This window comes from Pseudomonas sp. B5(2017), assembly GCF_002112825.1.
Classification (GTDB): Bacteria; Pseudomonadota; Gammaproteobacteria; order Pseudomonadales; family Pseudomonadaceae; genus Aquipseudomonas; species Aquipseudomonas putida_Z.
Window position 1 is genome coordinate 1 of sequence record NZ_NEIR01000010.1, and the last position, 56,019, is coordinate 56,019.

A 56,019-nucleotide genomic window follows, 5' to 3' on the forward strand; every position below is an offset into this window, starting at 1 on the left:
GCCTTTGCAATTTTCCCTGTGGGAGATGGCCCAGCCCTTTGGGCTGCGCTGTCGCGTAGATAACTGAAATTGCAAGCAATCCACGTACCCTGTGGGAGCGGCTTTAGCCGCGAACAATCCAACGCGGTGCATGGCACCGGCTGCGCCGGTGTTCGCGGCTAAAGCCGCTCCCACAGGGACCGTGTGAGCATCTGGATTTTTGCAAGGCAGGTGCGTTCAGTACGGGAAACAAAACAATACCCTTCGGCGGATGCCACCAAGCTGACCCGATGGTTTCCCCAACTCTGGGCTATAACCTTCTGAAGGTGCCCAGTTGTGGAGTCCGCCATGGACATCGCCCCTCGTTCCGACGCTATTGAAGTACCCGCCGGTAACGAACTGGCCACCCCACGCAAGCCGTTCAACCTGCTGCGCTGGTACGCCTGGGTCAGCCTGGCCATCATCCTCTCGGTAGCGGTCGGGCTGGGGTTGATTTCCAGCCGTTTCATCATTGACGAGAGCATCGAGCGCGATGCCTTGCTCACCGCGCAATTCATTACCTCCATCGCCGATGCCGAAGTGCGCCATGTGTCGATCCCCAATGTGCGCACCATGGGTGAACTGCTCGACCCGCGCATCGACCGCGCCAACCTGCTCGATGTCGACCCGGACGCCCGGCGCAGGGCGCGTGGCGAGTTCCTCGACCACATCGCCCACCTGCCCGACATGCTGCTGGCCAACATCTATGCCCCGGACCGTACGGTGATCTGGTCCAGCAACCCGGCGCTGGTCGGCAAGCTGATCGAAGGCGACCAGGACCTGGAGCAGGCCTTCGAATACAAGATGCGAGTCTCGGCCAGCTACCACAACTTCGAACAGGCCCGCGCCGAGCAGAAGTTCGTCATCCCACCCGAGCAGTTGTTCATCGAGAACTACATTCCGCTGTTCGATGCCGATGGCGAGCAGGTCACGGCGATGGTCGAGATCTACAAGGAGCCCCATGACCTGATCGTGCGCATCGAGCATGGCCTGATCCTGATCTGGCTGGCGATCACCGTCGGTGCCGGGCTGGTCTACGTCGGCCTGTACGGCATCATGCACCGCGCCGCGCGCCTGCTGTCGGTGCAGCAGAAACGGCTGATCAGCAACGAAACCTACGTGGCACTGGGCGAGGTGTCCTCGGCGGTAGCCCACAGCCTGCGCAACCCGCTTGCCAGCATCCGTTCCAGTGCCGAGCTGGCCCAGGCGTTCGACGACGGCCCGGCGCAGCGCAATGTCAACGACATCATCAGCCAGGTCGACCGCATGTCGCAGTGGATCCGCCAGATGTTGCAGTCATTGCGCCCGCTCAACGATGAGGCAGTGGCGGTGGATTTGCCGCTGGCATTGCAGGAAAGCCTGCAGACCTACGCGGTGCTGCTGGCGCGTGGCGGCGTGAGCCTGGACCTGCAACCGTTACCGGCGGTGCAGGTGCTGGGGCACCCGGTGTTACTGCGGCAGATTTTCAGCAGCCTGATCGCCAACGCCCTGGAGTCGATGGAGCAGGGTGGGCGGTTGCGTGTCGAGGTGGTGCGCCATGACCGTCGTAACCTGACCCTGCGCCTGTCCGACAACGGCAAAGGCATGAACGAAGAGCAGCAGCGCATGGCCTTCCGGCCTTTCTTCACCACCAAGCAGGGTGGGTTGGGTGTGGGCCTGGTGTTGGTGAAACGCATCATGGAACGCTTCGGTGGCAGCGTCCGGCTCAGCAGCAGTGAAGGCCATGGCACCCGGGTTTCGTTGAGTTTCCGGCTGATCGAGTCCTCATGATTTACATTGATAAATCTTCGTATCTTGTTGTTTATAAAGGATCTATGTTTTTTGGGGTGAAAATCCCCAAATGTGGGGGATAATCCTCCATACGAATCTAGGAAAATTCATTAACCTATTGATTATAAAGAACTAATCAAATCAATCAGATGGCTGGCTGGGTTCTTGCAACGTGACAGGCGGAGTGCAACACGACAAATGGCAGCTGCGGCTGCACGGGTGGAGTGCTATCAATTGGCTACTGTTCGTCGCCTTGATGCATTTCTGAACGGACGCCCAGCGCGGGAAGCACGCGATGCAGATGCTGGATAATGAAGTGCCAGACAAGGCCAGTACTACCGCCAGCGGTGTGGCCGTGCCATTGCGCGAATTCAACCTGCTGCGCTGGTTCTCGGTCATCAGCCTGCTGATCATCGCCTCGGTGGCAGGCGGGCTGGGTTATGTGTCGACGCGTTTCGTGGTGCGCGACAGCGTCGAGCGCGATGCCATGCTCACCGCCCAGTTCATCCAGGCCATGGCCCAGGCCGAAGTGCGCCATTCGCAGTTGCCGCCGGGCACCACCATGGGCGAGTTGCTTGATCCGCGCCTGGACCAGCAGCACCTGCAGTTCACCCCGGGCCTGGCTGAATCTACCCGGGTCGAGTTCCTCGACCATGTCGAGCACCTGCCGGACACCTTGCTGGCCAATGTCTATGCACGCGACCGCACCATCGTCTGGTCGACCAACCGGGAGCTGATCGGCAAGCGCATCGAGGCCGATGGCGACCTCGACCGCGCCTTCCGCTCGCGCAAGGCGGTGTCGGCCAGCTACCACCAGGCCGACGATGACCGCGAAGAGCAGAAGTTCCAGCGTGAGCCGCGTTACCTGTTCATCGAGAACTACATCCCGCTGTTCGACAGCCAGGGCGAGCAGGTGCTGGCGATGGTGGAGATCTACAAGGAGCCGCAAGACCTGGTGCGGCGCATCCAGCGCGGCTACGTGCTGATCTGGGCCTCGACCCTGGTGGGCGGGGCGCTGGTCTACTTCGGCCTGTTCTGGATCGTGCGCCGCGCGGCGCAGCTATTGCATTTGCAGCAGGATCGGCTGGTGGCCAGTGAAACCTATGTGGCCCTGGGCGAGATGTCCTCGGCGGTGGCGCATAGCTTGCGCAACCCGCTGGCCAACATCCGCTCCAGCGCCGAACTGGCCCAGGAAATCGCCAACCCCGCAGCACAGAAGAACATCACCGACATCATCAGCCAGGTCGACCGCATGTCGCGCTGGGTGCGTGACTTGCTGGTGTCGCTGCGCCCGACCAGTGACGACGCCGAGGCCGTGGACCTGGTGACGGCCATCGAGGACACCCACCTGGCCTTCGCCCAGCAGATCGAACGCAACGGCGTGCGCTTCTGCTACGAAGGCCCCGGGGCACAGTGGGTGGCCAGCCAGCCGCTACAACTCACGCAAATTCTCAACACCCTGTTCTCCAATGCCCTGGAAGCCATGCCCGAAGGCGGCATGCTGCGTGCCCAGGTCAATGTGCAGGATGGGCAGCGTGCCGAGTTCGTCCTCAGCGATACCGGCAAGGGCATGAGCCAACAGCAGGAACGGATGGTGTTCAAGCCGTTCTACACCACCAAGCAGGGCGGCCTCGGCGTAGGCCTGGCCCTGGTCAAACGCATCATGGAACGTTTTGGCGGCTCGGTCAGCCTGAGCAGCCGCGAAGAGGAAGGAACCCGCGTCAGCCTCACATTCAATATCGCAGCGGGAGGGGACCATGGAGCACAGCATCCTGGTAGTCGAGGATGATGAAATTCTCGCCGACAATATTCGCACCTACCTCAGCCTCAAGGGCTTCGAGGTCACCGTGTGCCACAGCGCGGAACTGGCGCTGGAGCAGATCAAGCGGGGCCAGCCCGATGCGGTGCTGACCGACAACTCGCTGCCGGGCATGAGCGGGCACGACCTGCTGCGTACCTTGGTGGCGCAGGTGCCGGACCTGAAAGTGATCATGATGACCGGCTACGGCAATGTCGAAGATGCCGTGCAGGCAATGAAGGAGGGCGCCTTCCATTACCTGACCAAGCCGGTGGTACTGGCCGAGCTCAAGCTGACCCTGGACAAGGCACTGGCTGCCGAACGCATGGAGCGCACGTTGTCGTTCTACCAGGAGCGCGAGGCGCAGAAGTCCGGGTTGCAGGCGTTGATCGGCGAATCACCGACGATGCTCACCCTCAAGCACACCCTGCGCCAGGTGCTGGATGCCGAGCGGCGCATGGCCAGTGACGACTTGCCACCGGTGCTGATCGAAGGCGAGACCGGTACCGGCAAGGAGCTGGTGGCCCGCGCCCTGCATTTCGATGGTTCGCGCAGCAAGGGGCCGTTCATCGAATTCAACTGTGCCTCGATCCCGGCCAACCTGCTGGAGGCCGAGCTGTTCGGCCACGAGAAGGGCGCCTTTACCGATGCCAAGGAGCGCCGGGTGGGCCTGGTGGAGGCTGCCGATGGCGGCACCTTGTTCCTCGACGAGATTGGCGAGATGGACCTGGTGCTGCAGGCCAAGCTGCTCAAGTTGCTGGAAGACCGCAGTATCCGCCGCATCGGCGCGGTGAAGGAGCGCAAGGTCGACCTGCGGGTGATCAGCGCTACCAACTGCAACCTGGAGCAGATGGTGCAGCAGGGCAAGTTCCGCCGCGACCTGTTCTTCCGCCTGCGCATCATCGCCCTGAAGGTCCCGCGCCTGTATGCCCGCGGGCAGGACGTATTGCTGCTGGCGCGGCATTTCCTGGCCCATCATGGCCGGCGTTATGGCAAGCCGAACCTGCGCTTTTCCGCCGAGGCGGAAAACCTGATGCTCGGTTACAGCTGGCCAGGCAATGTGCGCGAACTGCGCAACATGCTGGAGCAGACCGTGCTGCTGGCACCGAACGAGGTGGTGCAGGCGCATCAGCTCAACCTGTGCATGACCCTGATCGACGAGCCGCTGGTGCAACAGGCGGCGCCTGCGGTGTTCGAAATGCCTCGGCACGAACCCGAGCCCGGCACCAGCCTGCCGGACATGGAGCGCGACCTGGTGTGCAAGACCCTGGACCGCACGGACTGGAACGTGACCAAGTCGGCGCGCATGCTCGGGCTGTCGCGGGACATGCTGCGTTACCGGATCGAGAAACTGGGGCTGACCAGGCCGGACAAGCGCCAGTGGTGAGCCCCCTTTGTGGGAGCGGCGTTTGTAGGAGCGGCCTTGTGTCGCGAAAGGGCCGCAACGCGGCCCCGGGATTGATGCGCAACAGTTGAAATTGCTGGGGCTGCTTTGCAGCCCTTTCGCGACACAAGGCCGCTCCTACAGGGATTGCGGCAACTTTTAGAATTTGAGCGCATTGATCAACGCTGATTATCGGCTGCTCCCTGTCGCCCGGTACCTTCCGAGCCACTGCCATCCATACCCGGCAAATCCCGGTTGTCATTCTGTTCAGCGGGCGGGCTGTCCGGGTCGTTGCCTTTTATGCGTGGGTCGGTGTCCCGCGGCATGGGCTTTTCGATCGGGTTGAGGGTGCTGTCCGCGCCCGGCTTGGGCGCCGGGTTGTGCGGGTCGTCGGGGTAGGTGGGGCCGGTGCCGGCAGCGATGGCCAATGGCGTGGCGAGCAGGGCAATCAGCAGGATGCTTGAGCGGGGCATGGCAGGCTCCTTTGCTTCTGGTAGGGCTGATACTTCCGTTCGGCCCTACCCGAAGCTTCAAGGTGCCATTACCCCGATCAACGGTTACACCACCAGCGACAGCAACATGATGAAGATGATGCCGACGATCGACAGGATGGTCTCCATCATGCTCCAGGTCTTGAAGGTTTCCGCCACGGTCATGTTGAAGTACTGCTTCACCAGCCAGAAACCGGCGTCGTTGACATGGGACAGGATCAACGAGCCGGCGCCGGTGGCCAGCACCAGCAGCTCACGGTTGACCCCAGGCACCAGGTCGATCACCGGTGCGACGATGCCCGCGCCGGTGATGGTGGCGACCGTCGCGGAACCGGTGGCAATGCGGATTACCGCCGCTACCAGCCAGGCCAGCATGATCGGCGAAATCTCCGCCTGCACGGCCATCTGCCCGATCACGTTGCCCACGCCGGTGTCTACCAGCATCTGCTTGAAGCCGCCGCCGGCACCCACGATCAGCACGATCGCCGCGGTTGGTGCCAGGCTCTGGTCGAGCATCTTCATGATCTGCTGGCGGTTGAAGCCACGGGCCGAGCCGAAGGTGTAGAAGGCCAGCAGCAGGGCAGCGAGCAGGGCGGTGATGGGGTGGCCGATCAGGTCCATCCACTGGCGCACGATGTGCTCGGCTGGCAGCACCACGTCGGCGAAGGTCTTCAGCAGCATCAGCACCACCGGCAGCAGCACGGTGACCAGGGTGATGGTGAAGCTCGGCAGGTTGCCCTGGTCGGACTCCTTGGCGATCTGGTCCATCAGCTCCTGGGACGGGGTGCCCGGGATGTAGCGGGAAATGAAGTTACCGAACAGCGGGCCGGCGATGATGGCGGTAGGCAGCGCCACGATCAGGCCATAGAAGATGGTCTTGCCGATGTCGGCATGGAAGATGCCGATCGCCAGCAGCGGGCCCGGATGCGGGGGCACCAGGCCGTGCACCACCGACAGGCCGGCCAGCAGTGGAATGCCGATCTTGATCAGCGACACGCCGGAACGCCGGGCGACGATGAACACCAGCGGAATCAGCAGCACGAAGCCGATCTCGAAGAACAGCGGGATGCCCACCAGGAAGGCGGCGAACATCATCGCCCAGTGCACGTTCTTCTTGCCGAAGGCACGGATGAGGGTTTGCGCGATCTGGTCGGCCCCCCCGGAGTCGGCCATCAGCTTGCCAAGCATGGTGCCCAGGGCAAGCACGATGCCGACGAAGCCCAGCACGCCGCCAAAACCGTCCTGGAACGATTTCATGACCTTGGCCACCGGCATGCCGGAGGTCAGGCCAAGGAAGCCGGCCGCGATGGTCAGGGCGACGAAGGGGTGGACTTTGAAGTGGGTGATCAGCAGGATCAGCCCGACGATGGTAACCAGCGCGTCGAGCAGCAGGAAGGTATCAGTAGCCAGTCCGAACATGGTTTGAAGGCCTCGGTCTTATCGTTGTTTTGGCGTAGCTTTTTTGTAACTTTGCTTGCGCTTATGGGGCAGGGTAGCGCTGTCTTGGGTGGGCCGGGAAAGCCGCCACGGTCAGGCGGTTTGTGCCAGGCCCGGCTCACCGCGGCCCTTTAGCCAGCTGTCCACCGCTTCGGCAAGCGCTTCGATGGGCTGGGTGGCGTCAAGCGCGATAGTCAGGGGTTCGCCGTGTGGCGCCTCGAGGGCAGCGAACTGGCTGTCGATGAGGCTCGCCGGCATGAAATGCCCGGGGCGGGCCAGCACGCGTTTTTCCGCCTCGGCGGGTGACAGCTCGAGGAACACGAACACCAGCCCGGGCATGGCATCGCGCAGGGAGTCGCGATAGCGGCGTTTGAGGGCCGAACAGGTCAGGATAGGACGTTCCCCGGCCTGGGTCGTGGCTTGCAGCTCCTGACCAAGACGCACCAGCCAGCCGGCACGGTCGCTGTCGTCCAGGGGGATGCCAGCGCTCATCTTGCGGATGTTTTCGGCAGGGTGGAAAGCGTCGCCTTCGATCAGGCGGCCGCCGCTTCGGGCGGCGATGGCAGCGCCGATGCAGCTTTTGCCGCAACCGGCCACGCCCATCACCACGATGGCGGACAGGGGAGAATTCATCAGTACCTCCTGCGGGTGAGATAGCGCTGTCTCGTCGTCGACGAACAGTCACCTCCCCGGTGTTATTGATCTTGTCCTTACGCAGTATGGACGCTTGGCGGCGAGCGCGCGGTGGCTGCTACCAAAGATTACATTGCCTGCGTCCTGAGACAGCGCTACCTTAGTGGCCGTTCCCTTTCCTTGCAAGTAGTAAAATTACAACATCCATGTCCCGCACCGGCTCCCGCACCACAGGTCGTCCCACCCTGGCAGAAGTTGCCAGGCTTTCCGGGGTTTCCCCGATTACCGCCTCGCGCGCCCTGCGTGGGGTCAGCACGGTTGCGCCGGAGCTGGTGGAAAAGGTCGTTGCTGCCGCAGCGAGCCTTGGCTACGTGGCCAACCCGGCGGCCCGTGCCTTGGCGTCGGCGCGCAGCCAGTCGGTGGTGGTGTTGATCCCGTCGCTGTCCAACCAGCTGTTCATCGATACGCTGGAAGCCATTCATGAGGTCATGCGCCCGCGCGGGCTCGAGGTGCTGATCGGCAACTATCACTACGATCTTGCCGAAGAAGAGAACCTCATCCGCAACTACCTGGCCTACCAGCCCTGCGGCATGCTGCTGACCGGTTTCGAGCGCAGCGAGGCATCGCGGCAGATGCTGGCGGCCAGTGGCGTGCCCTGTGTGCACATGATGGAACTGAATGGCGAGGCAGGGGCGTTGTCGGTCGGCTTCTCGCAGCAGCAGGCCGGGCGCGCCGCGGCCCGCCACCTGATCGAGCGCGGGCGCAAGCGCCTGGCGTTCATTGCCGCGCAGCTCGACCCGCGGGTGATGCAGCGTGCCGAAGGGTTCCGCCAGGCGTTGGCCGAGGCCGGCTTGCAGGCGGCCGAGCTGGAAGTGCTGGCGCCGGAGCCTTCTTCCATTGCCCTGGGCAGCGCGTTGTTCAGCCAGCTGCTGCAACAGGCGCCGGATGTCGACGGTATCTTCTTCTGCAACGACGACCTGGCCCAGGGCGCGGTGCTGCAGGCATTGCGCCAAGGGGTGGAGGTGCCGCGGCAGGTGGCGATGGTCGGTTTCAACGACCTGCCGGCTTCGGCGCACATGGTGCCGCGGCTGACCTCGATTCGCACGCCTCGGGCCGCCGTGGGGCGCGGTGCTGCACAGGCGCTGCTGGCGTTGCTCGATGGCAAGCGGGTGCCGAATGCGCAGCAGGACCTGGGCTTCGAGTTGATGGTGCGGGAGAGTTCCTGAGCCCGGACGCTTGCCCATCCTGGTCAAGAAGCGCGCTCCGTACTATGAATGCATTAATTACAAGGTGATAGCACTGTGCTTGCATGGCGCTAACGGCGATCTATGCTCAGGACACCGCGCATACAGGAGCCCGGCGTCATGTTCGATTTCCACCGCAAGTCCGATCTGGTCGAGATCCAGCGCAGTCATGAGGCCTTGGCCAGCTTGCAGGCCAAGCTGGCGGCGATCAGCCGCTCCATGGCAATGATCGAGTTCACCCCCGACGGCACGATCCTCGATGCCAATGAGCGCTTCTGCCAGGCCATGGGCTACAGCGCCGAGGAGTTGCGCGGCAAGCACCACCGTCTGTTCTGCGACCCTGGCTACGCGAAAAGCGCCGAATACCAGCAACTGTGGCGTGAACTGGGGCAGGGCAAGGCCATCAGCGGTACCTTCGAGCGCATCGACAAGGCCGGCCGCGAAGTCTGGCTGGAAGCCAGCTACATGCCGGTACTGGACGAGCAGCGCCAGGTCACCAGCGTGATCAAGGTGGCATCCGACATCAGCCAGCGGGTGATGGAGGAGCACGAGAGCGAAAGCCTGCTCAAGGCCATCAGCCGCTCCATGGCGGTGATCGAATTCACCCCGCAAGGCCGGGTGATCAAGGCCAACCAGAACTTCCTCGACACCATGGGCTATCGCCTGGACGAGGTGGTCGGCCGCCATCACGGGCTGTTCTGCCTGGCGCATGAGCGCGAATCGGCGGAGTACCGCGAGTTCTGGGCTTCGCTCAACCGCGGCGAATACCATTCGCACCGTTTCGAGCGCGTCGACAAACATGGCCGGACGGTCTACCTGGAGGCGTCCTACAACCCGATCTTCGACAGCAAGGGCCGCTTGTACAAGGTGGTGAAGTTCGCCAGCGACATCACCCGCCAGATCAGCACCCAGCAAAGCGCCGCCGATGCTGCCCATGCCAGTTCGGTGCAGACCGATGCCTGCGCGCGCAAGGGCACCGAGGTGGTACAGCAGGCGGTACAGGTGATCGAGCAGATTTCCCATGAGCTCAACGACGCGGCCCGCAGCATCGATGCGGTGAGCAAGCAGTCGGATGTGATCGGGCAGATCGTGCTGACCATCCGTGGTATTGCCGACCAGACCAACTTGCTGGCTTTGAACGCGGCCATCGAGGCGGCCCGCGCCGGCGAGCACGGGCGCGGTTTTGCCGTGGTGGCCGACGAGGTGCGCAACCTGGCGGCGCGAACCAGCAAGGCCACCGTGGAAATCGTCGACGTGGTGCGGCAGAACCACGACCTGTCGCTGTTGGCCGTGGCCAGCATGCAGTCAAGCTTGAAACGCACCGATCATGGCGTGGCGCTGGCCAATGAGGCCGGCACGGTGATCATGGAAATCCAGCAGGGTTCACGGCACGTGGTAAACGCCATCAGCCAGATCAGTTCGACGCTGCAATTGCATTGAGCGCATCGCCCAACTCGTCCAGCAGGGTCTCCAGGCTGGCCTGCAATTGCAGGCGCAGGTCAACCGTCGGCAGGCCTTGGCCGTGGGCCTGTTCGATGGCTTCGCAATCGTGGACCAGCGTGCGTACCTTGAGCATCTTCGCCCCGCCCTTGATCCTGTGAGCCAGGGCGCGCACAGCCTCGCCGGGGGCATCGGCTGCCAGTGCGCGCAAGGTCGCAAGGTCTTCGCTGACGCTTTGTGCCAGCTGTTCCAGCAGATTCCGCGTCAGTTGTTCGTCGTCCTGGGTCAGGTGCCGCAGTTCGCCAAGGTTGAACCCGCTGGCGCGCCGCGCTGGCGGCTGTTGCCGGGGGTGAGCGTGGGGCAGGTGGGCCTTGAGCGTACGCAGGCCAATGGGTTTGAACAGGCATTCGTCCATGCCGCTGGCCAGGCAGCGGGCACGCTCCTCGGCCTGGGCGTTGGCGGTGACGCCGAGAATGCGGCATGCCGCCAGGCCGCGTTCGCCCTCGAGGCTGCGGATGCGGCGGGTCAGTTCGTGCCCGTCCATGACCGGCATGCTGCAGTCGGTGATCACCAGGTCGAAGCGCGCTGCCTGCCAGCGTGCCAGCGCGATTTCCCCGTTCTCTGCCAGCGTCACCCGATGCCCCAGGGTATGCAGTTGCCGCTCCAGCAGCAGCAGGTTGGCGGGGTAGTCGTCGACCACCAGTATGTTCAGCGGGCCGCTGCTGCTTTCCAGCTCCGGGGCGTTCTGTTCGACCTGTACCGGTGCTGCGCACGCGGGCAGCCGCACGCTGACCTGCACCTTGGTACCTACGCCTTCGACGCTCTGCAGGCTCAAGGTGCCGCCCATCAACTCGGCCAGGGTGCGGCTGATGACCAGCCCCAGGCCGGCACCCTGGCGTGCCCGGGGGCCATCGGCCTGGACGAAGGCATTGAACAGCCGGGCCTGGTCGGCTGGGCCGATGCCGATACCGGTGTCTCGCACATTCAGTTCCACTGCCAGGCTGTCATTGTCAGCGGGCGAGAGCAGCAGGCTGGCCTGGACTTCGCCGCGGTCGGTGAACTTGATGGCGTTGCTGATCAGGTTGGACAAGACTTGCTTGAGGCGCAGCGGATCAGCCAGTACCCAGACCGGCGCAGCGGGCAGCTCGCTGTGCAAGTGCAGGCCTTTGGCCCGTGCATTGCCTTCGAACACCCGTACGGTGGCGCGTACCAGTTCGACCAGGTTGGTGGGCACCGGCTGCAGGGTGATGTGCCCGGATTCGATGCGGGAAATGTCGAGAATATCGCCAATCAGCTCAAGCAGGCCGATGGCCGAATCGTGGGCGGTCTGCAAGGTCTGGGTGTCGCAACGGCCACCGCGGCTGTCTTCCAGGGCCAACTCCAGCAGGCCGATCACGGCATTCATCGGGGTACGTATTTCATGGCTCATGGTGGCCAGGAAGGTACTTTTGGTCTGGCTGGCCTGTTCGGCGTCGTCCTTGGCCTGGCGCAGCTGCTCGAGCAGGCCGCGGCTGAGCGCCAGCTGCGCTTGCAGGGCATGCTGGGCCTCGGTGCGCTGGTTGATCAGCTTGCGCAGGTAGCTGTTCCAGAACACCACCCCGGCCAGCAGCAAGGCCGACAGCACGAGCACCTGCAAGGCCAGGGTGCGGTAGTCGCGCCAAGGGCTGTCACTGACCAGGGTGGTGGTGCGCCAGCGGTTGATCAACTGGTCCAGCTCTTCGGGCGGAATGCTCAGCAGCGCCTTGTCGAGGATTGCCTGCAACTGCGGCTGGTCGGCGGCCACGGCGAAGGCGGCGATGGCCGGGTCGTCGTCGAGCACGCTGGCAATGCGCAGGCGGTCCTTGAACACATGGCTGATGTAGTAGGCGGCATTGATATGGCTGCTCAAGGCGACGTCGGCGGCACCGTTGGCCACGGCTTCCATCAGGCCTAGCGGGTTGTCCACTTCGACCATCCTGGCCTGCGGGTAGCGTTGTTGCAGCACGGCCCGTTGCGGCGAGCCGCGCACCAGGGCGATGCGCTGGCCATCCAGCGCCATGGCCTGCGCCGGTAATGCATTGTCGCCACGGGTGACCAGCACCCGCGGGCTGACCAGGTAGGGGCGGGTATAGCGCAGTTGTTTCGAACGGTCTGCGCTATAGCCCAATGCGCCGATCATCTGCGCATCGCCGCGCGCCAGGCGCTCGACCATTGCCTGCGCCGACGGGCTTTCGACCGGCTTGAAATGCAGCCCTGTGCGCAGCGAGATTTGCTTGAGCAGGTCGAGGGTAATGCCGCTGGGGCGGTGCTGGGCGTCATTGAAGGTCAGTGGTGCCAGCGATGTGTTGACCAGCACGCTGATGCTGGGGTTGGCGGCGATCCAGGCTTCTTCTTCGGCGGTAAGGGCGGTGAGGTGGCGTTGCAGCAGCAGGCTGGTGTTGCCACTGCTCCAGCGGCGCAGGATGTTCAGGCGTTCGCTTTCGCTGATGCGCGCCAGCGCCTTGTCGACCAACTGGCGCAGGCGCGGGTTGTCATTGGCCAGGGCAAAGGCAAACGCACCGGGGGCAACCTGGCAGAAGTGGTCGATCTTCAGTGTGCCCTGATAACTCTTGCCAATCGCGAAGTCGGTACTGATGGCATCGCCCAGGTAGGCGTCGGCCTCGCCCAGTTCGACGGCGGCCAGCCCGGCCAGCGTCGAGCGATACAGGCTCAGTTGCGCCTTGGGGTACAGGCTACGGACGCTGCTGGCCGGCAGGTAATGATCGACCATGGCCAGGCGCAGGCCGGCGAGGTCGGGGGTGTTCTTCAGGCTGTGCCCCTCGCGGGTGACGATGACCGGCAGGTCGTCGGCGTAGCTCGCACTGAGGCTGAGCTGTGCATCCGCTGCCTCGAAGGCGTTGGAGCTGCCCAGCAGGTCGATACGGCCGTCGCGTAGCGCAGCGATGGCTTCGTGGCGGCTGTCGTAGCGTCGTACTTCGATGGCGGTGCCCAGCTGTTCAGCGATGATGCCAGCGTAATCGGCGCTGAGGCCTTCATAGTCGCGCTGGCTGACATTGATTTCCAGCGGTGGGTAGTCAGGCCGCGAGCTGCCAAGCACCAGGTGCTGGCGTTGCTGGAGCCATTGCCGCTCTTCGCTGGACAGCGCGAGCGGGGCGGCGGCGCTGACCGAGCGTGCCAGCAACTGGCGGGGTTCGCTGTTGGCCAGCAGCGCGCCGGAATTGACCAGGCCGATGACCAGAAGGGCGCTTGCCAGCAGGCGCTTCATTGCCACCGAACGCTCAATAGACGCTGTTGCGCTTGGCCAGGTCGACCATCTCAACCAGCGATTCGGTCTTGAGCTTTTCCATGATGCGGCCCCGGTAGGTGCTGATGGTCTTGGCACTGAGGTTCATGCAGGTGCCGATATTCTTGTTGTTCTCGCCGCGTGACAGGCGCCTGAGCACTTCCATTTCCCGGTTGGACAGGCTCGCCAGACGCACCGGCTCGCTTTCCAGCGAGTTGCTGTTGACCGACATCTGCGGGAAGGTCGAGTAGCCTTTGACCAAGGCCTTCAGGGCGAACAGCAAGGCCTCGTGGTCCTCGTCCTTGGTGACGAAGGCTCCGATGCCGGCATCCAGGCAGCGCCGTACATACAGGTCGGTGGCCTGGCCGGTCAGTACCATGATCTTGGGGGCCGGTTCCAGGCTTTGGAGGCGCTTGATGACTTCCATGCCGTCCAGGCCCGGAAGCCCGATGTCAAGGATGACCACGTTCGGGCGCAGTGTGCGGACCACCTGAGTGACTTCACTGCCATCGCCGACTTCGCCGACGACCTGGAAGCGCTCGCGTTCGAGCAACATTTTCAAGGACAGTCGCACTATGGGGTGGTCGTCGACGATCAGCACGGTAGTCATGAAGAAAACTCCTGTCAGGATGTGGTCCGCTTCCTGGATCACTCAGGAATACGTCTGCAAGTAGGGTTATCGGAAGCGCTGCACGATACGACCATTCCCGAAATTTGGTAATGCCGAGTATAGAAGTGTTGAAAGTCCCCGGGCTAGTTGTTGAAAAGTCCTACAAAAAGTGGGAAAGACATCACCCTGACAAAGCGGCGATGTCTGTTTTTTTGAATGTTTTGAAGTAGATCATGCGCAGGCGGAGTGTACTTTGCTCACGCGCTGGGTCGAGGCGGGGTTGTTGGCCAGCGCCTGGCCAACCCGTGTCGGGCGTGCCACCAACTGGCCGGTGCAGTTCGGGCAGCGGCCCTGGAAACGGGTTTCGGCGCAGGTACGGCAGAAGGTGCATTCGAAGGAGCAGATCAGCGCATCGGGGCTGTCACCCGGCAGGTCGGTATCGCAGCACTCGCAGTTTGGGCGTAGGTCCAGCATGGGCATGACTCCTGTTTGCAGGCGGGAAACCGGAGTCTGCTACGCCCGTGGCGAACCTGGCAATGCTCAGTCGCCAGGGCGATAGAGGTGGGCATGCCCGGCGCGGTACAAGGCCGATTCGGCAAACGGTGTGTCGCCCAGCACATGGCCCACCAGGATCAGCGCCGTGCGCCGGAAGCCCTTGGCCGCGACGCGTTCGACGATATCGCCGAGGGTGCCGCGCACCCAGTCCTGATCCGGCCAGGTGGCGCGATGCACCACCGCCACTGGGCAGTGCGCGCCGTAGTGCTGCAGCAGTTCTTCGACGATTCGCGACAGGTGCTTGACCCCCAGGTGAATTGCCAGGGTGCTGCCATGGCGCGCCAGGTCGCCAAGTTGCTCGCCGGGCGGCATCGGCGAACTGTCGCCATAGCGGGTGAGGATAACGGTCTGCGCTACCTGGGGCAGGGTCAGTTCGCAGCCGAGCAGGGCGGCGCTGGCCGCCGCGGCGGTGACCCCGGGGATGATCTGGTAATCGATGCCCAGCGCCTGCAGATGGCGGATCTGCTCGCCGATGGCGCCGTACAGGCTGGGATCGCCACTGTGTACCCGGGCCACATCTTGGCCTTGCTCATGCGCACTGCGCATGGCGGCGATGATCTGCTCCAGGTGCAGTTCGGCGCTGTTGATCACGGTCTCGGCCTGGTGGCCCTCGAGCACGGCGGCCGGCACCAGCGAACCGGCATAGATGATCACCGGGCACTGGCGGATCAGCCGTTGGCCCTTGATTGTGATCAGTTCCGGGTCGCCGGGGCCGGCGCCGATGAAGTAGACCGTCATGGAAAGTCCTTGCAGGAAAGAGGGGAAACGTTCAACAGGCCAGGGCGAGGGTAGCCGGGCCCAGTACCTGGCGCGTCAGCAGCAACCTGGCCGTGCCGAGCCGCTCGCTGGCCAGGGCCAAAGCCGCGCTCTCCGCCACGCCCCAGCAGCCGCAGTGGGCATGGGCAGCGGCGGAGCGGTGGCTGAGCTGGAGTTCGTAGGGTTGCAATTGCGCGGTATCGTACAACACCAAGGGCACGCCGAGGCGTTCGGCCAGTTGCTGCAAGCCGGGTTCGTCGGCCTTCAGGCTGATGCTGGCGATACCGTGCAGGCCGGCCAACGCCAGGCCCTGGTTGGCCAGGGCCTGGCGTAGCAAGGTTTCCAGCGTATCCGCCGGGCAACCCCGGCGGCAGCCGAAGCCGGCGTAAAAGGCAGGCATCAGGCCTGGCTGGAGCGCCGGAACAGCCAGGCGCTGAGCAGGCCCAGGGCCAGCCAGAAGGCGGCGTTGGTCAGCCAGGAGGCCACTTTGAACTGGGTTTCCAGTGCGGCGGGGGCCAGGCTCTCGTGCACCTCGGGTTGCGGCGCACCGATCACATGGGGAATGACCAGCAGCACGGCGCCCAGCGCCTTCAGCAACCAGTGGCGGGTGAATACCAGCAGGGCAAGGCCCAGCGCGGTGGCGCTGGCGGTGCCGATCCACCAGGCCTGGCGTTGCCCCAGGTCGGCGGCTGCAGTACCTGGCAGTTCCGGCGGCAGGCCCAGGGTCGGGGCCAGGCAGAACACGGCGAAGCCGGCCAGCCCCCACAGTGCGCCGGTGCCGGCACGCTTGGGTTCGCGCAGGCTGTACAGCGCGGTGAGGATCAGGGCGAAGCCGACCGCGACCACCAGGTTGCCGCCAGTGGTGGACAGCACCCGCTGCCAGCCGTCTTCCGGCGACCAGGCTTCGGCGCTGTGTTCATGGGCGGCCACTTCGCCGGCATGCTCGTGCTGGGCGACCGGGGCCGAGGATTCGTAGGTTTCTGCCTCGAGGATCAGCGGGGCGACCCAGAAGCTTTGCAGCAAGGTCAGCAGCAAGGCCGCCAGCAACCCGCTGAAGCCCGCGGTACGGGCAATGCGTGTGATCATCGGGCGTACTCAGTGGCAGGGGAAGGCGGCGCTGTGGCGGGTGTCGTGGGCGGCGTTGTGCACGGCCTCGATGTGCGAGAAGCCGGCGAAGTACACCAGGCACAGGCCCAGCAGGCTGGCGCCGACGGCGATGACGACACGCTGGCTGAGGGTGACGGGGGTGGTGATGCTGTGTTGCTTGGCGCTGGTGACGGGCATGACGCGTTCCTCTGCTTTTTGTGGGCAACGGGCAAGCGCGGCAGCCCCGAGCGTGGCAGCCCAGGGGAATGCAACAGCGCCCGCCCACCGCGGGGTGTTCATGAACGCCAGGCCGGTCTCCGGGCTTGCGAGGAGGAGCCAGGCTCCTGAAAGGCGTCACCTTCCCATGCCGGGTGATCGGGCACAGTGGTACAGACGCTTCGCTCGCTTACCGTTGCGGGGGCAGCACCGGCCTTGTCCGGCCCTGCTTGAGGGCCTGTGACGCACCGGTTTCCCGTTTCACCCCCATCGGGGGCACCTGAACGCGAGGCATAAGGAGACCATGGGGCGGGGCTGCCGTCAATTGCCCTGATGGTAGGGCTTTGGTTTTGCAGTGCCTGGGAGATCGAGCGCCGCCCGCGCGGCGCTCGATCTCACAGGCGCTGGAAAGTTCAAGGCAAGCGCACTCAAGCCCTCATGCAAGCCGGTTCGGCCTGTAGTGGTCTATGCCGTAAGCATCCACCTGGTCAGCCCCGGGCAAACGTCGCCAGCTTCTCCCCGTCCAGCCGGTAGCGCACCCACTCATCCTGCGCTTCGGCCCCCAGCTTCTGATAGAAGCCGATCGCGGGCTCGTTCCAGTCCAGCACGCTCCATTCCAGCCGCCCGCAATCATTCGCCACCGCTTCGCGGGCAATATGCTGCAGCAATTGCCGCCCGGCACCGTCGCCGCGCTGCTCGGGCGTTATGTACAGGTCTTCCAGGTAGATGCCGTTGCGCCCGAGCCAGGTCGAGTAGCTGTAGAAATACACGGCAAAGCCGATTGCCCGGCCATCGCGCTCGCAAATCAGGCTGTGCACGGTGCTGCCCTCGCCAAAAAGGCTGCGCTCGATATCGGCAACGCTCGCGATCACCTCGTGGCGAGCGCGTTCGTACTCGGCCAGTTCGGTGATGAAGGCCAGGATCTGCTCGGCATCGGCGCGAACGGCAGGGCGAATGGTAAGGCTCATGGTGACGGCTTCCTTGGTCTGGTGGTAGCGGTACAGCGATGTGTATCTACACAATTTAGTGAAACTGTATCGGTCGCAGAGGAGGGCGACTCCGTTAGTGTGACAGCACCCATAAAGAATGTGGAATGCCTGCCATGCTTGCCTCTGCCGACCTGCTCACCGCCTTCGTGCTGTTTGCCTTCGTGTCCTCCATCACTCCTGGCCCCAACAACACCATGCTGCTGGCCTCGGGCGTCAACTTCGGTGTGCGCCGCTCCATCCCGCACGCCATGGGGATCAGCATCGGTTTCATGGTAATGGTGCTGGCCGTTGGCCTGGGCCTGGGCGAGGTGTTCAAGGCCTGGCCGCCGCTGTACACGGTACTGCGCTACACCGGCGCCGCCTACCTGCTTTACCTCGCCTGGAAGATCGCCACCTCCGGGCCGGTCGGCACAGCCTCGTCCAGTGCCCGCAAACCGCTGGGCTTCTGGGGAGCGGCGGCGTTCCAGTGGGTCAACCCCAAGGCCTGGGTGATGGCAGTCGGTGCAATCACCACCTACACGCCGGCGCAAGGCTATGTGACCAACGTCATTGTCATTGCCGCCTTGTTTGCCCTGGTCAACCTGCCTAGCGTGGGGGTGTGGGTGATGTTCGGCAGCGCCCTGCGCAACCTGTTGCAGAACCCGCGCTGGCTGATGCTGTTCAATGTCCTGATGGCCTTGTTGCTGGTTATTTCACTGTACCCGCTGCTGTTTGTAGAATCGGCGTTTTCCTGACCCCGCGAGTACAGCAAGCCGATGCAGTTGATCCCCTGGTCCCACGAATGCGCCGAAGGCTTCACCCTGCGTGGCTGGCAAACCCCGGCCAGTGGCAAGCCGCTGCTGCATTTTCTGCACGGCAACGGCTTCTGCTGCCTTGCCTACCAGCCATTGCTGATGCGCCTGGGCGAACATTTCGACCTGTGGCTCAGCGATGTCCAGGGCCATGGTGACAGCGACCATGGCGGGGTGTTTCGTGGCTGGAACCGCACTGCTGCGCTGGCGGTGGAGGCTTTCGCAGCCGGGCGGGGCGAGTATGGCGACGTACCGCGCTTTGCCGTCGGGCACAGCTTCGGTGGCGTGCTCACCGGCCTGATCCTGGCCAGTGAACCGCAACTGTTCACGCGTGCCGTGCTGCTTGACCCGGTACTGTTCAGCCGGCGCATGCTGGGTGTGATGGGGGTGGCGGCCCTGGTCGGCTTGCATCAGCGTCACGCCTTGGCGCGCAAGGCCGCCAGCCGTCGCAGCCACTGGCCCGACCGCGAGGCAGCCCTGGCTTCGCTGCATGGGCGGGGTATCTTCAAGGGGTGGACCGATGCGGCGCTGCGGGCCTACGTCGAGCATGCCATCGGCGACTGTGGCGAAGCGGTGGTGCTCAAGTGCCGGCCCAGCCGCGAAGTGGAAATCTTCAGTTCCTTCCCCAAGCGCATGTGGGCAAGCCTGACGGCGATCCGCACGCCCACGCGGGTGCTGTACGGCGAGCACACCTACCCCTTCGTGCCCCATTCGGTGAGCCGCCTGGCGGCGCTCAACCCTCAGGTGACCGCCAGGCAAGTTGCAGGTGGGCACTGCTTCATGCAGGAAGACCCGGTCATTGCTGCAGAACAGGTGCTCGGTTTCTTGCAAGGCTGACTGTTCCATGAGTGGAACGATGAATGCCAAACAAGCCTGCTACCGCCTGATTGGCATCATTGATAAGGTTATCTCAACCAAGAGAGGAGCCTTCTCATGAAAACGATTCTGGGTATTCACCGCAGCCCCCACGCCCACTGGGTAGGTGATGGTTTCCCGGTGCGCAGCCTGTTCACCTACGACAACCTGGCCAGCAAGATCAGCCCGTTCCTGCTGCTGGACTATGCCGGCCCTCATGACTTCACCCCGACCAGTGCGCGGCGCGGCGTTGGCCAGCACCCGCACCGCGGCTTCGAGACCGTGACCATCGTTTACCAGGGCGAACTGGAGCACCGCGACTCTACCGGCGCTGGCGGCTTGATCGGCCCCGGTGACGTGCAGTGGATGACTGCTGCCAACGGCATCATCCATGAAGAGTTCCACTCCCCAGGCTTCGCCCGCACTGGCGGTACGCTGGAGATGGTACAGCTGTGGGTCAACCTGCCGGCACGGGACAAGCGCGCAGCGGCTGGCTACCAGACGCTGCTGGCCGAGGACATCCCGGTGGTGGCGCTGGACGGCGAGGGCGGCAGCCTGCGGGTGATTGCAGGTGAATATCGTGGGCATTCGGGGCCGGCGCGAACCTTTACCGCCATGGATGTCTGGGACATGCGCCTGAATGCCGGTGCAACGTTGCAGCTGCCGGTTGCCGCCGGGCGCAATGCGGCGCTGGTGGTGTTGCGCGGCAATGTGCGGATCAACGGCGAGCGCGAAGCCGGCCCATCCAGCCTGGTGCTGCTTGACCGCGGCGGTGAGGATGTTGCCGTCGAAGCGCTGGAAGGTGCCAGCCTGCTGCTGCTCAGCGGTGAACCGATCGACGAGCCGATCGTGGGCTATGGCCCGTTCGTGATGAACAGCCAGGCAGAAATTGCCGAGTCGTTCGACGACTTCCATGCCGGGCGGTTCGGGCAGATGCAGGATGCACGGGGCGGTGCAGCGCATTGATCCTTGACTGAAAAAGCTGGGGCTGCGTTGCAGCCCTATCGCGACACAGGGCCGCTCCTACAGGGAAGCACGACCCCCTGTAGGAGCGGCCTTGTGTCGCGATAGGGGCGCAAAGCGCCCCCAGCACTCAAAAGCCACGTCCGGATTGAAACCATTGGCATTACTGGCATGATCACCCCATGCCCAAGCTCACCCCCTTGCACGCCGTGCGCCGATCATTGCCCACCCCCGGCCACCACACCCTGTGGCTGCGCTACCGCGCCCCTTACCACTGGCCCTCGACGCTGGCCTTCCTCGCTGCCCGCTGCATCCCCGGCATCGAGACCTGCCTCGACGGCACCTACCGCCGTACTCTGGTAATTGCCGGCCGCCACGCCGTCTTGCACGCCACACCTTCGGGCAGCCAGTACCTGCGGGTCCGCCTTGAAGGCGTCCCGGCCCACGCGCTACCCGGCCTGACCGCCAGGCTGAGGCGGGTCTTCGACCTTGATGCCGACCCCGCGCGCATCAATGCAGAACTGTCCCGCGATCCGCTGATGGCCCGCCTGCTACAGGAGCGCCCGGGCCTGCGCGTGCCACAAGGCTGGGACGCCTGCGAGCAGGCCATGCGCACTGTGCTGGGCCAGCAGGTCAGTGTGGCCGGGGCCATGACCCTGGCCGGCCGCCTGGTGCAACGCCACGGCGTGCCCTTGCGCTGGCCCGCACCGGGCCTGAGCCACGTGTTTCCGGCGCTGCCGGTATTGGCGGCTGCGCAGTTCGACGGTATGGGCATGCCGCGGGCGCGCGCCGCCACCCTGGGCACGCTGGCCAGCGCCTTGCTGGCCGAGCCCGGGCTGCTACGCCGCGGGCAAGTGCTGGATGAACTGCTGCGCAACCTGTGCCAACTCAAGGGGATCGGCCCCTGGAGCGCGCACTACCTGGCGTTGCGCCAGGCCGGCGCGGCCGATGCCTTGCCGCTGGGCGACGTGGCGCTGGTCAAGGCGTTGCGCCTGCTCGAAGGCGACGACGCCCAACTGGCGCAACGAGCTTTGGCCTGGCGACCGTGGCGAGCCTATGCGGCGCAGCATCTGTGGGCATCGCTGGGGCCTGCCGGCACCGCTCGTCGCTAAGTCTGCCATCGCGTTCGAACACTCGAACTGCGCAGGCGATCTTCCACTAAGGTGCTAGAGGATTCCCCGCATGATCATTGCCCAGGCGCATGGACGCCTGCTCCGGCATGCGCAATATCAATTGGCGCCTCGCCCGACAAAGGCGTACTCACACAACAGGCCATCCCAAAGAGAGGGTCGTACCATGTCGTTGATAGGAGTTTCGATGCTAGAAATGCGGCAGATGATCGAGCAGGCCTGCCTGCCCGACCGTTGCGAAGTCAGCTGCACGGACGGCGCCAACCTGACCATCCGCCTGGGTCAGGGCCAGAGTCTCGACGAGGGCGTGACCCTGAGCGGGGTCCCCCTGCATAGCCTCAACAGTTGCCGCGACCTGGTCAACCTGGTGGGGCAGCTGCACGCGCTGCGTGACAGCCACCCGGCGCCACTCAAGGCGATCGCCTGAGGCGCCTGCCGCGCCCCGGTCAGCCCAGGCTGGCCGGGCGCACATGTTCCGGCATCAGGCCGTTGAACCAGAACAGGATCATCGCCACCAGGATGGTCACCAGCAGCAGCAACCCCACGCCCCACACGCAGGTAGCGAACAGCATGGCCTGTTCCTTCTTCAGGCGCAGGAAGGTCTGCAACCCGCCATACAGCAACACACTGGCATAGGCCGAGGCTGCCAGCAGCGCAGCCAGCGCGAGCCAGCGGATCGGCAGCAGGCCAACCACCCCGGCAAAGAACCATGGCGTGGCGCAGTAGGCGGCAAAGCCGATGCACTGGTTGAGGCTGGGCTGCGCATCGAAACCGCGCGACATCCAGCGGATCATCGTGCCCATCAACATCACCCCGACGACCGTGGTGGCATAGAGCAGGCCCGCCAGTTGCGCGGCGCTGGCCATGCTCAGGCGCACCCGCTCCTCGGCCGCCAGGCTCCAGCCGAAGGTGGTGGTGCCGAAGAACAGGCACACCGCGGGGATCAACGCCAGGGCCAGCAGGCGCGGCAGATACTGCTGCGGGTGGTCTTCCTCGGCCCGGCGAATATCCAGCCAGGCGTCGGCGGGGTGAGTGAAGAGCTTGAGCAACGGACTGTTCATTGGCGTTCTCCGCGTTCTCCGGCAGACATGGGCCCTTTTGCTATGGAGACGTGACGCGCCCGCTGGGTTCAGCCGGGTTGATCGCCGTTGATCGTCTTACAGCAGTTCCAGCAGCAGGTTGAGGCCGCCATCACCGCACTTGCCCTGGTCGCGGACCACACCGTGGTAGCTGCGCCCGTCCCAGACGAAGGCCACGCTGTGGGCACGGTCGACCTTGTCGGGCAGCGGCGGGCAGATGTGCAGGCGCAGGCCCGGGCGGCCTTGCAGGTTGAGGGCGGCGAGTTGGCACTGGCATTCCACGCTTTGTGCCACCGGGCCGAACAGGGTGTCGCGTACGTAATCGAGTTGCAGTGAGGAATTGGGCGCGCGGCAGGGCATTTTCATGGGCGCGCGGCTCCGCTGTGAGGGGTCGGGGAACAGGGCTGGCAGGGCATGGCGGGCTCCAGGCTGAAGAGGGCATGGCATATCGTTTGAAGCTTGCCTGGCCAAGATGTTCAACGTGTTTCATGCGCGTTCATCCTGTTTGCGCCGGGTGACAGGCCGTCGGTCCGATTCAGCCACCGGCCTTGCGCAGGGTCAGGTTTATCCGCCGTTCACCCAGGCGCGGATGCACGCCGGGCTTGATCGGGAGCACGCCGTGAAAGCGCAAGCGGTCCTCTCCACCCCAGACCAGCACATCGCCGTGGCTCAGTGGGATGCGCTGGGTCTTGTCGGCGCGCTGCAGGCCACCGAACAGGAACACCGCCGGCAAGCCCAGCGACACCGACACGATCGGTTGGCCGAAGTCCTGCTCGTCGCGGTCCTGGTGCAGGCTCAGGCGGGTGCCCGGCAGGTAATGGTTGACCAGGCAGGCATCCGGCACGAAGCCGTCGAACCCGGCCATGGCCGCGGCGCGGTTGGCCAGCGCGAGCAACACGGGGGGCAGGGCGGGCCAGGGTTTGCCGCTGAGCGGGTCGCAGGGGCTGTAGCGGTAGCCGTGTTCGTCACTGACCCAACCCAGCGTGCCGCAGTTGGTCAACCCTACCGCCATGCGCAGGCCGCCCGGGGTGTGCATGTGCCGGAACGGCGCGGCACGCAGCACCGGGCGCAGGGCATCGAGCAGAGGCTCGATCTCGGCCAGGGCGAAGCCGGGCAGCAGCACGGTGTGGCTGGCCAGGCGTTGCGGCTGGTGGCCGAACAGGTTGAGGTCGGACTGGATCATGGGATTGGGTATCGGCTTGGTTGGGGACCATTGTAATGCGCTTGGCAGGCTTGGCCTATTCGCGGGCATGCCCGCTCCCACAGGGTTGGCGCAGGCTTTGACGGCGGTGGAGTACCTGTGGGAGCGGGCGTGCCCGCGAACAGGTCGGCAAGAAAAGAAGTTCTGACAGGAATAAAAAGGAACCGCGGCACCAGGGAGAGGAGCACCGCGGTTCAAAGGGGGAGCGATCTATTGCTGGGTCACAGTGGCCACGTTCGCGCTGCCCAGCTGGCTGATGGTCGCGGTCTGGGTGACACCGCTCTGGTCGACGTACGCCTTGTTGCCCTGGCCTCCCTGGGTCACGTAGGCGACGTTGTAACTGTCAACCTGCTTGATGGTGGCTTCGTTGCCGCCACCGTACAGCTGGTTGGTGTAGCTCTGGTTGCTGTAGCCGGACTGGTCCAGGTTGATGACGTTGCCGGTGCCCTGGCTGTTGCCGTAGGCATAGTTTTCGGTGCCACGCTGGTCGGCGATCAGGATGTTGTCAGTGCCGTTCTGTTCGAAGTACAGCTCGTTGTTCATGTCGGCCTGCTTGGTCTCCATCTGGTTGCCGGTGCCTTTCTGGGTCAGCGTGGCCAGCTGGTTGTCACCGTTCTGGGTCAGGTTGGCGCCGTTGCCATTGCCGTTCTGGTTGATGGTGGCGTTCTGGTTGGTACCGAACTGGCCGCCCATCTTGGCGCCTTTCCAGTTGCTGGCAGTGACGCTGTTGCCATTGCCCTTGGTGTTGATGGTCAGGTTGAGGTTTTCACCGTTCTGGTAGGTGAAATGCAGGTTGTTGCTACCGGTCTGGGTGATGGTGGTGGTCGAGTTGTTGGTCTCGAACTGGTCCGACCAGCTGGCGTTGGCCGTGCCCTGTTGCGACAGGCTGACCTTGTTGTTCATGCCGAAGCTCTGGTCGATATAGCCTTCGTTCAGCTGGCCGGACTGGGTTACCGATGCCTGGCTGGCAGTCTGGTTGTCCTGCCACACTTCCACCGAGTTGCCGCCACCGTACTGGCCTATGCCGATGGTGCCGCCGGTGCCGTCGCGCTGGTCGCCATACGCCCAGTTGCCTTTGCCATCCTGGTAGACCTGGATATCGCCATCGATGTAGCTCAGGTGCTCGGCGGCGGCGTAGTTGTCCTGGCCGGTCTGGTTGATGATGCTGCTGTTGTTGCTGCCACCAAAGGTCTGCTCGATGAAGGCTTCGTTGCGCTGGCCGGATTGCCAGGTGGTGGCCTTGCTGCCTTCCTGGCTGTCCTGCCACACGGTCGAGGTGTTTTCGGCGCCTTGCTGGGTTTGCAGCGACTGGTTGCCCAGGCCCAGCGACTGGCTGACGAAGGCATCGTTGTAGCTGCCGCTGGCGTGCTGGGTGACCTGGCTGCCGTTCTCGAACAGTTGGTCGGCGTAGCCGGCGTTGTACTGGCCGTTGGCGCTCTGCTGGATATTGCTGGTGCTCTCGGATTGCACCGCCAGGTGGTTGTTGCCCTTGCCGATCTGGGTCTGGGTGGCCGAGGCGAATGGCGCCAGGGACTGGCTGACTTCGGCGATGTTTTCCTTGCCGTCCTGGGTCTGGGACGAGGTGCTGTCAGCAGCCATGGCCTGACCTGCAAGGGCCAGGACGATAGCGGCACTTAACGGAGCGAGCTTGTACATGGGGGTGCCTCCAGGTCTATCGGTATTGGGTGATCTGAACGTGCTGGCCATTGCCGGCCTGGGTCACGGAGCTGTTGAGGCCAGTGCCGGACTGCACGATGCTGGCGCTGTTGTCGTTGCCGATCTGCTCGATGGCCGCGCTGTTGCTGCTGCCGCTCTGGCGGATCGACGCGCTGTTGCCATTTCCCTGTTGGCTGATGATGGCCATCAGGTCACTACCTTCCTGCAAGATGTACGCTTCCTGCGCGCCACCGGCCTGGACGATGCGGCCCAGCAGGGCCTGGCCGTTCTGGTCGAGGGCGGCGCGGTTGCCCGCGCCTTGCTGCTCGATCACCGCAGCCTGGCCGGCGCCGGCCGGCAGCAGGCGGATGATCACCGGGTCGCCGAGGTCGTTGCCGGGCGCGAGGTCGGCATTGTCCAGCAGGTCGTCGGCCCAGCAGGCCTGGCCCACCAGGGCCAGGCCGAGCAGCAGGGGGTACAGGCGTTTCATTGCAACCTCCGGCCTTTACTGCACGGTTACGTTGACGGTGCGTGTGGTGCCCTGGCTGGTGGTGATCGTCGCCGTCGGTGCCGCAGTCGGGATGATCGTGGTGCTGTTGCTCACCGCCAGGCGCCAGCGGCCGGTCAGCGCTACCGTGGCGGTGCCAAGGGTCTGCACGCCGGTAGTGGTGGTAACCCGCACGGTGACGGTGTTGCCGGTGGTGACCGACGAGGTACCGCTGAGGTCCCAGTTGTAACGGTTGTTGGAGCGTGCCGTGACCGTGGCAGCCGTGACCGCGAAGGTTTCGGCGGCGGGCCGTGGCGACACGTTGACGGTGACGGTAGTGGGGTTGGACAGCGCCCCCAGCGAGTCACGCGCCTGGTAGGTGAAGGTGGTGGTGAAGGCGGTGGTCACCGTGGCCGGTGGGGTGTAGGTCACCGTGGTGCCGTCGGTGCTGACCGTGCCCCGACCGGTAGCCGGCTGGGTGAGGGAGGTAGCGGGGACAGTCAGCGGCACGTTGCCTTCCGGATCGGTGTCGTTGGCCAGCACGTTGATGGTCAATGGCACGCCCAGGGTGGCGACGGTTTCCGGGTTGGCGGTTGGTGCCCGGTTGGGCGCTACGTTGATGGTGACAGTAGCCGGTGCCGACTTCAGGCCCTTGGCGTCCACCGCCCGGTAGCTGAAGGTGGCCACCACGGGTTGCGTGGCCCCGGCTGGCGGGGTGTAGGTGACCGAGGTGGTGCCGTTCATCACCACGCCGCCAAGGCCGGTACCGGGCTGGGTCAGGTCGCTGATGGTCAGCGGTACGTTGCCGTCCGGGTCGCTGTCGTTCTGTAGCAGGTTGAGGGTGATCGGGATACCGACGCTGGTGCTGCCGATATCGGCCTGGGCCAGCGGTGGCTGGTTGGCCGCCTCGACCGGTGCGTTGCCGACCACGACCACCGGTTCGATATCGCTGCCGCCACGTGCCGACTTGACCGTGATCGTGGCCGGTGGCTGCGGTACGTCGTTGACCGTCAGGCTCTGCAGCGTGCCTGCCTTGGACAGGCGACCGTAGCCCTGGGCGAGCAGGTCGGGGATCGCCACCTCATCACTGGAACTGGCCTCGATCAGCAGGCGCTTGTTGGCCCAGTCGTAGCGTGCGGTGCTGACCTTGACCACGTCGGTGAGCTTGCTCGACAGCGCGGTCGGCTGGGTGCCGCCGGCGCTGTTGCTGGCGGTGACCACCACCACTGCGGGCGGTGCTTCCTGGCCGAACTGCTGGTGGAAGAACAGCCCGTTGTTGTCGGCGGTGAGGGTGTACTGGCACGGCGAAGGCGGGGTGCCGACCAGGGCGATGCCATTGCGCATGCACAGGCTGGCTGCGCTGGGCGCCTTGGCGAACACTTCCGTGCGGGTGCCGGTGGCATTGCGCGAGTAGGTGGCGCGTTCCAGGCTGACCGGGGTCTGGGCACGCTGGTCCAGTACCTTGCCTGAAACAGTGAAGGTGTTGGTCTGGATGGTGCCAGCGGGGCCTTGAATGCGCACGAAGTTGGTATTGAAGGGGCTGCCGGTCACCGCTTCGGTGATATTGGGGTCGCCGATGTAGGTTTCGATGGCGCCGGTATCGGGGTTGACCGCGGTGTAAGGCCCGCCAACACCCTTCAGCCAAGGGCCGATCGCCCCCGCCAGCGCTCCCCGGAAGTTGCCAGGTGCGCCAATGCCTATGTCCCGGGTGATGTTGATCGCCCGGCGCCCAGCCGTGGTGACGTTGACCGTCTCCACCCCGTAAGGGTGGGTGATAGTGTAGGTACCGGTACTTGGGACCGAAGCACGGATGCGGATGCGGGCGAAGCTCTGCTGGTCACCATCGACCGGGTTTTCAGCGGCGAAGGCTGCCTCCACCCCGGCTACATAGACCTCCAGCTCGTAGCCGCTGTTGCCGACCTGCGGAATGGCGGTTTCAGCCAGGAACCAGAACATCTCTGGCGGCCAGTTGTCCGGGAACACCAGCGGCAGGGCATCGTCATAGATGCCGGGCTCGGGCAACAAGGTACACATGTAGGCGGGTGCCCCTGGCGCGCCGGGGGCTCGCGTACTGGTGGCACGGGACTGGCACAGCTCCAGGGACTGGTCGAGGCTGTCCTTGTACCACATCGGATAGCCACCGGTGGCGAAGGTGTAGGGCCCCGGGTCGACATCGGACAGCGCGGCAAACGCGGCGCTGGTAACGGTAAGAGAAAAACCGGCGGCCAACAGCGCACGGCGCGACCAAGTGTTCATGCTGCCTCCTTGAAGGCTGAGCCTTTGTCTGTTCATGGCACCAGCACCACGTCTTCGGTGTCGCTACCGCCATTGGCACTGGTGACCTGCACCTTGGCCGGCGGGATCGGCGACAGGCTGGTGCTCAGCGTCTTCACGGCGCCAGTTCCGCTCAGGTTGCCGATCAGCGCGCCGTTGCCGGTATGTGCGGTGAGCACTGGCGGCGTGGTTTCGTCGCTGGTGCTGGCCACCAGGGTCAGCTCGCCGGTGGACAGGCGGTACTGGGCCTGGGTGATGGTGACCAGGTCGGTCAGCGGCACGTTGGCGGTGGTCAGGCTGCTGGTGGGGATCGCCACGCTGTTGTCGGCGGTCAGCGTCAGGACCGTCCCGGCGGCCGGGTCGAGCACCGACTGGGCGTACCAGGCGCCGGTACCGTTGGCCTCGGTGAGGTTCAGGTTGGGTGTCTGGCTGGTCAGGGTGACGCTGGCCGGTGGCGGCGGCGCCATCACGAAGATGTCCTGCTGGGCGCGCAGGTCGCCGTTCTCGGTATGCCGCGAGTAGGTAGTGCGTTGCGGCATCAGCGGGGTTGGCAGGGCCACTGCGGAAAGCTTGCCCGAAACCGCGAACAGCTCGGTGCGCAGGTCGATGCCGCCGGGGCCTTCGATGCGCACGTAGTTGGTGTTGAACGGGCTGCCGGTCACCCGTTCTTCCAGGTTCGGGTCGCCGATGAAACGCTCGCTGCCTTCGGTGTAGGGGCCGTTGACACTACGCAGGAACGGCCCGACATCGCCTTTCAGGGCACCGGTGAAATCACCTGCGCCGGCAATGCCGATGTCGCGGGTCATGTTGATCGCCCGGCGCCCGGCCGCAGGTACGTCGAACACTTCAACGCCGTAGGGGTGAGTGACCACGTAGGTGCCGGCGGTTGGCACGTCGACCCGGATACGCACCCGGGCGAAGCTGACCTGGTCGCCGTCGACCGGTTCTTCGGCGGCAAATGCCGCTTCGATCGCGGTGCCGTAGCTGAGGTCGATGCCGCGAGTGGCGTCGACGATGGCGGCGTCGGCGGTGAACCAGAACGCCTCGTCAGGGAAGTTGGTGGGGAAGACGATGGGTTGGGTATCGTCGAACACGCCGGGGGTAGGCAGCAGCGTGCACATGTACGACGGTGCGCCGGGCGCGCCAGGCACCCGCGAGCTGACCGCCTTGGTCAGGCACAGGTCGAGGGTACGACCGTGGCTGTCCTGGTACCAGGCGGGGAAGCCGCCGTTGGCGGGCACATAGGCGCCTGGATCGACAGCGTTCAAGGCAGCCTGCGCCGGGAGCTGGAGCATGCCGGCGAAAATCGCCACTGCCAGCGGGTGGGGTATCGGTCGGTGCATGAGTCATTTCCTCCTGCAAACGGGCCCATGGACTTGGGGCGTCTGGCAGGAGATCGGCAATAGGCGTGCCAAGCCGGAAAAAATGCGCTGTAGCCCTTGCAGGGCAAGGGATCCAATTCCTTATCAACGGTATTGGTAGGCGTTTGTCGTTGGGCACCGTGCCCCCAAGGTTGGGGAGTGGGGCAGGTCGTGCCGCCCCATTCGTGACATCTGCGTGAACGCGGCCCTGTGGGCGCGGCCTTGCCCGCGAATGCGTGTGTAGCCAGCAAGGCAGGCAGGCCTGGTGCGAAGTCCGGACGGCCCCTTTGAAATCAAGCCTGAAACCGGTTTCAAAACATTTCTGAACACGCTAAATTATTCGGCTGTTTTCTTGATGGCCTATCAAGACCACCCCCCATATTGAAAATCAGATGGCGCTTTTCAAGGCCGCACACAGCCGATGAGGATTCGCAATGCCTGACCATGCCCCAGACAACCCGCGCAGGGACTTTCTGCGCAAGACCTTGACCTTGATCCCTGTGGTCACCGTGGCCAGCACGGGGCTTGGCGTGGGTGCCAGTCAGCTGCTTGCGGCCCCGCAACACGAGCCCAAAGTGCCGGCCACACCGCCAGCGGGCAACTACCAGCCGACGTTCTTCACTGCAGAGGAGTGGGCCTTCGTGCAGGCGGCCGTCTCGCGCATCATCCCGGCCGACGAGCTTGGCCCCGGTGCACTTGAAGCCGGCGCTGCCGAGTTCATCGACCGGCAGATGAACACCCCCTACGCAACCGGCGCGCAGTGGTACATGCAGGGCCCGTTCAAGGCCGACGCCGCGCCCGAACTGGGTTACCAGCTGCAACTCAGCCCGCAACAGATCTACCGCCTGGGCATCGCCGCCGTGGACGGCTGGTGCAAGGCCAATTCCGGGCAAGTTTTTGCTGCGCAAGATAGCGCTACCCGAGACCACGTTCTCAGCAAGGTCGAGGCTGGAGAGCTGGTTTTCGACACCGTGCCGGCCAAGGTGTTCTTCAGCTTGCTGGTGCAGAACACCCGTGAAGGGTTCTTCTGCGACCCGATCCATGGCGGCAACAAAGGCATGGTCGGCTGGACCCAGATCGGCTTCCCCGGCGCCCGCGCCGATTTCATGGATTGGGTCGAGCGCAACGAGCCTTACCCGTTCCCGGCTGTTTCGATCCGTGGCGAGAGGGCCTGAGACATGGCGACCGTGATGAAGAAAGTGGACGCGGTAATCGTGGGCTTCGGCTGGGCCGGCGCGATCATGGCCAAGGAACTGACCGAGGCCGGGCTGCAGGTGGTGGCCCTGGAGCGGGGGCCGATGCAGGACACCTACCCGGAAGGCAGCTACCCGCAGGTGATCGACGAGCTGACCTACAGCGTGCGCAAGAAGCTGTTCGTCGATGTGTCGAAAGAAACCGTCACCATCCGCCATGGCATGAACGACGTGGCACTGCCCAATCGCCAGCTCGGTGCCTTCCTGCCGGGCAAAGGTGTAGGTGGCGCAGGCCTGCACTGGTCTGGCGTGCACTTCCGGGTAGACCCGATGGAGCTGCGCATGCGCAGCCACTACGAAGAACGCTACGGGCGCAAGTTCATCCCCGAAGACATGACGATCCAGGACTTCGGGGTCAGCTACGAAGAACTGGAACCGCACTTCGACTTTGCCGAAAAGGTATTCGGTACCTCTGGCCAGGCCTGGACCGTCAACGGCCAGGTCGTTGGCGAAGGGAAGGGCGGCAACCCCTATGCGCCGGACCGTTCCAGCCCGTTCCCGCTGCCTTCGCAGAAAAACGTGGTGTCGGCCAGGCTGTTCGAAAAGGCGGCGGCCAGCCTGGGCTACAAGCCCTACAACCTGCCCTCGGCCAACACCTCCGGCTCGTACACCAACCCGTACGGGGCGCAGATGGGGCCGTGCAACTTCTGCGGTTTCTGCAGCGGCTACGTGTGCTACATGTACTCCAAGGCCTCGCCCAACGTGAACATCCTGCCGGCGCTGCGCCAGGTGCCGAACTTCGAATTGCGGCCCAACGCCCATGTGCTGCGGGTGAACCTGGACGACAGCAAGCGCAAGGCCACCGGGGTGACCTACATCGACGCCCAGGGGCGGGAAGTGGAGCAACCGGCGGACCTGGTGATCCTGGCGGCGTTCCAGTTCAACAACGTGCGCCTGATGCTGCTGTCCGGCATCGGCAAACCGTACGACCCCATCAAGAACGAAGGCGTGGTCGGGCGTAACTTCGCCTACCAGAACATGGGCACGGTCAAGGCGTTCTTCGACAAGGACACCTACACCAACAACTTCATCGGCGCCGGTGGCAACGGCATTGCCATCGATGACTTCAACGCCGACAACTTCGATCATGGCCCGCACGGTTTCGTCGGTGGCTCGCCGATGTGGGTGAACCAGGCCGGCACACGGCCGATTGCCGGCGGCGCCACCCCGCCTGGCACACCGGCCTGGGGCAGCGCCTGGAAGAAGGCCACCGCCGATTACTACACCCACCAGGTTTCGATGGACGCCCACGGCGCCCACCAGTCCTACCGTGGCAATTACCTGGACCTCGACCCGACCTACCGCGACGCCTACGGCCAGCCGCTGCTGCGCATGACCTTCGACTGGCAGGAAAACGACATCAGGATGAACCAGTTCATGGTCGACAAGCTGAGCAAGATCGCCCAGGCGATGAACCCCAAGACCATTGCCGTGCTGGGCAAGAAGGTCAAGGACCACTTCAACACCGCCAGCTACCAGACCACCCACCTGAACGGCGGCGCGATCATGGGCACCGACCCGAAAACCAGTGCGTTGAACCGCTACCTGCAAAGCTGGGACGTGCACAACGTGTTCGTTCCGGGGGCTTCGGCGTTCCCCCAGGGGCTGGGCTACAACCCGACCGGGCTGGTGGCTGCGCTGACCTACTGGTCGGCCCGCGCCATCCGCGAGCAGTACCTGAAAAACCCTGGCCCGCTGGTCCAGGCTTGAGGAGCGATGCGCATGAAGACAATGTTGATCGCAACCCTGCTGGGTGCCAGCGTGGCTGCACAGGCTGCGCCGAATGACGATGCGCAGGTGCGCCAGGGCGAGTACCTGGCCCGCGCCGGCGACTGCGTCGCCTGCCATACCGCCAAGGGCGGCAAGCCGTTCGCCGGTGGGTTGCCGATGGAGACACCGATCGGCACGGTTTACTCCACCAACATCACCCCGGCGGCCAGTGGTATCGGCCAGTACAGCTTCGAAGACTTCGACCAGGCGGTGCGCAAGGGCATCGGCAAGGACGGCAGCACCCTGTATCCGGCCATGCCATACCCGTCCTATGCGCGCGTCAGCGAGCAGGACATGCAGGCGCTGTATGCCTACTTCATGAAGGGCGTGGAGCCGGTCGAGCAGCCGAACAAGGCCACCGACATCCCCTGGCCGCTGAGCATGCGCTGGCCGCTGGCGGTCTGGCGCGGGTTGTTCGCGCCAGAGGCCAAGCCCTGGCAGGCATCGGCGGCGGCCGACCCGGTGGTCAACCGCGGTGCCTACCTGGTCGAGGGCCTGGGGCACTGTGGCGCGTGCCATACGCCGCGGGCGCTGACCATGCAGGAAAAGGCACTGAGCCCACAGGATGGCGAGCAGTTCCTGGCTGGCAGTGCACCGCTGGAAGGCTGGATTGCCAAGAACCTGCGTGGCGACCACAAGGACGGCCTGGGTAGCTGGAGCGAAGAGCAGCTGGTGCAGTTTCTCAAGACTGGCCGTAGCGACCGCAGCGCCGTGTTCGGTGGCATGAGCGACGTGGTCGAGCACAGCATGCAACACATGAGCGACGCCGACCTGACCGCTATCGCCCGCTACCTGAAGACGCTGCCGCCGAGCAACCCTGACGACCAGACGCACGTGTACGACAAACAGGTGGCGGATGCGCTGTGGAAGGGCGACGACAGCAAGCCCGGGGCGGCGGTGTACATCGACAACTGCGCGGCCTGCCACCGTACCGATGGCCAGGGCTATACCCGCGTGTTCCCGGCCCTGGCCGGCAACCCGGTGGTGCAGACGGCAGATGCCACATCGCTGATCCACGTGGTGTTGGCGGGGGGCACAGTGCCGGCGACGCACGCGGCACCGTCGAACTTCACCATGCCGGCGTTCGGTTGGCGCCTGAGTGATCAGGAGGTTGCCGAGGTGGTGAACTTCATTCGCACCAGTTGGGGTAACCAAGGGGATGCCGTCACCGCCAGTGACGTGAAAGCCCTCCGTTAACCGCATCCCTCTGTCTGCACCCCCAATCCACTGTGGGAGCGGGTTTACCCGCGAATGCGTCGGCACATTCAACATCGCATTCGCGGGTGAACCCGCTCCCACAGGGTCTCGTGTTTATATATCTATATATATCAGTCAGTTAAAGCGTATTCTTATTGCATTTGCTACGCATGAATATCGCACTCCCGACCAACGGCATGTTGACGAACGCGTGCGATTTTGCTGTATTGAAACCGGTTTCATCGCTATCACAACAATCATAAGGACAGCCCATGACCGACGCGCCTGCCCATGCCCGCGAACGGGTCACCATCAGCGAAGTAGCGCGTGTCGCTGGCGTTTCCAAGGCCACCGTCTCCCGTTACATCGGCGGTGACCGGCAGTTGCTCGCCGAAGCCACCGCCAAGCGCCTGGAAGAGGTCATCGAGCGCCTCGGTTACCGCCCCAACCAGATGGCCCGTGGCCTGAAGCGCGGCCAGACGCGCCTGATCGGCATGCTGGTGGCCGATATCCTCAACCCCTATTCAGTGGCCGTGATGCATGGCGTGGAAACTGCCTGCCGCCAGCACGGCTACAGCCTGGTGGTGTGCAACACCAACCGCGACGACGAGCAGGAGCGTCACCACCTGGTGGCCCTGCAGTCCTACAACGTCGAAGGGCTGATCGTGAACACGCTTGGCCATCACCCCGGCGAATTGCTCAACCTGCAGCGCGACATCCCCATGGTGCTGGTCGACCGCCAGTTGCCCGAACTGAATGTCGACCTGGTTGGCCTGGACAATGCCGACGCGGTCGAGCAGGCCCTCGACCACCTGCAGGCGCAAGGCTACCGCGACATCCTGGCGGTAACCGAACGCCTCGATGGCACCAGCTCGCGCCTGGAGCGGGTGCAAGCGTTCGGCACATCGATCAGCCGGCGCCCCGGGATGCGCCAGCAGGTGCTGGAAATCGGCGCCGGGCTGGATGACCAGCTGGCTTCGTTCCTCGCCGGCAGCGGCCATGGCCCGCAGGCCATCTTCACCTTCAACGGTGTCGCCACCCTGGCCGTGACCCGTGCCCTGCACGAAGCAGGGCGCAATCTGTTCGCGGACGTCGGGCTGATCGCGCTCGACGACCTTGACTGGTACCCCTTGGTCGGCAGCGGCATCACTGCACTGGCCCAGCCCACCGAGCGAATCGGCGTGGCAGCATTCGAGAGCCTGCTTGGCCGCCTGCGCGGCGACAGCGGGGCAGCCCGGCGCATCGACTTCAAGGCCGAGCTGATCATCCGAGGTTCAACCCAGCCACAGTAATCACAGGCAGGCACCCGCGTGCTTGCTGTCATCAAAAAATGAAACCGGTTTCATAAGGACAACAACAATGCACTCGAGCCCCGTTTCCATCAGCCTCTCCAGCTACGGTGCCGACTTTGTCCGGCAACGTGGCCAGGAGCAGTTCCTTGACCTGCTGGCTGCCGCTGGCGTTACCCGCGTGGAACTGCGCGAAGAACTGTTCACTCGTGCGCCGGACACTGCAGCGCTGGCTGCAGCCATTGCCGCGCTGCGCCTTGAGTGCCTGTACTCCACACCCCTGGAACTGTGGACCGCACAAGGCGAGCTTGACCCGCAATTGGCGCAAAAGCTGGAAACCGCCCGAGCCCTTGGCGCAGTAGCGCTCAAGGTTTCCCTGGGCCACTACCATGCGGGCTGTGACGTCGCGGCCTTGGCGACGCTGTTGCCGGCGCACGGGCCGTTGCTGCTGGTGGAGAATGACCAGACCGCGCAAGGTGGACGAATCGAACCCCTGCAGCAGTTTTTCCAGCGCGCCGATGAGCTCGGGCTGACCCTTGGCATGACCTTCGATATCGGTAACTGGCAGTGGCAGGGCGAGCCTGCCCGGCACGCCGCACGCCAGCTTGGCCGCTGGGTGCGCTATGTGCACTGCAAGGCCGTGCAGCGCCGGGCCGATGGCCGCCTGGTAGCCGTCCCGCCAGAGACTGCGGACCTGCAGGAGTGGGCTGAGCTGATGGCCGAGTTCACCCCCGGCGTGGTGCGTGCTGTCGAGTACCCGTTGGTGAGCGACGACCTGCTGGCGCTGACCCGTGCCCAGGTGCGCGACCTGGCGGCGCTGGGGCAGGGCGTATCGAGTGAGGAGCTGAGCCATGCATGAGCATGACGTGCTGTGTTTCGGCGAGACCATGGCCATGTTCGTCGCCGAGCAGGCCGGCGACCTGGCCAGTGTCGGCCAGTTCGGCAAGCGCATCGCCGGCGCCGACAGCAACGTGGCCATCGGCCTGGCGCGGCTGGGCTTCAAGGTCCGCTGGCTGAGCCGGGTGGGCGACGATTCGCTGGGCCGCTTCGTGCTCGACAGCCTGCGCCGCGAAGGCCTGGACTGCTCCGGCGTCGAGGTGGATGCCAGCTACCCCACCGGCTTCCAGCTCAAGGCCCGCTGCGATGACGGCAGCGACCCGGCGGTGGAGTACTTCCGCCGTGGCTCGGCGGCCAGCCGGCTGTCGCCGGCGTTGCTGCGCCCGGGCTCTTTGCAGGCCCGCCACCTGCACGCCACCGGCATCCCGCCGGCGCTGTCGGAGGGCTGCCGGGCGCTGTCGCATGCGTTGATGGACGCCATGCGTGCCGCCGGGCGCAGTATCTCGTTCGACCCCAACCTGCGCCCCTCGCTGTGGCCTGACCAAAGCAGCATGGTGCGCGAAGTCAATGCCCTGGCGGCCAAGGCCGACTGGGTTCTGCCAGGCCTGGAAGAGGGCCGCCTGCTGACCGGCCAGCACACCCCGGCGGACATCGCCGCGTTCTACCTCGACCAAGGGGTGGAACTGGTGGTGATCAAGCTGGGCGACGCCGGTGCCTACTTCCGCAGCGCCAAGGGCGAAGGCCAGGTGGCGCCAGTGCCGGTCAGCCATGTGGTGGACACCGTTGGCGCCGGCGATGCCTTTGCCGTCGGCGTGCTCAGTGCGCTGCTGGAGGGCCACCCGGTAGCCGAGGCAGTGGCGCGTGGCAACTGGTGCGGCAGCCGCGCCGTGCAGTCGCGTGGCGACATGGAAGGGCTGCCGCTGCGCCATGAGCTGCAAGCCCACGACCTGCGCAGAAGCGCGTGAACACTTGACCCCGAAACACCTGTTGCAACAAAAACAACAAGCTCAGGAGAAACGAACCATGCAAAGCCAAAGCCTGGCGCCTCGCCGCTGGTGGTACATCATCCCGATCGTGTTCTTCACCTATAGCCTGGCGTACCTGGACCGCGCCAACTACGGGTTCGCCGCTGCTTCCGGCATGGCTGAAGACCTGCACATCACCCCCGCACTGTCTTCGCTGCTGGGGGCACTGTTCTTCCTTGGTTACTTCTTCTTCCAGGTGCCTGGCGCCATCTACGCGGAAAAGCGCAGCGTGAAGAAGCTGATCTTTGTCTGCCTGATCCTCTGGGGTGGCCTTGCCACGCTCACTGGCGTGGTCAGCAACGTCTACATGCTGATCGGCATCCGCTTCCTGCTCGGGGTGGTGGAGGCGGCGGTGATGCCGGCCATGCTGGTGTACCTGTGCCACTGGTTCACCCGCGCCGAGCGTTCGCGCGCCAATACCTTCCTGATCCTCGGCAACCCGGTGACCATCCTGTGGATGTCGGTGGTGTCGGGCTACCTGGTCAAGCATTACGACTGGCGCTGGATGTTCATCATCGAAGGCCTGCCCGCGGTCATCTGGGCGTTCTTCTGGTGGCGCCTGGTGGATGACCGCCCGGCCCAGGTGAACTGGCTGAGCGAGCAGGAAAAGGCCGCCCTGGAGCAGGCGCTGGCTGCCGAGCAGCAAGGTATCAAGCCGGTGAAGAACTACCGCGAGGCGTTCCGCTCGCCGCAAGTGATCATCCTTTCGCTGCAGTACTTCTGCTGGAGCATCGGTGTGTATGGCTTCGTGCTGTGGTTGCCGTCGATCCTCAAGCAGGCGGCCAACCTCGACATCGTGCAGGCCGGCTGGCTGTCGTCGGTACCTTACCTGGCGGCGGTGCTGGGCATGGTCGGTGTGTCGTGGGCGTCCGACCGCCTGCAGAAGCGCAAGCGCTTCGTCTGGCCACCACTGCTGATCGCCGCCGTTGCGTTCTATGGCTCGTACGCCCTGGGCAGCGAGCACTTCTGGCTGTCGTACGCGTTGCTGGTGGTCGCCGGCGCCTGCATGTACGCACCCTATGGCCCGTTCTTCGCGATCGTGCCCGAGATCCTGCCGGCCAACGTCGCGGGCGGTGCCATGGCGCTGATCAACAGCATGGGCGCGCTGGGCTCGTTCGGTGGCTCGTGGCTGGTGGGTTACCTCAATGGCGTCACGGGCGGGCCCGGTGCCTCCTACCTGTTCATGTGCGGTGCGCTGCTGGCCGCAGTGGCGCTTACCGCCGCACTCAATACTTCCCAGACATCCGGCCGGGCCAAGCGCGGCAACTCGCGCCTGGCCATGAACCATTAGGAACCTGTGCAATGAAGAAGCGAATCGTCCTGTACAAACGCCTGTCCGACGACTTGATGGCACGCCTGCAAGAGCGCGTCGAGGTGACCTGGGTGGACACCTCCGGGCCCGATGGCCTGGCGCGCCTGCGCGACGCCTTGCCGGGGGCGCACGGGTTGCTGGGGGCCAGCCTGCGCCTGGACGCCAGCCTGCTCGACCTGGCGCCACAGCTTGAAGTGGTGTCCAGCGTTTCGGTCGGCGTGGACAACTACGACATCGCCGAGCTCAGCCGGCGTGGCGTGATGTTGACCAACACCCCCGACGTGCTGACCGAAACCACCGCCGACACGGGCTTTGCCTTGATCCTGGCCACCGCCAGGCGGGTGGTGGAGCTGGCGAACTGGGTGCGAGACGGGAACTGGCAGGCCAACCTCGGCCCGGCGCATTTCGGCAGCGATGTGCACGGCAAGACGCTGGGCATCGTCGGCATGGGCCGCATCGGCGAGGCCCTGGCCCGGCGTGCCGCGGCCGGCTTCGGCATGCGTGTGCTGTATCACAGTCAGCGTGCCAAGCCTGAGGTGGAGGCGCGCCATGCGGCGCGTCAATGCAGCCTGGATGAGCTGTTGCAGCAGGCGGATTTCGTTTGCCTGACCGTTCCGCTGAGTGCCAGCACCGAAGGCCTGATCGGCGCGCGGGAGCTGGCGCTGATGAAGCCACAGGCAATCCTGGTGAACATTTCCCGCGGGCGCGTGGTGGATGAGCCGGCGCTGATCGAAGCGTTGCGTGCCCGGCGCATACGCGGCGCCGGCCTGGATGTGTTCGTGCAGGAGCCGTTGCCGGCGCAGTCGCCGTTGTTGCAGCTGGACAACGTAGTGGCGACCCCGCATATCGGCTCGGCGACCGAGGAAACCCGCCAGGCCATGGCGCGCTGTGCGGTGGACAACCTGCTCAGTGCCCTGGCTGGTGAGCGCCCGGCCAACCTGGTGAATGGCTAAAGCCAGATCAACAAACCTGCGCGGCCCCTGTGGGAGCAGGGTTACCCGCGAAGCAGGCAATGCGGTGAATGGCACCGGCTACGCCGGTGTTCGCGGGCGCGCCCGCTCCCACAGGTACGGCACATTCCTTCGGCTGGTGGAGTCCCTGTGGGAGCGGGTTTACCCGCGAAGCAGGCAATGCGGTGGATGGCACCGGCTGCGCCGGTGTTCGCGGGTAAACCCGCTCCCACAGGTACGGCGCATTCCTTCAGCTGGTGGGGCCCCTGTGGGAGCGGGCATGCCCGCGAAGCAGGCATTGCGGTGGATGGCACCGGCTACGCCGGTGTTCGCGGGTAAACCCGCTCCCACAGGTACGGCGCATTCCTTCAGCTGGTGGGGCCCCTGTGGGAGCGGGCATGCCCGCGAAGCAGGCGACGCGGTGGATGGCACCGGCTACGCCGGTGTTCGCGGGCGCGCCGGCTCCCACAGGTACGGCACATTCCTTCGGCTGGTGGAGTCCCTGTGGGAGCGGCCTTGTGTCGCGAAAGGGCTGCAGGGCAGCCCCCGGAGTCAATGCGATTCTGAACGCTGCGCCTGCGCTGGCGCAGCACTCTCAACCGGCTCCAGCGGCGGGTGCTCCTGCGCCGCATGCATCAGGTCTTCGGTCACCCGCAGCTCGGCACCGGTCGGCGAGAAGGTGGTCGAAGCGGTGAACGGGGCCGGGTGCTCTGCCGCCGGGCGCTTGCCACGACGCCACATGAAGAAGCACACCATGGCCAGGTTGACCACGGCAAAGGCCCAGAACAACCCGGCCTCGCCAAACTCGGTCATCATCGGCGAAATGGCCACCGGCGCCATGGCCGAACCCAGCGAGTTGATCAGCAGCAGGCCCTGGATCATCGGCACCAGTGCATCCGATGGCGCCCGGTCGGCCGCATGGCTGACCGCCACCGGGTACAGGGTGAACACGCCACCACCTAGCAGGAACAGCATCGCCGGCAGCAGGATCGAGTCCGACGGCAGGAACACCGTCACCAGCGACAGCAGCACGCACAGCGCGGCCAGGGCGATCAGCACATCCTGGCGGTCCTTGCGGTCGGACCAGCGTCCGACCGGGTATTGCAGCAGCATGGCACCAAGAATCACCCAGGCCATCATGTTGCCGACCTCGCCCACATCCAGGCCGATGCGCTGCAGGTACAGCGGCAGCAAGGCATAGATGCCGGCAATGGCCACACCCGAACCGAAGCAGCCCACCAGGCCCGATGGCGCAACGCCCAGCAACTGGCGCGGCTTGAGCGGTTCGACCTGGTCCAGCAGCGGCGACACCCGCGGCAGGATCACGATGGGCAGTACCGACAGGGCGGCGAGCACGCCGGCCAGCATGAACGGTGCGGTGTCACCCATGTGGGTGATTTCGCCAAGGCCGGCCTGGGCGATGACCCCGGCGCCGTAGAAGGCGATCATGTACAGCGCCAGCAGGCGGCCGCGGATCTTGGCGTCACCGGCCAGCAGCAGCCAGCTTTCGATCACCAGAAACACGCCCACCGCCGCCCAGCCGTTGATCAGGCGCAGCACCGACCACCAGGTGACGTCGTAGAACAGGCCTTGCAGCAGGATGGTCACGGCGATCAGCGAGGCGAAGCTGGTATAGGCGCGGATATGGCCGATGCGCAGGATCAGCCGGTCGTTGAAGATGGCACCCAGGGTCAGGCCGATGAAGTAGGTCGAGGAAACCACACCGATGGTGGTGGCCGACTCGCCGGCAGCGCCCAGGCGCAGGGTGGTAAGGGAAGACATGAAGCCGTTGCCCAGGGCAATGATGAACAGCCCGAGCAGGGGCGCCAGCGCCATGGCCAGCAAACGCGGAGACATACGTACCTCTAGTTGGATGAGCGGAATGAGCGCCTTTTCGGACGCGCACACCGGCTCGACCCGAACGGGGCCGAGGGGCTGCACGGATGTGCCTGGGCTGGATGCGACGCTGCCGGTTGCCACCGTTCAAGGCGACGGGCGAAAAGGAAGCGCGATTCTACGGGCTTGCGCGGTTTTGCCCAAGGGGCTTGGGTGTGCGACGAGACGCCGCAGTCTGTGGGCGACACGAATGCGTCTTGGGCGGACATCCCGGGGCCGCTGTGCGGCCCAATCGCCGGCAAGCCCGCAGACTGCGGCATAATGCGGGGCTCACCCCCAAGGAAGGCCCCCATGTTCGCTTCGCTGTTCGCCGTCCTGGCCCCGGTTTTCATCGTCGCCGGCATCGGCTATGCCTGGGCCCGCAAGGGCCTGGACTACCCCACCGAATTCATCGCCCGGGTGGTGATGACCGTCGGCACCCCGTCGCTGGTGCTGTCCACGCTCAGCCGCACCGAACTGGACCCGACCGCCTTCACCAGCATGGCCATGGCCTGCCTGCTGTGCACCTTGGGCATGGCCCTGGCCGGCTTGCTGGTGTGCCGCGCTTCGGGCATGCACTGGCGTGTGCTGTTGCCGGCGTTCATGTTCCCCAACACCGGCAACATGGGCCTGCCGATCAGCCTGTACGCCTTTGGCGAACACGGCCTGGCCCTGGCAGTGGCGTTCTTCCTGACCCTGTCGATCGTGCAGTTCACCCTCGGCATGGCCATTTCCGGTACTGCGGCTTCGCTCAAGGCATTACTGCGCAACCCCATCGTGATCAGCCTGGCCGGCGCCATGCCGATCATCTTTCTCGATTTCGAGTTGCCGCGCTGGCTGGCCAATACCGCAGACCTGCTGGGCGGCATGACCATCCCGCTGATGTTGCTGACACTGGGTGTGTCGCTGGCCAGCATTCGCCTGCGCCATGTGGGCAGCGGCATGCTGCTGGGCGGTTTGCGCATTGGTCTGGGGGCTGCCGTGGGCTGGGCGGTAGGTGCGGCGCTGGGCATGGGCAGCCTGGAGCGTGCGGTGCTGGTGGTGCAGTCGGCGATGCCGGTGGCGGTGTTCAACTACCTGATGGCGGTGCGCGCCAACCGCGAACCGGAGCAGGTGGCGAACCTGGTGATGTGTTCCACGGTGCTGTCGTTTGCCTGGTTGCCGGTGGTGCTGGCCTGGTGGATGTAAGCCATTGCCAGCCTCCTTGCATCAACTTCTAACCTGCGCGGACTAGTGTAGGAGCGGCCTTGTGTCGCGAAAGGGCTGCAAAGCAGCCCCAAGGCATCAGCACAGATGCACAAATTGCTGGGGCTGCCTTGCAGCCCTTTCGCGACACAAGGCCGCTCCTACAAGGTCCAGCATCAACCAACCCGGCGGGAGGCATGCCCGGCAAACGGCTATTTCTCCTGCAACCGCCACCCCTGGCTGGTCAGCACCATCGCCCGGGTTTCCTTGAGCGGCGTGTCATTGCTGGCCACCGCCTTGCCCAGTTCGGCAATGCTGGCCTTGACCCCATCATCCCCGGCCCACGCCGGTAACCCAGTGATCTTGTAGGCATAGGTCACATTCGACATCTTCTGCCCAGTCACCTCGCTCGGTTCACTGAACTGCTCGATGGCAGTGACCTGCGCCTTGCCGAAGCACAGCCCGTTATCCGCCTTGTAATACTTGCGGCCTTCGTCGGTGAGGTCATAGGCGTAGTAGATGTCCGTGCGTGCCGCTTGCCACAGGCGGGCGGGCACCTCGGTGCGCGAGATCTCCTTTTCGCTGACCACACCTACCTGGGCCAAGGCATGCAACGCCTTGTTGGTGCCATGGAGGTCGAAGTCCTGGGTCTTGGTCGGGAATGAACTGATGACGAAGCAGTGCGGGTACTGGGTATCGAGGTAGGCCTGGGCGGCCTTCTGGAAACTGGCCTCGCTGGTGTCCTCGCTGTTCGAGCAACCGGCCAGGGTTGCCAACAGCGCCAGCGGCACGATCTTCCTGTACATGGTGACACTTCCTTGAGTGACAAAGGCAAACGGGTCGTGCGCGATTAGAACCTACGGGCTAGAGCGGCGCAATCATGGCAAGACGGCATCTCTGCATGATCTTCGCTGGCCTCTTCGCGGGTAAACCCGCTCCCACAGGTATTGCACAGTTTTCAAGACCTGTGGTGAACCTGTGGGAGCGGGTTTACCCGCGAAGAGGCCAGTGGCAACAACATCAATCCTGGCTGCGAGTATCGATACTGACCACCACCGACATCCCCGGCCGCAAGCGCCGAGCCTCCGGCTGGTCGGCATCCACGGTGATCCGCACCGGTATGCGCTGGGCAATCTTGACGAAGTTGCCGGTGGCATTGTCCGCCTGCAGCAAGGCGAACTCCGAGCCGGTGGCCGGTGAGATCTGCTGCACGTGCCCATGCAGCTTCAGGTGGTTCAGCGCATCCACGGTGAAACTCACCGGCTGGCCGATGCGCACATCGGCCATCTGGGTTTCCTTCATGTTGGCGATCACCCACAGGGTGTCGGGCACCAGCGCCATCAACTGCGCACCGGAATTGACATAGGCACCCAGGCGCGTGCCGATCTGCCCCAGCTGGCCGTCGCGCGGAGCGGTGACGCGGGTGTTGTCGAGGTCGATGCGGGCCAGCTCCACGGCGGCCTTGGCGTTTTCCACCGAGGCCTCCAGCGCGGCCCGGTTGACCACCACGGTTTCGCGGTCCTGGCGGGCGATTTCCAGTGCCGCCTTGGCCTGGGCCAGGCTGGCGACCGCAGCGGCTTCGCTGGCTCGGGCCAGGTCCAGATCGCGCCGCGACACCGAGCCATCGCTGACCAGCGCCTGGTTGCGGCCGAGGTCGGCCCTGGCCTTGGTTGCCTGGGCGGCGGCATCGCCGATGGCGGCCTGGCGCTGGGCAATGGTGGCTTCGGCACTGTTGCGCTGCTGCAGGTTGTTGGCCAGGGCCGCCTGTTGTTGCTGCAGCTGGGCGATGGCCTGGGCCAGGCGTTGCTTGTAGATGCGGTCGTCCAGTTGCACCAGCAGGTCGCCGGCCTTGACGAACTGGAAGTCATGCACCGGCACATCGACGATATAGCCGCTCAGCTGCGGCCCGATGATGGTCACCTGGCCGCGCACCAGGGCGTTCTCGGTGCTTTCGATGGCGCTGCTGAATGGCGGCAGGCGCCAGGCATACAGCACCAGCAGGATGCCGGCCAGGGCCACGCAGGCGAAGCTGATCGACGACAGGATCCGCACCCGCCGCGAACGCACCGGGCTGGTCGGCTCGCTGGGCGGCGTGGCGCCTTCCGGGGTTTCGGCGATGGCAGTGGTGGTCGTGGTGCGGGTGTCGTCGGTCATCGGGTGGGCGCGCCGGGGGTGGAGTCAGGGGAAATGGCCCGGCGTTTGGTGTGCCAGAGCCAGGTGCTACGGATGCAGATCCAGATCATGGTCAGAATAGCGATGCTGCCGATCAGCACGAACACATCGTTGTAGGCCATGATATTCGCCTCGCGGGTGGCGGCACTGGCCAGCAGGCGCATGCCGGCTTCGCTGCGCAGGGCCGGGTCGGCGATGATGCCGCCGTAGCCGGCACCGCCACTTTGCACACGGGCCGTGACCAAGGGTTCCAGGTAGCTGAGGCGGTCCATCAGGTGGCTGGAGTGGAATTTTTCCCGCCAGGTCTGGAAGGTGCCCAGCAGTGCCGCGCCAATCAGGCCGCCGAGGTTGTTGCAGATGCCGAACAGCACCGAGAAACTCACCAGGTTGCGCGGGTTGGCGCGCACATGGCTGATGCCAAGGGCCATGGACGGGCCGAGGAAGAAGGTGCTGCCGAACGCCAGCAGGAACTGGCTGAGGTACATCTGTGCCGGGCGGGTGAGGTTGCTCGAACTGCTGTCCATGAAGGCGCCGGTGGCCATGGCCAGCAGCGAGATGAACAGCGGGATCACCAGGTGGTTGGGGTTGATGGTGAAGGCACTGCTGGCCAGGCCGGCCACCGCGCCCAGCAGCATGACCGCGTACAGCGTGCGCATCTGCTCGCTGCCCAGGTTCAGCGCCTGCAGGAAGCCGACCGCCCCGGTGGACTGCTCCGAGGTGACCATGCGGATCAGCACCACGCACAGGGCCAGGCGAATGATCGCGCCGCTGCCCAGCCAGCGGGTCATCAGCAGCGGGTTCTGGCGGTTGTGCTCGATGGCCAGGCCGCTGAAGATCAGCGCGATCGAGGCCGCCAGGGCCATGCCGATCCAGGGCGCCTCCAGCCACCAGTCGATACGCCCGAGTGACAGCACGGCGCACAGCAGCGCGGTGCCGCTGGCCATCAGCGAGAAGGTGAGAAAGTCCAGCGGCTCGAAGGTCTTGAAGCGGTCACCGGGGGGCAGCTTGAGCATCAGCACGCAGCCCAGCGCGGCCAGCGCCAGGCCCAGTTCGAACAGGTACAGGCCGCGCCATTCGGCGATCTGCAGCAGGTCTTCGGAGAAGATCCGCGCCAGCGGCAACGCCAGCTGCGAGGCGCCCAGGCCAAGCACCATCGCCTTCAGCCGCCATTGCGCCGGGAACGCCTGGATCATGTAGTACAGCCCCAGCGAGCTGAGCGCGGCTCCGACCATGCCATGCGCTGCCCGCACGGCGATGGCCGAATTGAGGTCGTTTACCAGCAGGTGGGCGAAGGTGACCAGGGCATAGAGCACCAGGAACACCTCGGTGAACGCGCGCAGGCCGAATTGCTGGCGGAACTTCACCAGCAGCAGGTTGATGGACACGTTGGTCATCACGTAGGCGGCCGGCAACCAGGCCATTTCCGCCGTGGTTGCGCCCAGCGCTCCTTGCAGGAACACAAGGTTGGCGGTGACCAGCGCGTTGCCCAGGCCACCGGTGATCGCCACCAGCAGCCCGACCACGCCGTAGGCCAGGCGTTTGGCGGGCGTGTGCAGGGGCGTGGAGGGGGAGCCCGGCAGGCTGGGTTTTTCGTGGGGGAGCCACTGGCGGGGGGCGTATTTGTCCATGGGGCAGACTGTACTTCAGCGGCCGTTGCAAAAAAACAGTCTACAGCCTGCACCGGCCTCTTCGCGGGTAAACCCGCTCCCACAGGGTCACCACAGATCTTGCAAGCTGTGCAGTACCTGTGGGAGCCAGAGGTTCACCACAGATCTTGCAAGCTGTGCAGTACCTGTGGGAGCGGGTTTACCCGCGAAGAGGCCGGTGCAGGCGCTACAAGGCCTTGGCCAGAAACTCCGCAGTGCGGCTTTCAGCACACCCGGCCACCACCTGTGGCGTGCCGCTGACCACCACCTGGCCCCCGGCATCCCCGGCCCCAGGCCCGATGTCGATCACCCAGTCGCTCTGCGCCACCACTCGCATGTCATGCTCGACCACCACCACGCTGTGCCCACCATCGACCAGGCGGTTGAGCTGCACCAGCAGCCGGTCGATGTCCTGCGGGTGCAAGCCGTTGGTGGGTTCGTCCAGTACATACAGCGTCGCCCCGCGGGCCATGCGTTGCAGCTCGGTGGCCAGCTTGATGCGCTGCGCCTCGCCGCCGGACAGTTCGGTGGCCGGCTGGCCCAGGCGCAGATAGCCCAGGCCGATGTCCTGCAGCACCTGCAGGCAGCGCCGCGCCGCTGGCTGTTCGGCGAACACCAGCAGGGCCTGGTCGACCGTCAGCTGCAGCACCTGCGCAATGTTCATGCCCTGCCAGCTCACCGCCAGGGTTTCCGGGTTGTAACGGGCGCCATGGCAGGTCGGGCAGGGCGCATAGACGCTGGGCATGAACAGCAACTCGACGCTGACGAAGCCTTCGCCCTCGCAGTTCTCGCAGCGCCCCTTGGCAACGTTGAAGGAGAAACGCCCGGCATCGAAGCCTTTTGCCTTGGCCTGTTCGGTGGCGGCGAACAACTTGCGCACATGGTCGAACAGGCCGGTGTAGGTGGCCAGGTTGGAGCGGGGCGTACGGCCGATCGGCTTCTGATCGACCTGCACCAGGCGCCTGATGCTGCCAAGGCCAGCGCTCACATGCCCGCCGCTGGCCTGTTCAGGTTCATCTTCCAGGCTCTGCTCTTCGGGCTCGTTGCGTTGGGCGGCATGGCCCAGGTGCGCACCCACCAGCTCCAGCAGGGCCTGGCTGACGAGGCTCGACTTGCCCGAACCGGAAATACCGGTAACGGCGGTAAAGCAACCCAGCGGGAATTGCGCACTGAGGTTGTTCAGGTTGTTGCGGCTGATGCCTTCGAGCTTCAGCCAGTCGTGGGCCTGGCGTGGTGCGCGCGTGGTCTGGGCCGGTGCACTGAACAGGTAGGCCCGGGTGCTCGACTGCTCGACCTGGGCCAGGCCCGTGGGCGGCCCGCTGTAGAGGATGGTGCCGCCATGCTCGCCAGCGGCAGGCCCTACATCCACCAGCCAGTCGGCGCGGCGCATGGTGTCCAGGTCGTGTTCCACCACATAGACCGAGTTGCCCGCGTGCTTCAGGCGCTGCAGCGCCTCGAACAGGGCTTCGCTGTCGGCCGGGTGCAAACCGGCCGAAGGCTCATCGAGCACGTAGATCACGCCGAACAGTTGCGAGTTCAGCTGGGTGGCCAGGCGCAGGCGTTGCAGCTCGCCAGAGGACAGGGTCGGGGTGCTGCGTTCCAGGGCCAGGTAGCCCAGGCCCAGGTCGAGCAGGGTGTCGATGCGTTCGAGCAGTTCGTTGGCGATGCGTTGGGCCGCCAGGCGCTTTTCCAGGGTCAGGTCGTCCTGCTGTTGTGCCAGGTAATCTGCTGCCGCCACCTTGCGGAACACCTCGGCCAGCGCCTGCAGCGACAGGTGCGACAGCTCGGCGATATCCAGGCCGGCGAAGGTCACCCCCAGCGCCTCGCGCTTCAGGCGCTTGCCCTGGCACAGCGGGCACGGGCTGGGGCGCATGAACTGGGCAACGCGCTTGCGCATCTGCGCGCTTTGCGAGTGCATGAAGGTGTGCAGCACATAACGGCGGGCACCCATGAACGTGCCCTGGTAGCTGGGCTCTAGCTTGCGCTTGAGGGCGGCGCGGGTCTGCGCCGGGGTCAGCCCGGCATACACCGGCGCGGTGGGCGTTTCTTCGGTGAACAGGATCCAGTCACGCTGCGCCTGTGGCAGGTCGCGCCAGGGGGTATCGACGTCATAGCCCAGCGTCACCAGGATGTCGCGCAGGTTCTGCCCCTGCCAGGCCATCGGCCACGCCGCCACGGCGCGCTCGCGGATGGTCAGCGACGGGTCGGGGACCATGGTCGCTTCGTTCACTTCGTAGACCCGGCCCATGCCATGGCATTCCGGGCAGGCGCCCTGCGGCGTGTTGGGCGAGAAATCCTCGGCATACAGCATCGCCTGGCCGGCCGGGTAGTGGCCGGCGCGGGAGTAGAGCATGCGGATCGAACTGGACAGGGTGGTCACGCTGCCCACCGAGGAACGTGCACTCGGCGTGCCGCGTTGCTGCTGCAGGGCCACGGCCGGGGGCAAGCCTTCGATGGCGTCGACGTCCGGCACGCCGACCTGGTCGATCAGGCGCCGGGCATAGGGCGCGACCGATTCGAAGTAGCGGCGCTGGGCTTCGGCGTAGAGGGTGGAGAAGGCCAGCGAGGACTTGCCCGAGCCGGACACGCCGGTGAACACCACCAGTGCATCACGGGGGATATCGACATCGATGTTCTTGAGGTTGTGCTCGCGGGCGCCACGGACGCGGATGAAACCGGTGGGGGTGGTGGGGCGTGGGGGCATGACGCAGTCCTTGGCTTTGGCTGAACAGTGCGTTCAAGGTAACAGCAAAGGCACGACTTTGTGTTCCACCGTGTGAAACCAGATTCGATTGTGCTCCCAGCTTCCTCGCGCTTATCTGTCAGCCAAGCACGACCTGCCTCACCCGTCGTGACCTCAAGGCGAACAACAAGAACGGGAATCCACCCGCGCAAGGAGACTCTACATGTCCCGACATCAGCACATCCTGGCCTGGCTGAACGATGTGGCCAGCGACCTGCACGCAATCCGTCACGATATCCACGCTCACCCGGAACTGGGCTTCGAAGAAAGCCGCACTTCGGCGCTGGTTGCCCGACTGCTCGAAGAATGGGGCTATGAAGTGCACACCGGTATCGGCAGGACCGGCGTGGTCGGCGTACTGCGCAATGGCAGCAGCCCACGCCGCCTGGGCCTGCGCGCCGACATGGATGCGCTGCCCATCCACGAGGCTACCGGCGCCGCGTACAGCAGCCAGCACCAGGGCTGCATGCACGCCTGCGGCCATGACGGGCATACCACCATGCTGCTTGGCGCCGCGCGCTACCTGGCGGCGACCCGGCAGTTCGACGGGACACTGACACTGATCTTCCAGCCGGCCGAAGAGGGCCAGGGTGGTGCCGAGGCGATGCTGGCCGATGGTTTGCTGGAGCGCTTCCCTTGCGATGCACTGTTCGGCATGCACAACATGCCCGGGCTGCCGGCGGGGCACCTGGGCTTCCGCGAAGGGCCGATGATGGCCTCGCAAGACCTGCTCACGGTGACCCTCGACGGGGTTGGCGGCCATGGCTCGATGCCGCACCTGACCGTCGACCCGCTGGTGGCGGCGGCCAGTGTGGTGATGGCCCTGCAAACCGTGGTGGCGCGCAATATCGATGCGCAGGAGGCGGCCGTGGTTACCGTCGGCGCCTTGCAGGCCGGCGAAGCGGCCAACGTGATCCCGCAGCAGGCGCTGCTGCGCCTGAGCCTGCGCGCGCTGAACGCCGAGGTGCGGGCGCAGACCCTGGAGCGGGTGCGGGCGATTATCGTCAGCCAGGCCGAGAGCTTTGGCTGCAGCGCCACCATCGAACACCGCCCGGCCTACCCGGTGTTGGTCAACCATGCCGCGGAAAACGCCTTCGCCCGGCAGGTGGGAGTGGAATTGCTCGGTGCCGAGGCAGTGGATGGCAACACCCGCAAGCTGATGGGCAGCGAAGACTTCGCCTGGATGCTGCAACGCTGCCCCGGCGCCTACCTGTTCATCGGCAATGGCGTATCGCGGCCGATGGTGCACAACCCGGCCTACGACTTCAACGACGACATCCTGCTGACCGGCGCCGCCTACTGGGGCGCGCTGGCAGAGCGCTGGCTCGCGCCCGCCTGACCTTTCCTTTTGACGACTGCCGCTGGAACCCGGGCGCGACCGCGCCTGGGCGATCACCCAATCATTGTGTGGAGTGTTTCCTATGCAGACTTCGAGCACCGGCGTGTCGCGTACCCGGCAAGTGGTCGCCGCCGTCATCGGCAACGCCCTGGAGTGGTATGACTTTATCGTGTACGGCTTTCTGGCCAGCATCATCGCCCGGCAGTTCTTCCCCTCCGACGACGAATACGCCTCGCTGCTGATGGCCCTGGCCACCTTCGGCGTCGGCTTCTTCATGCGCCCGGTGGGCGGCGTGTTGCTGGGCATGTATTCCGACCGCAAGGGCCGCAAGGCGGCGATGCAGATGATCATCCGGCTGATGACCGTGTCCATTGCCATGATCGCCTTTGCCCCCGACTACCTGGCCATCGGCATGGCCGCGCCGATGCTGATCGTGGTGGCGCGCATGCTGCAGGGTTTTGCCACCGGCGGCGAGTACGCCAGCGCCACGGCCTTCCTGGTGGAGAGCGCGCCGGCCCACCGCAAGGGCCTGTATGGCTCGTGGCAGCTGGTGGGGCAGTGCCTGGCGGTGTTCTCCGGGGCGGCGATGGTGGCCCTGGTCACCCACTTGTGCACGCCTGCGGCGCTGGACAGCTGGGGTTGGCGTATCCCGTTCGTGCTCGGCCTGCTGATCGGCCCGGTGGGGCTGTGGATTCGCAAGCACATGGAAGAGCCCGAGGAATTCATCGAGGCGCGCCGCCAGGCCAAGGGCCAGTCGCCCAGCCTGTGGCAGGTGCTGCGTGAGCATCGGCGCAGCCTGTTGGTATCGATGGGCCTGGCCTGTGGCGCGACGGTGTCGTTCTACGTGGTGCTGGTGAACATGCCGACCTTCGCCCACAAGAACCTCGGCCTGCCGCTGGATCAGGTGCTGCTGGTGCAGATGCTTGCGGTTGGGCTGATGACCGTGGTGATCCCGCTGTCCGGGGCGTTGTCTGACCGGCTGGGGCGGCGCCCGGTGCTGATGGCCTTCACCCTGGCGTTCTTCGTCATGGTCTACCCGTTGTATGTGTGGGTGGCTGCCGCGCCGTCGCTGGAGCGCCTGCTGGTGATGCAACTGCTGTTGTGCACCGCCATCGGTGGCTTCTTCGGGCCGGCGCCCACGGCCCTGGCCGAGCAGTTCCCGGTCGAGGTGCGTTCTACCGGTGTGTCGGTGGCCTATAACGTGGCGGTGATGGTGTTCGGCGGCTTCGCCCCGTTGATCGTCACCTGGCTGAGCAAGGTGCTCGGTACACCGGTGGCGCCGTCGTTCTATGTGCTGTTCGCCTGCCTGCTGACACTGCTGGGCACCTATTGCCTGAAGGAAGCCCCACGTGCGGGCAAGCCTGCCGCTTTCAACCTTGGAGTGAAACCGTGATGCCGCTAGCCATCGACCCCATCGTTGCCCTCGATGCCGAGGCATTGTCCCGGGCCATCCATGCCCGCCAGATGTCGTGCCGGGAGGTGATGCAGGCTTATCTGGCGCATATCGAACGCTTCAACCCGCAGGTCAATGCGCTGGTATCGCTGCGCCCGGCCGAGGCACTGCTGGCCGAGGCCGATGAGCGTGACCGCGAGCTGGGCCGTGGCCATTCGCGCGGCTGGATGCATGGCATGCCCCAGGCGGTCAAGGACCTGGCCGCCACTGCCGGGCTGCGCACCACGTTGGGCTCGCCGCTGTTCGCCGAGCAGGTGCCCGAGCAGGACGCGATCAGTGTGGCGCGGGTGCGGGCCAGTGGTGCGCTGATCGTGGGCAAGAGCAATGTGCCGGAATTCGGCCTTGGTTCGCAGACCTACAACACCCTGTTCGGCACCACCACCAACGCCTACGACCCGGGCAAGGTGGCCGGGGGCAGCAGCGGTGGGGCGGCGGCGGCGCTGGCCATGCGCCTGCTGCCGGTCGCCGACGGCAGCGACATGATGGGCTCGCTGCGCAACCCGGCGGCGTTCAACAACGTGTATGGCCTGCGCCCGTCGCAGGGCCGCGTACCCCACGGGCCGGTGCCGGAACTGTTCGTGCAGCAGCTGGCCACCGAGGGGCCGATGGGCCGCAGCGTGGTGGATGTGGCGCGGCTGTTGTCGACCCAGGCGGGCTTCGATGCGCGGGCGCCGTTGTCGCTGGGCGAGGGCCGGCGCGATTTTGCCGCCGGGTTGCAGCGCGATTTCCGCGGCGTGCGGGTTGGCTGGCTGGGCGACTACAACGGCTACCTGGCGATGGATGACGGGGTGCTGAGCCTGTGCGAAGCGGCCCTGGCAGACTTCGCCGAACTGGGCTGCCGGGTCGAGGCCTGCCAGCCGGTGTTCGACCTGGCGCGTTTGTGGCAGTGCTGGCTGACCCATCGCCACTTCCTGGTGCACGGCAACCTCGCTGCCGCCTATGCCGACCCGGGCAAGCGCGCGCTGCTCAAGCCCGAGGCGCAGTGGGAGGTGGAGGGTGGCCTGCAACTGAGCGCGGCGGCGGTGTACCAGGCTTCGGTGGCCCGCAGCGACTGGTACCGCGCGCTGGGCCAGCTGTTCGAGCGTTACGATTACCTGCTGTTGCCATCGGCCCAGGTGTTCCCATTCGATGCACGGCAACCTTGGCCAACGGTGGTCGGAGGGCGGGCGATGGACACCTATCATCGCTGGATGGAAGTGGTGATAGGGCCGACCCTGGCCGGTTTGCCGAGCATCAGCGTACCGGTCGGCTTCAATGCTGCCGGGTTGTCCATGGGCCTGCAGATCATCGGCCCGGCCCAGGCCGACCATGCGGTGTTGCAGCTGGCCCATGCCCATGAACAGCTCACCCGTTGGGTAGCGCGGCGCCCACCCCGGAGCCTGCAAGCGCCATGAAACCGCTGGGCAGGCGCGGATCTTGCTGGCTATCCTGACCATCCAGCTACAGGGAGGTCACACTCATGGGCATCACGGCAGACAGTGGCGGCGTGCGTTCGGTGGAGCGGGCGCTGGCCATCGTCGACCTGTTGGGCGAACACCAGGCGCTGGGCCTGGAAGAACTGCATTACCTGACGGCGCTGCCCAAGGCCACGGTGTCGCGCATGCTCGCCACCCTGCAGGAGCAGGGCTGGGTCTACCGCGGCCTCAGCGACCGGCGTTACCGGCTGTGCGCGCGGCGCCTGTTCGGTGACCGCCAGCTGCGTTTCAAGCGGCGCCTGGTGGAGCACGCCGCACCCATGTTGCTGGAGTTGAGCGAGCGCACCGGGTTGGTGGTTGACCTGTCATGTTTCGACGGCGAGCGGCTGGAGGTGATGGAAAGCGCCATCCCCCAGGTATTGCGCAAGCGCTACCCGCACACCTGCCAGATCGTCGGCCATCATGCCAGCCTGTTCCACTCGGCGATGGGGCGGGCATGCCTGGGTGAGTTGGCGGTCGATGAAGTGCAGCGCCTGGCGGCCCATGCGCGGGTGGGCGACGAGACGGTGCTGCGCGACATCGAGGAGGAAGCGAACAAGGGGTTCGGCCAGCGCACCGAAGGGCACTGGGAGTACCCGGTGCGCTTGCCGTTCCTGATCCGCGCGATAGCCCTGCCGGTGCATGCCGAAGGGCGCCTGGCCGGGAGCATTGCCTTGCACTGGCCGCTGGACCAGGCGCCGGTGGAGCGGGTGTTGAACCTGCACCTGAACAGCCTGGCTACAACGGTGGGGGAGGTGCAGCGGGCCTTGCTGGTTTGAGTCAGCCTGCACCGGCCTCTTCGCGGGTAAACCCGCTCCCACAGGGTAAGTGCATTGCCCGAGGCTTGCTCGGTACCTGTGGGAGCGGGTTCACCCGCGAAGAGGCCAGTGCAGCAAACAACAAAAGAGGCTGTGTTCCGAGGCCCCTCAGCGCTCCAGGCTGTACATCCTGCATTCCGCAAGCAACGCCAGCAGGTTCGGCTCCCGCTCCCGCGCCTTGAGGAACACCACGCCGATATGCTGCTGCAAGCGATATTGCGGCTTCAGGGCAATCAACCTGACCCGGTTTTCGTACACCGCCGCGATACGCCCGGGCAGCAGGGCAAAGCCCACGCCCGAGCTGACCATGCTCAGCAGGGTGAAGATATCGTTCACCTGCATGGCCACCTTGGGTTCGAAGCCGGCCTGCTGGAACACCCGGGCGCCATCGCGGTGGGTGGCAAAGCCCTGGGTCAGGGTAATGAAGGTGGAGTCGGCCAGGTCGGCCAGGTCCACCTCGGCCTGCTCGGCGAAGGGCGAATCGATGGGCACGGCAAGGAAGATGTCGTCGGAAAACAGCGGCAGCTGCTCGCAGGCCGGGTCGCTGACGCTTTCGTCGAGCGACACGAGGATGGCCTCCAGCTCGTGGTTCTTCAGGCGCTGCAGCAGGTCGACGTTGGAGCCCAGGGTCAGGTCGATGTTGAGTTCGCTGCGGCGCAGCTTGAGGCCCATGACCAGCTTGGGCACGGTTTTCACCGTCAGCGAGTAGAGCGCGCCCAGGCGGAAGCGCTCGGCGTAGAAGCCGGCGGCCTCGCGGGTAAGGCGGACCATCTGCTCGGCGTCCTGGATCAGCTGGCGGGCTTTCTTTTCCAGCACGTAGGCGCTTTCCAGCGGGATCAGCTGGCGGCCTTCATGCTTGAACAGCGGGCAGCGCAGTGCGCTTTCCAGCGAGTGGATGGCACGGTGCACGCTGACGGCGCTGGTGGCCAGCTCGGCGGCGGCGCGGCCGAGGTTGCCGGTGCGCATGAAGGCGAGGAAGGTTTCCAGCTTCTTGAGGGTCAGTTCTTCGTCGATCAGCATGGGTGGACCTGGGTGTGCACAATGGCTGGGGCATGCATATTGCCTTGAAATTCTGGGGGCCGCTTCGCAGCCCATCGCCGGCAAGCCAGCTCCCACAGGGATGGCGCATGGCTTGAGGCCGATGCGGTCGAGGTGGGAGCTGGCTTGCCGGCGATGGGGCGCGAAGCGGCCCCGTATGCTCATTGCATGGATCCGATCAAGGACCACAACGCCGGGTCGTTGAAGTCACGGACAACCAGCTTCGCCCCCGCCGCCAGCAACCGCTCCGGCGTCTGTGTAGTGGCTACGCCCACGGTAAAGATCCCCGCGCCACTCGCTGCCGCCACCCCCGGCAGCGAATCCTCGAAGGCCAGTGCCTGCCCGGCCTCGGCACCCAGCCGCTGCAACCCGGTCAGGTAGGGCAACGGGTCCGGCTTGGGCCGTGCCAGTTCCTCGGCCACCAGCACATGCTCGAAGCGCTGGCCCAGGCCCATGGCGTTCAACATGTGCTCGGCGTTCAGCCGCGGTGCGTTGGTCACCACGCACATGCCGATGTCACGAGCCTGGGCATGTTCCAGCAGGCGCACAAGGCCCGGCATCGGCTCGAGAGCCGGCGACATGTCGCGGAACAGCGCCTCCTTGCGGTCGGCCAGCTCCTGGCACTGCTCGGCACTGGCACCGGCAAACAGCTCGGCGAACAGCTCGCCGTTGGCGCGGCCGCTGACCTGGGCATCGAACTGCGCCTGGCTCAGCTCGCGGCCGTCATGCTCGCGCAGCAGTTGGCGAAAGGCCTGCAGGTGCAAGGTGTCAGTGTCGGTGAGGGTTCCGTCGAGGTCGAACAGCAGGGCAGTCAGCATTGGGTATCCAGGTCCAAAATCATGGGCGGGCCAGAAGGGAGATTCTTTGCCTTTGGAGTCACGTGAACTTCGCGACTCCCTGAGTGTACTGGAGTACGGCAGCCTTGGCAGAGCTGTGCTCGAACGCGAGGTTGGCGCCTGCGCGTCGAGTCAGCAACTGCCAAAGCTGGAAAGCCAACCGAGTAACCGGCCGTTGGCACGCTCCGGCTTTCGAAGTTTGGTCATCAGTTCTGGTTGGCGGAGGTGGCTGGGCGCAGGTAGCTGATCTTCTGCACCTTGCCGTCGCTGTCACGGTAGGTGAGGGTGGCGGTGTCGGCGTGGTCGGTGGCGTGGCCCGAGGCCTCCACCGCGATCACTTG

General features: G+C 65.2%; 48 protein-coding genes, 2 pseudogenes and 1 riboswitch (1 of these 51 only partly in view). Of the genes and pseudogenes, 24 read left to right on the plus strand and 26 right to left on the minus strand.

Features of this window, described 5'->3' with window-relative positions:
- Positions 1 to 327: 327 nt before the first annotated feature.
- From CAG00_RS16025 to CAG00_RS16035, 3 genes are all read left to right on the plus strand, one after another.
- Positions 328 to 1,788, plus strand: a complete 1,461-nt coding sequence (locus CAG00_RS16025; RefSeq protein WP_085664747.1) for a HAMP domain-containing sensor histidine kinase — start codon at positions 328 to 330, stop codon at positions 1,786 to 1,788.
- A gap of 295 nt (positions 1,789 to 2,083) precedes the next feature.
- Positions 2,084 to 3,577: a HAMP domain-containing sensor histidine kinase gene (locus CAG00_RS16030; protein ID WP_085664887.1), complete on the plus strand. Its 1,494-nt coding sequence runs from the start codon at positions 2,084 to 2,086 to the stop codon at positions 3,575 to 3,577.
- Positions 3,546 to 4,973, plus strand: a complete 1,428-nt coding sequence (locus tag CAG00_RS16035) for a sigma-54 dependent transcriptional regulator (RefSeq protein ID WP_025339314.1) — start codon at positions 3,546 to 3,548, stop codon at positions 4,971 to 4,973. The genes CAG00_RS16030 and CAG00_RS16035 overlap by 32 nt, the downstream gene beginning before the upstream one ends.
- A gap of 176 nt (positions 4,974 to 5,149) precedes the next feature.
- Here the strand turns inward: CAG00_RS16035 and CAG00_RS16040 are convergent, their stop codons facing one another.
- The 3 genes from CAG00_RS16040 to CAG00_RS16050 form a co-directional block, all read right to left on the minus strand.
- Positions 5,150 to 5,443 (minus strand): hypothetical protein, encoded by a 294-nt coding sequence (locus CAG00_RS16040; protein ID WP_085664748.1) that lies wholly within the window; start codon positions 5,441 to 5,443, stop codon positions 5,150 to 5,152.
- A gap of 84 nt (positions 5,444 to 5,527) precedes the next feature.
- Positions 5,528 to 6,880, minus strand: a complete 1,353-nt coding sequence (locus CAG00_RS16045; protein ID WP_015270532.1) for a GntP family permease — start codon at positions 6,878 to 6,880, stop codon at positions 5,528 to 5,530.
- Positions 6,881 to 6,991: 111 nt separating this feature from the next.
- Positions 6,992 to 7,531, minus strand: a complete 540-nt coding sequence (locus tag CAG00_RS16050; protein WP_085664749.1) for a gluconokinase — start codon at positions 7,529 to 7,531, stop codon at positions 6,992 to 6,994.
- A 206-nt stretch (positions 7,532 to 7,737) separates the two neighbouring features.
- Between CAG00_RS16050 and CAG00_RS16055 the strand changes: the two genes are divergently transcribed.
- From CAG00_RS16055 to CAG00_RS29290, 3 genes and pseudogenes are all read left to right on the plus strand, one after another.
- Entirely contained in the window at positions 7,738 to 8,757 is a 1,020-nt protein-coding gene (locus CAG00_RS16055; protein WP_025339312.1) for a LacI family DNA-binding transcriptional regulator, read from the plus strand.
- 237 nt (positions 8,758 to 8,994) lie between these two features.
- Positions 8,995 to 9,678, plus strand: a pseudogene (locus CAG00_RS29285) (PAS domain-containing protein); the annotation flags it as partial.
- 111 nt (positions 9,679 to 9,789) lie between these two features.
- Positions 9,790 to 10,215: pseudogene (locus CAG00_RS29290) on the plus strand (methyl-accepting chemotaxis protein); the annotation flags it as partial.
- Here the strand turns inward: CAG00_RS29290 and CAG00_RS16065 are convergent.
- The 8 genes from CAG00_RS16065 to CAG00_RS16100 all read right to left on the minus strand — a co-directional run bounded on the left by CAG00_RS16065 (position 10,190) and on the right by CAG00_RS16100 (position 17,668).
- Positions 10,190 to 13,459, minus strand: coding sequence for a transporter substrate-binding domain-containing protein (locus CAG00_RS16065; RefSeq protein WP_085664751.1), 3,270 nt, complete (start codon positions 13,457 to 13,459; stop codon positions 10,190 to 10,192). The pseudogene CAG00_RS29290 and the gene CAG00_RS16065 overlap by 26 nt on opposite strands.
- Positions 13,460 to 13,472: 13 nt before the next feature.
- Entirely contained in the window at positions 13,473 to 14,087 is a 615-nt protein-coding gene (locus CAG00_RS16070) for a response regulator transcription factor (RefSeq protein ID WP_085588546.1), read from the minus strand.
- A gap of 231 nt (positions 14,088 to 14,318) precedes the next feature.
- Positions 14,319 to 14,561: a DUF1272 domain-containing protein gene (locus CAG00_RS16075; RefSeq protein WP_085615510.1), complete on the minus strand. Its 243-nt coding sequence runs from the start codon at positions 14,559 to 14,561 to the stop codon at positions 14,319 to 14,321.
- A 66-nt stretch (positions 14,562 to 14,627) separates the two neighbouring features.
- Positions 14,628 to 15,380 carry a precorrin-4 C(11)-methyltransferase gene (gene cobM, locus CAG00_RS16080; RefSeq protein ID WP_085664752.1) on the minus strand — a complete coding sequence of 251 codons (753 nt, stop codon included), beginning with the start codon at positions 15,378 to 15,380 and terminating at the stop codon, positions 14,628 to 14,630.
- 31 nt (positions 15,381 to 15,411) lie between these two features.
- Positions 15,412 to 15,798: a cobalamin biosynthesis protein gene (locus tag CAG00_RS16085; protein ID WP_085664753.1), complete on the minus strand. Its 387-nt coding sequence runs from the start codon at positions 15,796 to 15,798 to the stop codon at positions 15,412 to 15,414.
- Entirely contained in the window at positions 15,798 to 16,484 is a 687-nt protein-coding gene (locus CAG00_RS16090) for a CbtA family protein (RefSeq protein WP_085664754.1), read from the minus strand. Before CAG00_RS16090 ends, CAG00_RS16085 begins: the two co-directional genes overlap by 1 nt.
- Before the next feature lie 9 nt (positions 16,485 to 16,493).
- On the minus strand, positions 16,494 to 16,682 hold the full coding sequence (locus CAG00_RS16095) for a CbtB domain-containing protein (protein WP_025339304.1): 189 nt from the start codon (positions 16,680 to 16,682) through the stop codon (positions 16,494 to 16,496).
- Positions 16,683 to 16,774: 92 nt separating this feature from the next.
- Positions 16,775 to 16,999: riboswitch (cobalamin riboswitch) on the minus strand.
- A 189-nt stretch (positions 17,000 to 17,188) separates the two neighbouring features.
- Positions 17,189 to 17,668 (minus strand): GNAT family N-acetyltransferase, encoded by a 480-nt coding sequence (locus CAG00_RS16100; RefSeq protein WP_085664755.1) that lies wholly within the window; start codon positions 17,666 to 17,668, stop codon positions 17,189 to 17,191.
- A gap of 125 nt (positions 17,669 to 17,793) precedes the next feature.
- Between CAG00_RS16100 and CAG00_RS16105 the strand changes: the two genes are divergently transcribed.
- From CAG00_RS16105 to CAG00_RS16125, 5 genes are all read left to right on the plus strand, one after another.
- On the plus strand, positions 17,794 to 18,423 hold the full coding sequence (locus tag CAG00_RS16105) for a LysE family translocator (protein WP_170978850.1): 630 nt from the start codon (positions 17,794 to 17,796) through the stop codon (positions 18,421 to 18,423).
- A gap of 21 nt (positions 18,424 to 18,444) precedes the next feature.
- Entirely contained in the window at positions 18,445 to 19,317 is an 873-nt protein-coding gene (locus CAG00_RS16110; RefSeq protein ID WP_085664756.1) for an alpha/beta fold hydrolase, read from the plus strand.
- Between the two features lie 96 nt (positions 19,318 to 19,413).
- The gene (locus CAG00_RS16115) at positions 19,414 to 20,301 is read left to right on the plus strand and encodes a pirin family protein (RefSeq protein ID WP_085664757.1); all 888 of its coding nucleotides are present in this window, start codon (positions 19,414 to 19,416) and stop codon (positions 20,299 to 20,301) included.
- Positions 20,302 to 20,480: 179 nt separating this feature from the next.
- Positions 20,481 to 21,410, plus strand: a complete 930-nt coding sequence (locus CAG00_RS16120; protein ID WP_085664758.1) for a DNA-3-methyladenine glycosylase — start codon at positions 20,481 to 20,483, stop codon at positions 21,408 to 21,410.
- Between the two features lie 184 nt (positions 21,411 to 21,594).
- The gene (locus CAG00_RS16125) at positions 21,595 to 21,855 is read left to right on the plus strand and encodes a DUF1652 domain-containing protein (protein WP_025339297.1); all 261 of its coding nucleotides are present in this window, start codon (positions 21,595 to 21,597) and stop codon (positions 21,853 to 21,855) included.
- Positions 21,856 to 21,874: 19 nt separating this feature from the next.
- Here the strand turns inward: CAG00_RS16125 and CAG00_RS16130 are convergent, their stop codons facing one another.
- The 7 genes from CAG00_RS16130 to CAG00_RS16160 all read right to left on the minus strand — a co-directional run bounded on the left by CAG00_RS16130 (position 21,875) and on the right by CAG00_RS16160 (position 29,468).
- Positions 21,875 to 22,489 carry a Yip1 family protein gene (locus CAG00_RS16130; protein WP_085664759.1) on the minus strand — a complete coding sequence of 205 codons (615 nt, stop codon included), beginning with the start codon at positions 22,487 to 22,489 and terminating at the stop codon, positions 21,875 to 21,877.
- Positions 22,490 to 22,585: 96 nt separating this feature from the next.
- Positions 22,586 to 22,873, minus strand: a complete 288-nt coding sequence (locus CAG00_RS16135) for a hypothetical protein (protein WP_075045331.1) — start codon at positions 22,871 to 22,873, stop codon at positions 22,586 to 22,588.
- A 169-nt stretch (positions 22,874 to 23,042) separates the two neighbouring features.
- Positions 23,043 to 23,690: a DNA oxidative demethylase AlkB gene (gene alkB, locus CAG00_RS16140; protein ID WP_085664760.1), complete on the minus strand. Its 648-nt coding sequence runs from the start codon at positions 23,688 to 23,690 to the stop codon at positions 23,043 to 23,045.
- A 228-nt stretch (positions 23,691 to 23,918) separates the two neighbouring features.
- Complete coding sequence (locus CAG00_RS16145) at positions 23,919 to 25,364, minus strand: curlin (RefSeq protein WP_085664761.1); 1,446 nt, start codon at positions 25,362 to 25,364, stop codon at positions 23,919 to 23,921.
- A gap of 16 nt (positions 25,365 to 25,380) precedes the next feature.
- Positions 25,381 to 25,854 (minus strand): curlin, encoded by a 474-nt coding sequence (locus tag CAG00_RS16150; protein ID WP_025339292.1) that lies wholly within the window; start codon positions 25,852 to 25,854, stop codon positions 25,381 to 25,383.
- A 15-nt stretch (positions 25,855 to 25,869) separates the two neighbouring features.
- Positions 25,870 to 28,107: an Ig-like domain-containing protein gene (locus CAG00_RS16155; RefSeq protein ID WP_085664762.1), complete on the minus strand. Its 2,238-nt coding sequence runs from the start codon at positions 28,105 to 28,107 to the stop codon at positions 25,870 to 25,872.
- Between the two features lie 32 nt (positions 28,108 to 28,139).
- Positions 28,140 to 29,468: a hypothetical protein gene (locus tag CAG00_RS16160; protein ID WP_025339290.1), complete on the minus strand. Its 1,329-nt coding sequence runs from the start codon at positions 29,466 to 29,468 to the stop codon at positions 28,140 to 28,142.
- A gap of 452 nt (positions 29,469 to 29,920) precedes the next feature.
- Here CAG00_RS16160 and CAG00_RS16165 point away from each other — a divergent pair, with 452 nt between their 5' ends.
- The 8 genes from CAG00_RS16165 to CAG00_RS16200 all read left to right on the plus strand — a co-directional run bounded on the left by CAG00_RS16165 (position 29,921) and on the right by CAG00_RS16200 (position 39,122).
- Positions 29,921 to 30,661 (plus strand): gluconate 2-dehydrogenase subunit 3 family protein, encoded by a 741-nt coding sequence (locus CAG00_RS16165; RefSeq protein WP_085664763.1) that lies wholly within the window; start codon positions 29,921 to 29,923, stop codon positions 30,659 to 30,661.
- Between the two features lie 3 nt (positions 30,662 to 30,664).
- Positions 30,665 to 32,449, plus strand: coding sequence for a GMC family oxidoreductase (locus tag CAG00_RS16170; RefSeq protein ID WP_025339280.1), 1,785 nt, complete (start codon positions 30,665 to 30,667; stop codon positions 32,447 to 32,449).
- Positions 32,450 to 32,461: 12 nt separating this feature from the next.
- A complete protein-coding gene (locus CAG00_RS16175; RefSeq protein WP_085664764.1) occupies positions 32,462 to 33,706 on the plus strand; it encodes a cytochrome c in 1,245 nt (414 codons plus the stop codon).
- Between the two features lie 272 nt (positions 33,707 to 33,978).
- Positions 33,979 to 34,998, plus strand: a complete 1,020-nt coding sequence (gene ptxS / locus CAG00_RS16180; protein WP_025339278.1) for a transcriptional regulator PtxS — start codon at positions 33,979 to 33,981, stop codon at positions 34,996 to 34,998.
- 67 nt (positions 34,999 to 35,065) lie between these two features.
- Complete coding sequence (locus tag CAG00_RS16185; protein ID WP_085664765.1) at positions 35,066 to 35,854, plus strand: TIM barrel protein; 789 nt, start codon at positions 35,066 to 35,068, stop codon at positions 35,852 to 35,854.
- Positions 35,847 to 36,797: a sugar kinase gene (locus CAG00_RS16190; RefSeq protein ID WP_075045318.1), complete on the plus strand. Its 951-nt coding sequence runs from the start codon at positions 35,847 to 35,849 to the stop codon at positions 36,795 to 36,797. The genes CAG00_RS16185 and CAG00_RS16190 overlap by 8 nt, the downstream gene beginning before the upstream one ends.
- 58 nt (positions 36,798 to 36,855) lie before the next feature.
- Complete coding sequence (locus tag CAG00_RS16195; RefSeq protein WP_054571847.1) at positions 36,856 to 38,148, plus strand: MFS transporter; 1,293 nt, start codon at positions 36,856 to 36,858, stop codon at positions 38,146 to 38,148.
- An 11-nt stretch (positions 38,149 to 38,159) separates the two neighbouring features.
- Positions 38,160 to 39,122, plus strand: a complete 963-nt coding sequence (locus CAG00_RS16200) for a D-glycerate dehydrogenase (protein WP_085664766.1) — start codon at positions 38,160 to 38,162, stop codon at positions 39,120 to 39,122.
- Between the two features lie 549 nt (positions 39,123 to 39,671).
- Here CAG00_RS16200 and CAG00_RS16215 read toward each other — a convergent pair.
- Entirely contained in the window at positions 39,672 to 40,976 is a 1,305-nt protein-coding gene (locus CAG00_RS16215; RefSeq protein ID WP_063914168.1) for an MFS transporter, read from the minus strand.
- A gap of 330 nt (positions 40,977 to 41,306) precedes the next feature.
- On the opposite strand from CAG00_RS16215, the gene CAG00_RS16220 reads away from it, so the two are divergent.
- Positions 41,307 to 42,182, plus strand: coding sequence for an AEC family transporter (locus CAG00_RS16220; protein ID WP_025339272.1), 876 nt, complete (start codon positions 41,307 to 41,309; stop codon positions 42,180 to 42,182).
- 209 nt (positions 42,183 to 42,391) lie between these two features.
- On the opposite strand, the gene CAG00_RS16225 is transcribed toward CAG00_RS16220, so the two are convergent.
- The 4 genes from CAG00_RS16225 to CAG00_RS16240 all read right to left on the minus strand — a co-directional run bounded on the left by CAG00_RS16225 (position 42,392) and on the right by CAG00_RS16240 (position 48,701).
- Positions 42,392 to 42,985: a hypothetical protein gene (locus tag CAG00_RS16225; protein WP_085664769.1), complete on the minus strand. Its 594-nt coding sequence runs from the start codon at positions 42,983 to 42,985 to the stop codon at positions 42,392 to 42,394.
- Between the two features lie 214 nt (positions 42,986 to 43,199).
- Entirely contained in the window at positions 43,200 to 44,333 is a 1,134-nt protein-coding gene (locus CAG00_RS16230) for an HlyD family secretion protein (protein ID WP_084785191.1), read from the minus strand.
- Positions 44,330 to 45,979 carry an MFS transporter gene (locus tag CAG00_RS16235; RefSeq protein WP_085615552.1) on the minus strand — a complete coding sequence of 550 codons (1,650 nt, stop codon included), beginning with the start codon at positions 45,977 to 45,979 and terminating at the stop codon, positions 44,330 to 44,332. Before CAG00_RS16235 ends, CAG00_RS16230 begins: the two co-directional genes overlap by 4 nt.
- A gap of 205 nt (positions 45,980 to 46,184) precedes the next feature.
- Positions 46,185 to 48,701, minus strand: coding sequence for an excinuclease ABC subunit UvrA (locus CAG00_RS16240; RefSeq protein ID WP_085664770.1), 2,517 nt, complete (start codon positions 48,699 to 48,701; stop codon positions 46,185 to 46,187).
- 202 nt (positions 48,702 to 48,903) lie between these two features.
- Here CAG00_RS16240 and CAG00_RS16245 point away from each other — a divergent pair, with 202 nt between their 5' ends.
- The 4 genes from CAG00_RS16245 (at position 48,904) to CAG00_RS16260 (ending at position 53,765) form a co-directional block, all read left to right on the plus strand.
- Positions 48,904 to 50,079 (plus strand): M20 aminoacylase family protein, encoded by a 1,176-nt coding sequence (locus tag CAG00_RS16245; RefSeq protein WP_085664771.1) that lies wholly within the window; start codon positions 48,904 to 48,906, stop codon positions 50,077 to 50,079.
- A gap of 82 nt (positions 50,080 to 50,161) precedes the next feature.
- Positions 50,162 to 51,472 (plus strand): citrate-proton symporter, encoded by a 1,311-nt coding sequence (locus CAG00_RS16250; protein ID WP_015270478.1) that lies wholly within the window; start codon positions 50,162 to 50,164, stop codon positions 51,470 to 51,472.
- Positions 51,472 to 52,926, plus strand: a complete 1,455-nt coding sequence (locus tag CAG00_RS16255; protein ID WP_176240896.1) for an amidase — start codon at positions 51,472 to 51,474, stop codon at positions 52,924 to 52,926. Before CAG00_RS16250 ends, CAG00_RS16255 begins: the two co-directional genes overlap by 1 nt.
- Before the next feature lie 65 nt (positions 52,927 to 52,991).
- Positions 52,992 to 53,765, plus strand: a complete 774-nt coding sequence (locus CAG00_RS16260; protein ID WP_085615560.1) for an IclR family transcriptional regulator — start codon at positions 52,992 to 52,994, stop codon at positions 53,763 to 53,765.
- 147 nt (positions 53,766 to 53,912) lie between these two features.
- On the opposite strand, the gene CAG00_RS16265 is transcribed toward CAG00_RS16260, so the two are convergent.
- The 3 genes from CAG00_RS16265 to CAG00_RS16275 form a co-directional block, all read right to left on the minus strand.
- Positions 53,913 to 54,824 carry a LysR substrate-binding domain-containing protein gene (locus CAG00_RS16265; RefSeq protein WP_003260483.1) on the minus strand — a complete coding sequence of 304 codons (912 nt, stop codon included), beginning with the start codon at positions 54,822 to 54,824 and terminating at the stop codon, positions 53,913 to 53,915.
- A gap of 179 nt (positions 54,825 to 55,003) precedes the next feature.
- A complete protein-coding gene (locus tag CAG00_RS16270; RefSeq protein ID WP_085664773.1) occupies positions 55,004 to 55,660 on the minus strand; it encodes an HAD family phosphatase in 657 nt (218 codons plus the stop codon).
- Between the two features lie 224 nt (positions 55,661 to 55,884).
- Positions 55,885 to 56,019 carry the 3' portion of a DUF2790 domain-containing protein gene (locus CAG00_RS16275; RefSeq protein WP_084785190.1) on the minus strand. 111 nt of this gene lie beyond the right edge of the window, so only the last 135 of its 246 coding nucleotides appear in the window; the start codon falls outside the window, past its right edge — the gene reads right to left on this strand; its stop codon occupies positions 55,885 to 55,887.

Bases quoted from the DNA above. Each gene is read 5' to 3' on its own strand.
- CAG00_RS16220 (WP_025339272.1), top strand. From the start codon at position 41,307: ATGTTCGCTTCGCTGTTCGCCGTCCTGGCCCCGGTTTTCATCGTCGCC.
- CAG00_RS16165 (WP_085664763.1), top strand. From the start codon at position 29,921: ATGCCTGACCATGCCCCAGACAACCCGCGCAGGGACTTTCTGCGCAAG.
- CAG00_RS16170 (WP_025339280.1), top strand. From the start codon at position 30,665: ATGGCGACCGTGATGAAGAAAGTGGACGCGGTAATCGTGGGCTTCGGC.
- CAG00_RS16095 (WP_025339304.1), bottom strand. From the start codon at position 16,682: ATGCCCGTCACCAGCGCCAAGCAACACAGCATCACCACCCCCGTCACC.
- CAG00_RS16135 (WP_075045331.1), bottom strand. From the start codon at position 22,873: ATGAAAATGCCCTGCCGCGCGCCCAATTCCTCACTGCAACTCGATTAC.
- CAG00_RS16035 (WP_025339314.1), top strand. From the start codon at position 3,546: ATGGAGCACAGCATCCTGGTAGTCGAGGATGATGAAATTCTCGCCGAC.
- CAG00_RS16150 (WP_025339292.1), bottom strand. From the start codon at position 25,854: ATGAAACGCCTGTACCCCCTGCTGCTCGGCCTGGCCCTGGTGGGCCAG.
- CAG00_RS16235 (WP_085615552.1), bottom strand. From the start codon at position 45,979: ATGGACAAATACGCCCCCCGCCAGTGGCTCCCCCACGAAAAACCCAGC.
- CAG00_RS16255 (WP_176240896.1), top strand. From the start codon at position 51,472: ATGCCGCTAGCCATCGACCCCATCGTTGCCCTCGATGCCGAGGCATTG.
- CAG00_RS16050 (WP_085664749.1), bottom strand. From the start codon at position 7,531: ATGAATTCTCCCCTGTCCGCCATCGTGGTGATGGGCGTGGCCGGTTGC.
- CAG00_RS16025 (WP_085664747.1), top strand. From the start codon at position 328: ATGGACATCGCCCCTCGTTCCGACGCTATTGAAGTACCCGCCGGTAAC.
- CAG00_RS16245 (WP_085664771.1), top strand. From the start codon at position 48,904: ATGTCCCGACATCAGCACATCCTGGCCTGGCTGAACGATGTGGCCAGC.
- CAG00_RS16175 (WP_085664764.1), top strand. From the start codon at position 32,462: ATGAAGACAATGTTGATCGCAACCCTGCTGGGTGCCAGCGTGGCTGCA.
- CAG00_RS16185 (WP_085664765.1), top strand. From the start codon at position 35,066: ATGCACTCGAGCCCCGTTTCCATCAGCCTCTCCAGCTACGGTGCCGAC.
- CAG00_RS16250 (WP_015270478.1), top strand. From the start codon at position 50,162: ATGCAGACTTCGAGCACCGGCGTGTCGCGTACCCGGCAAGTGGTCGCC.
- CAG00_RS16200 (WP_085664766.1), top strand. From the start codon at position 38,160: ATGAAGAAGCGAATCGTCCTGTACAAACGCCTGTCCGACGACTTGATG.
- CAG00_RS16115 (WP_085664757.1), top strand. From the start codon at position 19,414: ATGAAAACGATTCTGGGTATTCACCGCAGCCCCCACGCCCACTGGGTA.
- ptxS (WP_025339278.1), top strand. From the start codon at position 33,979: ATGACCGACGCGCCTGCCCATGCCCGCGAACGGGTCACCATCAGCGAA.
- CAG00_RS16065 (WP_085664751.1), bottom strand. From the start codon at position 13,459: ATGAAGCGCCTGCTGGCAAGCGCCCTTCTGGTCATCGGCCTGGTCAAT.
- CAG00_RS16230 (WP_084785191.1), bottom strand. From the start codon at position 44,333: ATGACCGACGACACCCGCACCACGACCACCACTGCCATCGCCGAAACC.
- CAG00_RS16240 (WP_085664770.1), bottom strand. From the start codon at position 48,701: ATGCCCCCACGCCCCACCACCCCCACCGGTTTCATCCGCGTCCGTGGC.
- CAG00_RS16110 (WP_085664756.1), top strand. From the start codon at position 18,445: ATGCAGTTGATCCCCTGGTCCCACGAATGCGCCGAAGGCTTCACCCTG.
- CAG00_RS16190 (WP_075045318.1), top strand. From the start codon at position 35,847: ATGCATGAGCATGACGTGCTGTGTTTCGGCGAGACCATGGCCATGTTC.
- alkB (WP_085664760.1), bottom strand. From the start codon at position 23,690: ATGATCCAGTCCGACCTCAACCTGTTCGGCCACCAGCCGCAACGCCTG.
- CAG00_RS16075 (WP_085615510.1), bottom strand. From the start codon at position 14,561: ATGCTGGACCTACGCCCAAACTGCGAGTGCTGCGATACCGACCTGCCG.
- CAG00_RS16260 (WP_085615560.1), top strand. From the start codon at position 52,992: ATGGGCATCACGGCAGACAGTGGCGGCGTGCGTTCGGTGGAGCGGGCG.
- CAG00_RS16030 (WP_085664887.1), top strand. From the start codon at position 2,084: ATGCAGATGCTGGATAATGAAGTGCCAGACAAGGCCAGTACTACCGCC.
- CAG00_RS16105 (WP_170978850.1), top strand. From the start codon at position 17,794: ATGCCTGCCATGCTTGCCTCTGCCGACCTGCTCACCGCCTTCGTGCTG.
- cobM (WP_085664752.1), bottom strand. From the start codon at position 15,380: ATGACGGTCTACTTCATCGGCGCCGGCCCCGGCGACCCGGAACTGATC.
- CAG00_RS16195 (WP_054571847.1), top strand. From the start codon at position 36,856: ATGCAAAGCCAAAGCCTGGCGCCTCGCCGCTGGTGGTACATCATCCCG.
- CAG00_RS16120 (WP_085664758.1), top strand. From the start codon at position 20,481: ATGCCCAAGCTCACCCCCTTGCACGCCGTGCGCCGATCATTGCCCACC.
- CAG00_RS16055 (WP_025339312.1), top strand. From the start codon at position 7,738: ATGTCCCGCACCGGCTCCCGCACCACAGGTCGTCCCACCCTGGCAGAA.
- CAG00_RS16265 (WP_003260483.1), bottom strand. From the start codon at position 54,824: ATGCTGATCGACGAAGAACTGACCCTCAAGAAGCTGGAAACCTTCCTC.
- CAG00_RS16100 (WP_085664755.1), bottom strand. From the start codon at position 17,668: ATGAGCCTTACCATTCGCCCTGCCGTTCGCGCCGATGCCGAGCAGATC.
- CAG00_RS16155 (WP_085664762.1), bottom strand. From the start codon at position 28,107: ATGAACACTTGGTCGCGCCGTGCGCTGTTGGCCGCCGGTTTTTCTCTT.
- CAG00_RS16045 (WP_015270532.1), bottom strand. From the start codon at position 6,880: ATGTTCGGACTGGCTACTGATACCTTCCTGCTGCTCGACGCGCTGGTT.
- CAG00_RS16160 (WP_025339290.1), bottom strand. From the start codon at position 29,468: ATGCACCGACCGATACCCCACCCGCTGGCAGTGGCGATTTTCGCCGGC.
- CAG00_RS16225 (WP_085664769.1), bottom strand. From the start codon at position 42,985: ATGTACAGGAAGATCGTGCCGCTGGCGCTGTTGGCAACCCTGGCCGGT.
- CAG00_RS16125 (WP_025339297.1), top strand. From the start codon at position 21,595: ATGTCGTTGATAGGAGTTTCGATGCTAGAAATGCGGCAGATGATCGAG.
- CAG00_RS16090 (WP_085664754.1), bottom strand. From the start codon at position 16,484: ATGATCACACGCATTGCCCGTACCGCGGGCTTCAGCGGGTTGCTGGCG.
- CAG00_RS16130 (WP_085664759.1), bottom strand. From the start codon at position 22,489: ATGAACAGTCCGTTGCTCAAGCTCTTCACTCACCCCGCCGACGCCTGG.
- CAG00_RS16040 (WP_085664748.1), bottom strand. From the start codon at position 5,443: ATGCCCCGCTCAAGCATCCTGCTGATTGCCCTGCTCGCCACGCCATTG.
- CAG00_RS16085 (WP_085664753.1), bottom strand. From the start codon at position 15,798: ATGCCTGCCTTTTACGCCGGCTTCGGCTGCCGCCGGGGTTGCCCGGCG.
- CAG00_RS16145 (WP_085664761.1), bottom strand. From the start codon at position 25,364: ATGTACAAGCTCGCTCCGTTAAGTGCCGCTATCGTCCTGGCCCTTGCA.
- CAG00_RS16215 (WP_063914168.1), bottom strand. From the start codon at position 40,976: ATGTCTCCGCGTTTGCTGGCCATGGCGCTGGCGCCCCTGCTCGGGCTG.
- CAG00_RS16070 (WP_085588546.1), bottom strand. From the start codon at position 14,087: ATGACTACCGTGCTGATCGTCGACGACCACCCCATAGTGCGACTGTCC.
- CAG00_RS16270 (WP_085664773.1), bottom strand. From the start codon at position 55,660: ATGCTGACTGCCCTGCTGTTCGACCTCGACGGAACCCTCACCGACACT.